46 protein-coding genes are annotated in these 43,779 nt (G+C 59.3%); 24 read left to right on the top strand and 22 right to left on the bottom strand.

The window, feature by feature from the left end:
• Window positions 1–438: 438 nt before the first annotated feature.
• The 4 genes from WAW39_RS04525 to WAW39_RS04510 form a co-directional block, all read right to left on the bottom strand.
• Window positions 439–936 carry a hypothetical protein gene (locus WAW39_RS04525; RefSeq protein ID WP_422316221.1) on the bottom strand — a complete coding sequence of 166 codons (498 nt, stop codon included), beginning with the start codon at window positions 934–936 and terminating at the stop codon, window positions 439–441.
• Complete coding sequence (locus WAW39_RS04520) at window positions 933–1,577, bottom strand: anti-sigma factor family protein (protein WP_422316219.1); 645 nt, start codon at window positions 1,575–1,577, stop codon at window positions 933–935. The genes WAW39_RS04525 and WAW39_RS04520 overlap by 4 nt, the downstream gene beginning before the upstream one ends.
• Entirely contained in the window at window positions 1,561–2,172 is a 612-nt protein-coding gene (locus WAW39_RS04515; protein WP_422316217.1) for a sigma-70 family RNA polymerase sigma factor, read from the bottom strand. Before WAW39_RS04515 ends, WAW39_RS04520 begins: the two co-directional genes overlap by 17 nt.
• A 92-nt stretch (window positions 2,173–2,264) precedes the next feature.
• Window positions 2,265–2,774: a LysM peptidoglycan-binding domain-containing protein gene (locus WAW39_RS04510; RefSeq protein ID WP_422316215.1), complete on the bottom strand. Its 510-nt coding sequence runs from the start codon at window positions 2,772–2,774 to the stop codon at window positions 2,265–2,267.
• Between the two features lie 227 nt (window positions 2,775–3,001).
• Between WAW39_RS04510 and WAW39_RS04505 the strand changes: the two genes are divergently transcribed.
• The 4 genes from WAW39_RS04505 (at window position 3,002) to WAW39_RS04490 (ending at window position 7,427) form a co-directional block, all read left to right on the top strand.
• The gene (locus tag WAW39_RS04505; RefSeq protein ID WP_397384396.1) at window positions 3,002–3,853 is read left to right on the top strand and encodes a sugar phosphate isomerase/epimerase family protein; all 852 of its coding nucleotides are present in this window, start codon (window positions 3,002–3,004) and stop codon (window positions 3,851–3,853) included.
• A gap of 33 nt (window positions 3,854–3,886) precedes the next feature.
• Complete coding sequence (locus WAW39_RS04500; RefSeq protein WP_422316212.1) at window positions 3,887–5,293, top strand: Gfo/Idh/MocA family protein; 1,407 nt, start codon at window positions 3,887–3,889, stop codon at window positions 5,291–5,293.
• 133 nt (window positions 5,294–5,426) lie between these two features.
• Entirely contained in the window at window positions 5,427–6,455 is a 1,029-nt protein-coding gene (locus WAW39_RS04495; RefSeq protein WP_422316210.1) for an SMP-30/gluconolactonase/LRE family protein, read from the top strand.
• Window positions 6,456–6,632: 177 nt separating this feature from the next.
• Complete coding sequence (locus WAW39_RS04490) at window positions 6,633–7,427, top strand: tRNA threonylcarbamoyladenosine dehydratase (protein ID WP_422316208.1); 795 nt, start codon at window positions 6,633–6,635, stop codon at window positions 7,425–7,427.
• Between the two features lie 29 nt (window positions 7,428–7,456).
• On the opposite strand, the gene WAW39_RS04485 is transcribed toward WAW39_RS04490, so the two are convergent.
• Genes WAW39_RS04485 through WAW39_RS04470 form a run of 4 tightly spaced genes read right to left on the bottom strand, consistent with a single transcriptional unit; the run spans window position 7,457 to window position 9,458 of the window.
• Window positions 7,457–7,762 (bottom strand): hypothetical protein, encoded by a 306-nt coding sequence (locus WAW39_RS04485; protein ID WP_422316206.1) that lies wholly within the window; start codon window positions 7,760–7,762, stop codon window positions 7,457–7,459.
• A gap of 18 nt (window positions 7,763–7,780) precedes the next feature.
• Window positions 7,781–8,158 carry a rhodanese-like domain-containing protein gene (locus WAW39_RS04480; protein WP_422316204.1) on the bottom strand — a complete coding sequence of 126 codons (378 nt, stop codon included), beginning with the start codon at window positions 8,156–8,158 and terminating at the stop codon, window positions 7,781–7,783.
• A gap of 33 nt (window positions 8,159–8,191) precedes the next feature.
• Window positions 8,192–8,719 (bottom strand): hypothetical protein, encoded by a 528-nt coding sequence (locus WAW39_RS04475; protein ID WP_422316202.1) that lies wholly within the window; start codon window positions 8,717–8,719, stop codon window positions 8,192–8,194.
• Window positions 8,720–8,741: 22 nt separating this feature from the next.
• Complete coding sequence (locus tag WAW39_RS04470) at window positions 8,742–9,458, bottom strand: Fe-Mn family superoxide dismutase (protein WP_422316200.1); 717 nt, start codon at window positions 9,456–9,458, stop codon at window positions 8,742–8,744.
• 107 nt (window positions 9,459–9,565) lie between these two features.
• On the opposite strand from WAW39_RS04470, the gene WAW39_RS04465 reads away from it, so the two are divergent.
• The 11 genes from WAW39_RS04465 (at window position 9,566) to WAW39_RS04415 (ending at window position 18,080) form a co-directional block, all read left to right on the top strand.
• Entirely contained in the window at window positions 9,566–10,636 is a 1,071-nt protein-coding gene (locus tag WAW39_RS04465) for an OmpA family protein (protein WP_422316198.1), read from the top strand.
• A gap of 28 nt (window positions 10,637–10,664) precedes the next feature.
• On the top strand, window positions 10,665–12,143 hold the full coding sequence (locus tag WAW39_RS04460) for a hypothetical protein (RefSeq protein WP_422316196.1): 1,479 nt from the start codon (window positions 10,665–10,667) through the stop codon (window positions 12,141–12,143).
• A gap of 16 nt (window positions 12,144–12,159) precedes the next feature.
• On the top strand, window positions 12,160–12,966 hold the full coding sequence (locus WAW39_RS04455) for an HAD family hydrolase (protein ID WP_422316194.1): 807 nt from the start codon (window positions 12,160–12,162) through the stop codon (window positions 12,964–12,966).
• 108 nt (window positions 12,967–13,074) lie between these two features.
• On the top strand, window positions 13,075–13,389 hold the full coding sequence (gene rplU, locus WAW39_RS04450) for a 50S ribosomal protein L21 (protein ID WP_422316192.1): 315 nt from the start codon (window positions 13,075–13,077) through the stop codon (window positions 13,387–13,389).
• A gap of 20 nt (window positions 13,390–13,409) precedes the next feature.
• Entirely contained in the window at window positions 13,410–13,685 is a 276-nt protein-coding gene (rpmA, locus tag WAW39_RS04445) for a 50S ribosomal protein L27 (RefSeq protein ID WP_300932427.1), read from the top strand.
• A gap of 129 nt (window positions 13,686–13,814) precedes the next feature.
• A complete protein-coding gene (locus WAW39_RS04440) occupies window positions 13,815–14,471 on the top strand; it encodes a phosphoadenosine phosphosulfate reductase family protein (RefSeq protein ID WP_422316188.1) in 657 nt (218 codons plus the stop codon).
• A 6-nt stretch (window positions 14,472–14,477) separates the two neighbouring features.
• Entirely contained in the window at window positions 14,478–15,221 is a 744-nt protein-coding gene (locus WAW39_RS04435; protein ID WP_422316186.1) for a sulfite exporter TauE/SafE family protein, read from the top strand.
• Between the two features lie 12 nt (window positions 15,222–15,233).
• Window positions 15,234–16,142, top strand: a complete 909-nt coding sequence (gene cysD / locus WAW39_RS04430; protein WP_422316184.1) for a sulfate adenylyltransferase subunit CysD — start codon at window positions 15,234–15,236, stop codon at window positions 16,140–16,142.
• 28 nt (window positions 16,143–16,170) lie between these two features.
• Window positions 16,171–16,437: an addiction module protein gene (locus WAW39_RS04425; RefSeq protein WP_422316182.1), complete on the top strand. Its 267-nt coding sequence runs from the start codon at window positions 16,171–16,173 to the stop codon at window positions 16,435–16,437.
• Complete coding sequence (locus WAW39_RS04420; protein ID WP_422316180.1) at window positions 16,434–16,733, top strand: type II toxin-antitoxin system RelE/ParE family toxin; 300 nt, start codon at window positions 16,434–16,436, stop codon at window positions 16,731–16,733. The genes WAW39_RS04425 and WAW39_RS04420 overlap by 4 nt, the downstream gene beginning before the upstream one ends.
• Window positions 16,734–16,736: 3 nt before the next feature.
• A complete protein-coding gene (locus WAW39_RS04415) occupies window positions 16,737–18,080 on the top strand; it encodes a sulfate adenylyltransferase subunit 1 (protein WP_422316178.1) in 1,344 nt (447 codons plus the stop codon).
• Between the two features lie 95 nt (window positions 18,081–18,175).
• Here the strand turns inward: WAW39_RS04415 and WAW39_RS04410 are convergent, their stop codons facing one another.
• The 4 genes from WAW39_RS04410 to WAW39_RS04395 form a co-directional block, all read right to left on the bottom strand.
• A complete protein-coding gene (locus WAW39_RS04410) occupies window positions 18,176–18,874 on the bottom strand; it encodes a hypothetical protein (protein WP_422316176.1) in 699 nt (232 codons plus the stop codon).
• A 252-nt stretch (window positions 18,875–19,126) separates the two neighbouring features.
• Complete coding sequence (locus tag WAW39_RS04405; protein WP_422316174.1) at window positions 19,127–19,588, bottom strand: hypothetical protein; 462 nt, start codon at window positions 19,586–19,588, stop codon at window positions 19,127–19,129.
• A gap of 410 nt (window positions 19,589–19,998) precedes the next feature.
• Window positions 19,999–20,880, bottom strand: coding sequence for a hypothetical protein (locus WAW39_RS04400; protein WP_422316172.1), 882 nt, complete (start codon window positions 20,878–20,880; stop codon window positions 19,999–20,001).
• Between the two features lie 26 nt (window positions 20,881–20,906).
• On the bottom strand, window positions 20,907–21,563 hold the full coding sequence (locus tag WAW39_RS04395; RefSeq protein WP_422316170.1) for an HNH endonuclease: 657 nt from the start codon (window positions 21,561–21,563) through the stop codon (window positions 20,907–20,909).
• A 368-nt stretch (window positions 21,564–21,931) separates the two neighbouring features.
• Here WAW39_RS04395 and WAW39_RS04390 point away from each other — a divergent pair, with 368 nt between their 5' ends.
• Together WAW39_RS04390 and WAW39_RS04385 are read left to right on the top strand one after the other, a co-directional pair.
• Complete coding sequence (locus tag WAW39_RS04390; protein WP_422316168.1) at window positions 21,932–22,144, top strand: hypothetical protein; 213 nt, start codon at window positions 21,932–21,934, stop codon at window positions 22,142–22,144.
• Window positions 22,141–22,560: an HNH endonuclease gene (locus WAW39_RS04385; RefSeq protein ID WP_422316166.1), complete on the top strand. Its 420-nt coding sequence runs from the start codon at window positions 22,141–22,143 to the stop codon at window positions 22,558–22,560. Before WAW39_RS04390 ends, WAW39_RS04385 begins: the two co-directional genes overlap by 4 nt.
• A 217-nt stretch (window positions 22,561–22,777) precedes the next feature.
• Here WAW39_RS04385 and WAW39_RS04380 read toward each other — a convergent pair whose 3' ends face one another.
• The 4 genes from WAW39_RS04380 to WAW39_RS04365 form a co-directional block, all read right to left on the bottom strand.
• A complete protein-coding gene (locus WAW39_RS04380) occupies window positions 22,778–23,662 on the bottom strand; it encodes a tetratricopeptide repeat protein (protein WP_422316164.1) in 885 nt (294 codons plus the stop codon).
• Window positions 23,663–23,765: 103 nt separating this feature from the next.
• Window positions 23,766–24,239 (bottom strand): hypothetical protein, encoded by a 474-nt coding sequence (locus tag WAW39_RS04375; protein WP_422316162.1) that lies wholly within the window; start codon window positions 24,237–24,239, stop codon window positions 23,766–23,768.
• Between the two features lie 55 nt (window positions 24,240–24,294).
• Window positions 24,295–27,624, bottom strand: a complete 3,330-nt coding sequence (locus WAW39_RS04370) for a ribonucleoside-diphosphate reductase subunit alpha (protein ID WP_422316160.1) — start codon at window positions 27,622–27,624, stop codon at window positions 24,295–24,297.
• Between the two features lie 132 nt (window positions 27,625–27,756).
• Window positions 27,757–28,839, bottom strand: coding sequence for a ribonucleotide-diphosphate reductase subunit beta (locus tag WAW39_RS04365; RefSeq protein ID WP_422316158.1), 1,083 nt, complete (start codon window positions 28,837–28,839; stop codon window positions 27,757–27,759).
• Window positions 28,840–29,204: 365 nt separating this feature from the next.
• On the opposite strand from WAW39_RS04365, the gene WAW39_RS04360 reads away from it, so the two are divergent.
• Genes WAW39_RS04360 through WAW39_RS04350 form a run of 3 tightly spaced genes read left to right on the top strand, consistent with a single transcriptional unit; the run spans window position 29,205 to window position 32,608 of the window.
• On the top strand, window positions 29,205–29,849 hold the full coding sequence (locus WAW39_RS04360) for an N-acetylmuramoyl-L-alanine amidase family protein (RefSeq protein WP_422316156.1): 645 nt from the start codon (window positions 29,205–29,207) through the stop codon (window positions 29,847–29,849).
• A gap of 42 nt (window positions 29,850–29,891) precedes the next feature.
• Window positions 29,892–31,298, top strand: coding sequence for an AAA family ATPase (locus WAW39_RS04355; protein ID WP_422316154.1), 1,407 nt, complete (start codon window positions 29,892–29,894; stop codon window positions 31,296–31,298).
• A gap of 14 nt (window positions 31,299–31,312) precedes the next feature.
• Window positions 31,313–32,608, top strand: a complete 1,296-nt coding sequence (locus tag WAW39_RS04350; protein WP_422316152.1) for a tetratricopeptide repeat protein — start codon at window positions 31,313–31,315, stop codon at window positions 32,606–32,608.
• A gap of 6 nt (window positions 32,609–32,614) precedes the next feature.
• Here the strand turns inward: WAW39_RS04350 and WAW39_RS04345 are convergent, their stop codons facing one another.
• The gene (locus WAW39_RS04345) at window positions 32,615–35,653 is read right to left on the bottom strand and encodes a DUF7133 domain-containing protein (protein ID WP_422316150.1); all 3,039 of its coding nucleotides are present in this window, start codon (window positions 35,651–35,653) and stop codon (window positions 32,615–32,617) included.
• A gap of 139 nt (window positions 35,654–35,792) precedes the next feature.
• Between WAW39_RS04345 and WAW39_RS04340 the strand changes: the two genes are divergently transcribed.
• Window positions 35,793–37,025: a TMEM43 family protein gene (locus WAW39_RS04340; RefSeq protein WP_422316148.1), complete on the top strand. Its 1,233-nt coding sequence runs from the start codon at window positions 35,793–35,795 to the stop codon at window positions 37,023–37,025.
• A 74-nt stretch (window positions 37,026–37,099) separates the two neighbouring features.
• Window positions 37,100–38,389 (top strand): protein kinase domain-containing protein, encoded by a 1,290-nt coding sequence (locus WAW39_RS04335; protein WP_422316146.1) that lies wholly within the window; start codon window positions 37,100–37,102, stop codon window positions 38,387–38,389.
• Window positions 38,390–38,624: 235 nt separating this feature from the next.
• Here WAW39_RS04335 and WAW39_RS04330 read toward each other — a convergent pair whose 3' ends face one another.
• Window positions 38,625–39,656 carry a Gfo/Idh/MocA family protein gene (locus WAW39_RS04330; RefSeq protein WP_422316144.1) on the bottom strand — a complete coding sequence of 344 codons (1,032 nt, stop codon included), beginning with the start codon at window positions 39,654–39,656 and terminating at the stop codon, window positions 38,625–38,627.
• A 46-nt stretch (window positions 39,657–39,702) separates the two neighbouring features.
• On the opposite strand from WAW39_RS04330, the gene WAW39_RS04325 reads away from it, so the two are divergent.
• Both WAW39_RS04325 and mobA read left to right on the top strand, forming a co-directional pair.
• The gene (locus WAW39_RS04325) at window positions 39,703–40,158 is read left to right on the top strand and encodes an MOSC domain-containing protein (RefSeq protein ID WP_422316142.1); all 456 of its coding nucleotides are present in this window, start codon (window positions 39,703–39,705) and stop codon (window positions 40,156–40,158) included.
• Window positions 40,155–40,739 (top strand): molybdenum cofactor guanylyltransferase, encoded by a 585-nt coding sequence (mobA, locus tag WAW39_RS04320; RefSeq protein ID WP_422316140.1) that lies wholly within the window; start codon window positions 40,155–40,157, stop codon window positions 40,737–40,739. The genes WAW39_RS04325 and mobA overlap by 4 nt, the downstream gene beginning before the upstream one ends.
• A 29-nt stretch (window positions 40,740–40,768) precedes the next feature.
• On the opposite strand, the gene WAW39_RS04315 is transcribed toward mobA, so the two are convergent.
• The 4 genes from WAW39_RS04315 to WAW39_RS04300 form a co-directional block, all read right to left on the bottom strand.
• On the bottom strand, window positions 40,769–41,200 hold the full coding sequence (locus tag WAW39_RS04315) for a GNAT family acetyltransferase (RefSeq protein WP_422316223.1): 432 nt from the start codon (window positions 41,198–41,200) through the stop codon (window positions 40,769–40,771).
• Window positions 41,201–41,262: 62 nt separating this feature from the next.
• Entirely contained in the window at window positions 41,263–41,607 is a 345-nt protein-coding gene (locus WAW39_RS04310; RefSeq protein WP_422316138.1) for a DUF5329 family protein, read from the bottom strand.
• A gap of 54 nt (window positions 41,608–41,661) precedes the next feature.
• Complete coding sequence (locus tag WAW39_RS04305) at window positions 41,662–42,387, bottom strand: 16S rRNA (uracil(1498)-N(3))-methyltransferase (protein WP_422316136.1); 726 nt, start codon at window positions 42,385–42,387, stop codon at window positions 41,662–41,664.
• 157 nt (window positions 42,388–42,544) lie between these two features.
• The coding region (locus tag WAW39_RS04300; protein ID WP_422316134.1) for an aminopeptidase P N-terminal domain-containing protein at window positions 42,545–43,779 on the bottom strand (1,235 nt) is incomplete at its 5' end.

Raw genomic sequence — 43,779 nt, 5'->3', positions numbered from 1 at the left:
AAAGTTCGGCTCTGAAGAAGAGACTTTGTTTTCAGTTGGAGACTTCAAGGCAAATCGGGCAGCCAATGCTTGCATGCCCGCCATACGTAGGATGGGTGTGGCGACAGCCCGCCCGTCCATCAGCGTTCCGCAAACATCGGGGCGTGCGAACACCCTCGTGGTCGGACGGTTTGGCGGAGGGAGTTGTGGAGCGAAGAAGCGGTTGCGACGCCAAACACATCCAACCTACGACCGGAGCGCCACGCTACCCCGCACAAACCTGCTCAGACCCGTTTTCAATGGCGCGTGGTATCAGTCGCCGGGTTTGGAGCCCATCGTCATTTCCCCGCATGAATCACGAGCCTTAGCGGCTGATTTCTGCCGTGCGACTCGATCCCCACTTCTACTGATCGACGCCTACTGAGCCTTTGAACTGGCTGGATGCCCAGTGAGCTCCTTCTATTTGCGCTCCAGGAACAGCACAAAAATCAGACGTCCTTCTTTCCATGGCGGTCCGCCGATGAACAAGGGACTGTCTTTGCGCAAAACGGCATCGCTTTTGACCAATACCTGCTGCTCACGCCAGACTTGAAGATGCAAATTCACCCCGCCTTTGTCCGCCGGGCCTTTGGAGTCAATTTTCATGAACAGATCCCGGGACGGAACGACCCAGGATTCATACTCACGGAAGATGTCCTGCCGATGCTGGCCGAGGATTTCAAAGTGTTTGAATGGAAACACCTTCGCGAGCCGCTCATTCAGTCGGGGCAGCTCTGCGTGAATCGGCTCTTTGGCGCCGGTCAGCTGGGTGGCATCGTTGGTGGCGAAAATGAGCGCGCCCCACACGTGACCTTCAGTCGCGTGTTTGACTGAAGATACCACAGAGGGTGGCTGCCCCTGGGCACTGGCAAGAGCCGTGCTGATGACGAGGAAGAGCGCTGTAAGGAGGGGCTTCATCCGCGAGGAGTGATCATGGGATTGCCAAGTGCGTCACGGGAAATCATGAGCACCGGAGTTCCATGTGCGTCGAACATCGTTGTCGAGGCCAGTTGAGGCTCCACTTCACTGCGCTGGATGTTGATTCCCGAAACTTTACGCTCAGCCGGCACAGCATCCAAGCCATCAAGCATCAGGACGGTGGCATCTGCGGCACTGTCATGGTAGGTGCGCGCCTGGACGTGGGTGTTTGGGGTGTAGGAACTGAGGATCATGCTTTCCGAAGCGTCACCTGTCGCGGGATTCATCAGGAAGAAGCCCAGAACCGCCAAGGCAGCAGTGCCGGCCAGCGCAAACCATGGCTGGCGCAGCCATTGAAACATGGCGCCCCAGCCCGGAGCGGCCTGCTTGGCGCGTGTGTCGTCCAGCGCCATCTGGGTGATGCGCACTCCGATCTGGGTGTTGAAGTAATCGGCGTGCGGCACACGCATTTCGGCGGGCAGGTGGGTGCGGAGGCTGGTGCTCAGCTCGCGCATCTGCCGGGCTTCCTTGGCGAGCACGGGATCTTGCTTGAGGCGCTCCTCAAAAGTGGCGCTTTCCGTTTCATTCATTTCGCCATCAATCCAGCGAATGAGGTCGTGTTCTTCAGATGGAGGTTTCATAAACGTCGTGGAGTTGTTCCTGAAGTTTCTTGCGAGCGTAAAACAGACGCGACATCACCGTGCCGAGAGAGCAGGGGATGAGGGCGGCGATTTCTTCATAAGCGAGCCCTTCGACCTCACGCAGGACGATGACCTGGCGGTGTTCGGGCGAAAGTTTGGCGATGGCCTGCTGAATGCGCTGCCCGAGCTCGGCGTTTGTCATGGCAGCGTCGGGCGCTAGATCGCCCTTCGGCGTGGCTTCCGCGCCTACGGCGACGCGGTGTTCGGTGCGCTCGTCATCGAATTCACCATCGCCCTGGATCTTCTTCTTCCGGAGCCAGTCATAGCTCACATTGTGGGCGATGCGGTAGAGCCAGGTGTAGAATCCCGCATCATGCTTGAACGTCGGCAGAGCACGCCATGCCTTGATGAAGGCCTCTTGGGCGAGGTCCCATGCTTCGGTTTCGTTCTGGATGAGGTGATAGGTCATGGCATAAATCCTCCCACGGTAGCGCGTGACGAGAACGTCAAACGCCCGTGTGTCGCCTGCTTGGCTGCGTTTGACCAAGTCGAGGTCTGAGACTTCGCCAGGGTCAGTCGATGCTGAGGCAGGCATGGATTATTGTTGGCGGAGGATTGACGGCCGTGACGGTGGAATTATTCAGGTCGCAGCACGTTTTGGAGCCAAAAAATGCGTCGAACGTTGAATCAGGGGATTTTCAGGGACTGACCAAGCCGGATCAGATCACTGCTGAGGCCGTTGGCGGCCTTGATCTTAGCCACGGAAGAACCCTTTTTCCGGGCGATGGAGGAGAGCGTGTCACCCTTGACGACGGTGTATCTCGACCCCGAGGACTTTTTGCCAGTCGCTTTGGATTTCGAAGGGGTGGACTTCTTCTTCGCAGAGCTGCTGGAAGCCGTGGACTTCTTGGGCGTGGATGACGTGCTGGACGGCGTCACCTTCTTCGTGCCGCTGAAAGCATAAGGATTCGCGGGAGGCTCCGGCGGCAGGGAGGAGGCAGGGGCCGGCGGGGTCTGATACTTCGGCGTGGTCGAAGACGCGTAGCCGCTCTGGCCCGGGTAAGGATTGTAGTGCCCGTCGGTGCCGTAGTTGGAGGCATAGGGATCGCTGCTAGTGCCGCCGGATTTGTTCGTGTTTTCACAGGAAGCCAGGGCAAGGCAGGTGGCGGACAGCGCGATGAGACGAAGGGCAGTCATGATGGGGTGTGATTTCAGCCAGCATACACGCATGGCAGGAACCTGCGCACTAATGAAATCGGGCTCATCCTTTTCAATGCCTAATTTGCTGCTGCTGAGCCTGCGCTGCGATTTCCCGAGGTTGGCGCAATAGAGGCAGCAGCACCGGCGTTGTGCCTGACGAGGGAAATCTTCCGACACAGACCTTGCCAATTCGCCCGCCATTCCCTAGCTTCGTGTCCCACCCCATGAAAATCGGCTTCAATCTCCTTCTCTACTCCGGCCACATCACCGAGGCAAACTACCCCGTCATCGAAAAACTCAAGGCCACCGGCTACGACGGAGTCGAGGTTCCGATCTTTGATGTCAGCAATCCCGCCCATTTCAAAGGCATCGGCCAGGTGCTGAAGGACAACGGCCTCGAATGCACCGCTGTCACCGTCCTGCCAGATGAAGCCCACAATGCCATCAGCCCCGTCGCGGCCAACCGCCAGGGCGCCATTGATCATCTCAAGCGTGTGATCGAATGCGCGCACAACGCCGGCGTGCAGACTCTCGTCGGTCCCTACTATCAGGTGCTCGGCCAGTTTACCGGCGCCTTCCCTTCGGAAGCTGAACTCGCAGGCGCTGCTGAAGTGCATCGTGCCATCGCTCCCGTCGCTGAAGCTGCGGGCGTGAAGTGCGCCATCGAAGCGCTCAATCGCTTCGAGGCCCACCTGCTCAACACCATGGAGCAGGCCGCCGCCTACGTGAAGCGTGTCGATCATCCGAATTTCGGCACGATGTATGACACTTTCCACGCCAACATCGAAGAAAAGAACCCGCTGGCGGCCATCGACACCGTGTTTGCTTCCGGCAAGCTCAACCACGTGCACATCTCCGAGAACGATCGCGGCACTCCGGGCCGTGGCCACATCAACATTGTCGAGCAGATCAAGCACCTCAAAAAGATCGGCTATGACGGCTGGATGACCATCGAAGCCTTCGGCAGCGCTCTGCCAGACCTCGCCGCCGCCACCCGTGTCTGGCGCGATTTCTTCCCCAACACCGAACAAGTTTACACCGAAGGCTTCGCGCTCATCAAAAACGCGCTCGCCTGATTTGAAGCCACGTCAACCCAACCCATTCAACCCATGAACACACCGACCCCACCCCCAGCAGCGGCGACCTCCCGCCGCCAGTTTATCGGCACCACCGCCGCTACTGTAGCCAGCACCGGCCTCACTGTCGCCCAGTCCGCGAATGTTGCCGGCAGCGATGAAATCAAAATCGGCCTCATTGGCTGCGGCGGTCGTGGCACCGGCGCTGCCGGCCAGGCGCTCAGCACCAATCAGAAGGGCGTCACACTGCACGCTGTGGGCGACGCCTTCAAAGAAAAGGCGGACGGCGCGCTGAGCAATCTGCGCAACAAAGTCCCGGACAAGGTGAAGGTCGATGACTCCCGCATCTTTGCTGGTACGGACGCTTACCAGAAGGTGATTGATTGCTGCGATCTCGTCATCCTCACCACGCCTCCCGGTTTCCGCCCGTATCACTTCGAAGCCGCCGTGAACGCTGGTAAAAACATCTTCATGGAAAAGCCCGTCGCTGTGGACAGCCCCGGCGTGCGCAAGGTTCTCGAAATGGCCAAAATTGCCGACGAGAAAAACCTCAAGGTGGTCTGCGGTCTGCAGCGCCGTTACCAAAACTGCTACCGCGAAGCCCTCACCCAGGTCAAGGAAAACGGCGTCATCGGCGACATCGTTTCCGGCCAGGTTTACTGGAATGGCGGTGGCATCTGGTTCCGCGACAAGCGCCCAGACCAGACCGAACTCATGTACCAGCTCAACAACTGGTATTTCTTCACCTGGCTCTGCGGAGACCACATCAATGAGCAGCACATCCACAACATCGACGTGGCCAACTGGTTCCTGGGTGGTCACCCCATCAGCGCCCAGGGCATGGGCGGCCGCCAGCAGCGTGTGGACAAGAAATTCGCCCAAATCTATGACCACCACTACGTGGAGTACACCTATGAAAACGGTGTCCGCATCAACAGCCAGTGCCGTCACCAGTCCGGTGTGAGCAACGCCGTGCGCGAAGAATTCACCGGCACCAAAGGCAAGATCTACCTCGACAACAGCGGCCGCTGCTACGCCAACAACCACAAGGGCGAAACCATCTGGAAATACCGCCCAGGTGGCAAGGATCCCGCATCGGCGGGCAAGGGAAATGCCAAGAAGCTGGATCCAGATCCATATCAGACCGAGCACGACACCCTGCAGGCCGCCATCCGTGAGAACAAGCCCGTCAACAACGCCTACTACGGTGCTGAATCCACGATGACCGCCCTCATGGGCCGCATGGCCACCTACTCCGGCAAGGAGCTGAAGTGGGATGAAGTGCTCAACAGCAAAGTGCAGCACATGCCCAACATCATCACTCCTGAGTCCGAAGCTCCGGTCAAACCCGATGCTGAAGGCTGGTACCCCGTCGCGATGCCCGGCTGGGCTGCGAAGGACTATGCCGAGCATGGCCGCCAGAACGTGGAGATCGTCTAATCTCACCAACCTGGATCACTCCAGCCCCGGCCGCAGCGATGCAGCCGGGGCTTTTTTGTGTGCTTTCTCCTCTGCACTTGCTGCCAAATCTCTTGCCAATCGCACGTTCCCTTCGCTACAACCATCTCCTGCCATGAACACCAGCCGCCGCACCTTCCTGACCAGTTTCGCCGTTTCCGCCGCCACCACGACTTTGCTGTCCCGCGACTGGTCCGGCCAGACGCCCGAGCGCTATCCAGATCCGGATGTCATTGTGCTCGAGCCTGAGTTTGAAAAACTTATTCAGGGGAACTCGCCCATCCGCCGCCTGCACACCGGCATGCTCTGGGCGGAAGGCCCGGCATGGAACGGCAGCGGCAACTACCTCGTGTGGAGCGACATTCCCAACAACGCGCAGATGCGGTACCTGCCCGAAGACGGCCACGTCTCCGTGCTGCGCAACAACGCGAACAACAGCAACGGCAACACCTTTGATCTGCAAGGCCGCCAGATCTCCTTTGAGCACGCCACGCGCCGCGTCGTCCGTTATGAACTCGACGGCAAGATCACCGTGCTGGCCGACAAGTTTGAAGGCAAACCGCTCAACGCACCGAATGACGGCGCCGTGCATGCCGACGGCTCCGTGTGGTTCACCGATCCCGGTTACGGCAGCATGATGGATTACGAAGGAAACAAAGGGGAGCTGCTGCTGAAGGAGGCAGTCTATCGCATCGATCCCAGCGGGGAGATCACCAAGATCACCGAGGATCTGGAGAAGCCGAACGGGCTCTGTTTTTCGCCGGACTACCAGAAGGTTTATATCGTGGACACGGGTGCGCCGAAGAACATCCGGGTGTATGAGGTGGATGGCAAGAAGGTGAAGAACGGGAAGGTATTTGCGACCAACAAAGGCATGCTCACCGACAAAGCTGCCAAAGGAAACTCGGACGGCATCCGCTGCGACGTCGAGGGCAATGTCTGGGCCAGCGCCGGCTGGATCGGCGACGGCTACGATGGCGTCCACGTCTTCAATCCCGCAGGGAAAATGCTCGGCTACATCAAGCTCCCCGAAACCGCCAGCAACCTCTGCTTCGGCGGTCCGAAGCGAAACCGCCTCTTCATCACCGCATCTCAGAGTCTTTATTCGCTCTACGTGAATACGCGTGGAGCGCATCATTGCTGAGAAAAGCTGGCGACGCTCGGTTTAGCCGCAGAGGAGCAAAGAGGCAGAGGGAGCAGAGAATCCGAATTTATTCAAAATCTCTGCCGCCTCTGCTCCTCCGCCTCTCTGCGGCTAAATCGAATGATCCATGGCTCGGCAGTTCCTTGATCTCAAGTGCTGCCCACGCTAAACGACTGCATGGATGAATCCTACACCCAACGCTTCGGCGGCATCGGGCGGCTTTACGGAGCTGCGGCGCTGCCCCGACTCGCTGCTGCACACGTCGCCATTGTGGGTGTTGGCGGCGTGGGTTCATGGATCGTGGAGGCTCTGGTGCGCAGTGGCATTGGCGAGCTGACGTTGATCGACATGGACGATGTCTGCATCACCAACACCAACCGCCAGCTTCCTGCACTCGCCCACACCATCGGTGTGTCGAAGGTCGATGTGCTGGCCGCACGCGTGGCTGAGATCAATCCCGCCTGCCGCGTGAACCGTGTCATCGAGTTCCTCACCGAATCGAATGCGGACCGGCTGCTCGCACCGAACTTTGATTTCGTGGTCGATGCCGTGGATCGCACCTCGATCAAGGCGGTCATCATCGCCCGCTGCCATGCACGCGGTTTGCCGGTCATCACTTCGGGGTCTGCCGGGGGGCGGCGTGATCCCACGGGCATCAAAATCGCCGATCTCGGTCATGCCGGGGCGGATCCCCTGCTCCGAGGCGTGCGCCAGAGCCTGCGCCGTGATTACGGCTTCGCCAAAAGCGAACAGGGCCGCCCCGTGACGATGGACATCCCCTGCGTGTTCTCCATGGAGAAGCCGGTGTTTCCGTGGGCGGATGGTTCCTGCTCCCTCGAACCCGAAACCGGCGCTGAAACGGGCCTCCGCCTCGACTGCGCCGCCGGGTTTGGCGCTGCGACGTTCGTCACCGGTACGTTTGGGTTTGTGCTTGCGGCGGAGGTGGTGAGAAGGCTGGCAGCCGTGGAATGACTGGAGCGCAGAGTGCGCGAGTCATGGGATCAATCCCCGGCCAATGACTTGGGCCGGCCATCGTGAATGCCAAAAGAACTGCGTTGGTTGGCCCACCAAACAACAAAGGGCAGCCAGAAGAAAAGCCCGCCGGCAAGGTAAAGGCATGCGTAAGCCACCTGCGTCTGGTCTTTGGCTTCGTAGAGTCCGTTGACGAAGAAAGTTCCGAAGTAAGAGGCCAGGATGTAGAAAAAGACCCAGCCGCAATACCAGACCCACACTTTGCGATGGAACAGTCCAAAGCTGACAAGGAAGCAAATGACTGAGAAACCGAGGAAGTAAGGTAATGCTTCCATGAGTCGAAGGCCGGAGAGCTACTTCACCACCGGCTTGCCCGCAGCTGCCCAGCCGCCGAAGCCTTCATCCAAGTGGATCAGGTTCGTGAAACCGAGTTTTTCAAAGACCTCGAGGGCGCGCATGCTGCGGCCACCGGCCTGGCAGTGGACGAGGGTGGGCTGGGTCTTGTCGAGTTTGCCGAGCTGGGCTTCGAAGTCGTTCGCCATGATGTCGATGTTCTTCGCGCCTTGGATGTGGCCGTCTTTGAATTCGTCCGGCGTGCGCACATCAATGACGGCCACTTTGCCGTCGGCAATGATCTTGGCGGCTTCGTCAGCCTTGACGTGTTTGGCGGGGTCTGCGGCAAGCATGAGCGTGGGGAGCAAAAGAAGGAGGGCGGTGAGGAGCGTTTTCATTGGATGGGTTGGTGTAAAATATAAAGCCTAAATTCAGACCGTGCAGCGGACTTCGACGGGCATGCGGCTGAGACGTTGGTAGAGTTTAATCAGGGCGAGCAGAGGCCACCAGCGGTAGAGGTAGATTTCGAGCGGCTTCCACATGGCCACCCAGCCGATGATGGTGAGACCTTCGCGGGCGACGGACTGCCAGTTGCCATCGGCAGGGGTGATCAGCGTGGCGGTGAACTGGCAGGTGCCGAGGAAGAGCAAGCCGATCAGAAAGGATGCGCGTCCCTCGCGTATCAGGCGCTTGAATTCACGCAGCGTCATTTCGGCGCGATACTCAAAGTAATGGGCGATGGAGTTGGCGACGAGCTTCTGTGCGTCGGCGACATCCACGGGACGTTTTGCCAGGTGCACGACGAGCTTCAAATCGTGTTTGCGCGAGTGTTCCTGCGCCCAGCTGACGATGAATTCCTCGGCATCGTGATCCAGATCACGCTCATGGAACGGGGAGGGGTCCAGGGAGTTGAACAACTGGTTCAACTCCATGAGATTGACCTCGATGAGTTCGGTCATGAGCGTGATGCGGTGGAGCGGCTCACGCCTTTGCGGCAGCGTAGCCTTTGGCCACTTCCGCCCAGTTCACGACGTTCCACCATGCGGCGATGTAGTCGGGGCGCTTGTTTTGATACTTGAGGTAGTAGGCGTGCTCCCAGACATCCAGGCCGAGGATCGGGGTGCCAAGGTCGGCGGCATCGACGATGCCTTTCATCAGCGGATTGTCCTGATTGGGTGTGGAGGTGATCTTGAGCTTGCCGTCCTTGGTGACGATGAGCCAGGCCCAGCCGGAGCCAAAGCGCTTCACTCCGGCTTCGCCGAAGAGTTTTTTGAAGTCGTCGATGCTGGTGAAGGTGCTCTGAATCGCTTCACCGAGCTTGCCTTCAGGGCCGGTCGGGCCGCTGCCAGCCGGGGCCATCCATTTCCAGAACCAGGTGTGGTTCACGTGGCCGCCGCCGTTGTTGCGGATGGCCATCCGGGAGGCTTCGGGGAGAGATTTGATGTCGGAGACCAGTTCGATGGCGTCGGTTTTGCTGATGTTCGCCGCCTTGAGTGCATCACCGAGCTTGGCGATGTAGGCGGTGTGGTGCTTGCCGAAGTGGATGTTCATCGTCAGGGCGTCGATGTGGGGTTCCAGGGCTTCGGGAGCGTAGGGCAGGGGAGCCTGGGTGAGTTCCAGCGCGTGGCTGCTGGTGGGGACAACGAGCGAGCCTGCGAGGGCGGCGGTGCTGGTGGTGAGGAAGTGGCGGCGGTTCATGGTGTTGGGGTGTGGGTGAGCTTCCAGAATACGAATTCAGCGGGGGCGATGTCACGGCGAAAGTGCTGCGTGCAATCTTTTGTCACCGTGGTAGCTTTGCATTTGTCATGGCCGCAGTCACCCATCCCCCCGAATGGACCACTCCGCAGTCCTCTTTTCGTTCTCGTGACGATTGGAGCCTGAAATGGTGGGTGATGTTCGCGCTCATCCTTTCCGTGGTGTTTCACATGATGCTCGTGGTCGGCTTTGACACGCTGGGCATCTCAAATGTGACACCGACCAAGCCGCGTGATGTGCCGGAGCGCGTGCGCATCAGCGAGCAGCTGCTGAAAGACCAGCAGGCCATCCAGGAGATCCCGGAAATCATCGCTCCCGGCAACGTGCCCGACATGAAGGCCTTTGAGCCGAAATTGGATGATTTCGACAAGCTGCAGGAACTGCCCAAGAATCAGGAGATCGACCTCACGCCGAACGTGAAGGAGATTACGAATTTCATCCGCGCCAACGATCCCGGTGACGGTGCGCCCGGCACCTCCAAAGGCGTTGACATGGCGAAGCTGCTGGCCCCTGCGGCCATGGACGGGCCGGATATCGCCACAGAGATGGCCAGCGTGCGCCGGGATGTCTTGTCCAAACCCATCTCAGAAAAACAAATGCTGCTGGATGCCGGTGCCGCAGACCCCGGCGAGGGAGGCAAGATGGACAGCGGCCTTCTTGACGCAGTCAAAAGCCAGAGCACGACGGCCGCTTCAGGCGCACGCGTGAAGGGCTTCAGCAACCTCGATGATCTGCTCGGTGGCGGTGGCAAAATGGGTGGCAGCACGGCCCCGATTCTGATGCCCACCGATCTGCTGTTTGAGTATGGCAGCGACCAGCTCGCCGAAGCGGCACGCCTCAGCCTGATGAAGCTGGGTTTCCTCATTCAAAAAAACCCGGATTCGCTCTTCATCATCGAAGGCCACACCGACAGCTTCGGCGGTGAGGACTACAATCTCGAGCTCAGCATCCGCCGTGCGACGGCGGTGGTCAGCTGGCTGCGAGAGTCGCTTGGCCTGGGAACCGACCGCATTCAGGCCGTGGGCATGGGCAAGTCGAAGCCGATCGTCAGCACCGCCGGCACGCCGGAGCAGCAGGGCATGAACCGCCGCGTGGAAATCAAGGTGCGGCCGAAGAAATAACCCGTTTCACGCCAACCCCGCAGTCCGCATGTCGGTCAAGTCCGTGTATCTGCAGTTAACGAAACTATGGCTGCGCGGCGGCCGCTGGGTGGTGATGTTCGCTTGTCTGATCTTTTTTGCCTGGTGCTACATGCGGGCCTTTCAGCGGCAGGGGATCACCCGTTCAGATCCCCTTCCGGAGCATGAGCGGATGTATCTGAACGCCGCCATCGAAACACGGAAGGACCTGACGCCGGATTTCTCCAAAAGCGTTTCCAAGCCGCTGAACGACTGGCTGCCGCACCGCACGGATGGCGTGGTGCGCCCCATCTGGCCCTGGCTGGCCGCATGGAATGTCGGGGCGGAGCAGCCTCTGTCATCCGGCCCCTTGAGCAAGGAGGACCAGCGGGTGCTTGGGGCCAGCAAGTGCTGGCTCATGGGAGTGAGCCTGGGCTTTTTGATGATGCTCGGACTGGCGGCGGCGCGGGCGTTTTCGGTTCCGGCGGCGTTGCTCACGATTTTGACCATCGGCTTTGGTGTGCTGCTGCCTTCCACGGCTGAGTTTTCACCGGATGTGCTGTTTCAGCTGCTGTTTCTGCTCACCTGGGTTTGCTGCGTGGCGGCGTTGAAACGCAATTCTCTCTGGCTTTACGGGTTGATCGGCCTGTTCTCGGCGCTGGCGAATCTGACGCTGCCCACCACCACCACGCTGGTGCTGGTTTTCATCGCCGTGAGCACGCTGCGCTGGCTGTGGGGCTGGGTCCTGGCCCACCTGCCCCATGAACGCGGCACGTCTCTGTGGGTGTGGCGGAATCACTGGCTGGGCATGGTCCTGCTGGTGGCCTGCCATCTGATCACCGTCGGCCCCATGATGGCGTACTCGAAGGAGAAACTGGGAGACGCCACGCCCTTCCACTGGCGGTGGTTTGAAAATGAAACCGCCATGCAGCAGTGGACGGCGGTGCATCGGACGCGCGAAGCTTTGCAGGCTGTGCCCGCTGGCGAGATGCCGAGCTATGCAAACTACCTTGCAACCCATTCACCCAAAGAGAGGCAGGAGCGCTTTTGGCACGGCGGGCTGAAAATGATGGGAGCCGTGCTGCAGTTCCCCTGGAGCTTTGATTCGCTGCCGCATGAACGCGGGGTGTTTGTGAGCGTTCTGGCCAGCATTTTGTGCCTGCTGCTGCTGATCATCGCGTTCGTGGCGCCACGTGCGGCGCATGCCGGGCAGGCCTTGCATCCTGAAACAGCCCCGCTGGCTTTGTTCAGCATTCTGGCCTTTGTGGCCTGCACGCTAGATTTCGGCTGGGACATGCCGGTGCTCACCTGGGGAAATCGTCATCTGGCCTTGTATCCGCCGCTGGTGCTCAGCCTGCTCTGGGCCAGCGAGGCATTGGTGCATCGTGCGCGCCGGCGCAACATGCGGCTGCCAGTCTTCGTGATCTACGAAACGGTGCTGTGGGCGCTCTGCACTCTGGCCTTCTGGCGAGTGATCGCGGTCTTGCAGCCGGGCTCTTTCGCGGCATGAATGCGCGCCCCTATTCATGGCTGCCTCCAAACATCGTTTCATTCTCTGCTTCGACTTCGATGGCACTCTCATACATCCCGAGAGAGAGCCCGTGTTTCATCCAGGTCTCGGGCAGATGATTAAACTGCTGCGCGGACAGGGCGCGGCGTGGGTGATCAATACGGGCCGTGGCTTGAGCCAGACCATCGAAGGGCTCGCGCAGCATGGCATCTACATGGAGCCGGATTTCATCATCGCGCGGGAGAGTGACATCTATAAGCCGGGCTTCTTCAGCCGCTGGACGGACTACGGCTCCTGGAACCGGCTGGCGCGGCGTGCCCAGGAGCGGTTCGCCAAAGACCACCAGGCATCGCTTCAAGACATCCGCCGCATGGTGGAGACACAGACCCAGGCCTCGTTCATCACCGCTGGTGAGGGTGAGATGGGCATTGTCGGCACCAGCGACCTCGAACTCGACGGCATTTGTGCTTACATCGACACGCACGCACGGCAGTTCCCGGACATTGGCTACCATCGCAACGGCATCTACCTGCGCTTTTCGCATAGCGGCTACAGCAAAGGAACCGCGCTTAGCGAACTCGCACGCCTGCTCGGTCTGGACGCCTCGGTGTGCTTTGCCGCCGGGGACAATTTCAATGACCTCAGCATGCTGGATCCGCGCCATGCCCACATGATCGCCTGTCCGGGAAATGCGGTGGAGCCGGTGAAGCAGATCGTGCATTCACGGGGTGGATTCATCGCCACCCGCTTCGCCAGCGAGGGCATGATGGAGGCGCTGACACATTTTTTTGGCAATTCTCCGCCCCCAGCAGCCATATTTTAACAATTCTAAAGCTTTCGAGGGAAGTTTTCCCTTGCCGAATGGGTGGACGTGTGGAAACCTCTGCGCCCCTCGTCCCAAAATGACGGGGCAACTCTTACTTTTCAGGTTATGGCATACGCAATCATCAAAACAGGCGGCAAGCAGTACAAAGTCTCCGTGGGCGACAAGTTCGACGTGGAGAAACTCGAAGCTGCAGAAGGCGACACCGCGACCTTCGACCAAGTGCTCGCCGCCGGCGAAGGCAGCAGCATCACCGTGGGCGCTCCGACCCTGGCAGGCGCCAGCGTCTCCGCCAAAGTGATCAAGCAGCACAGAGCTGACAAGGCCACCACCTTCAAGTTCCGCAAGCGCAAGGGCTTCCACAAGACTCGTGGTCACCGCCAGCCGCTGACCCTCGTGCAGATCACCGCCATCAACGCTTAATCCCTTAATACTCTCTTCTTATGGCCCATAAAAAAGGACAAGGTTCCGTCAAAAACGGTCGCGACAGCCAGAGCAAGCGTCTTGGCGTCAAGAAATTCGGCGGCGAAGCCGTCATCGGTGGCAACATCATCCTCCGCCAGCGTGGCACGAAGTGGGTTCCAGGCCGCAACGTCGGTCTTGGCCGTGACCACACCATCTTCGCTCTCGTGGCTGGCCGAGTCCTTTTCGACAAGGATGGCCGTCGTGTGAATGTCGAGCCTGTTGCTGCTGAGCCAGCCGCTGCCCTCGTGGCATAAGCGATCGAACAGTTATTTTCATCAGGGCGCGGATCACCTCCGCGCCCTTTTTCTTGCCCAAATTCCGTCGTAAAGTCCTATTTCCTACTTTACACATCGGGAATCAGGTGAATACTCCGCGCCCCTCGCATGAATCCCGACCAAATCCAAGCTCTCAACGATGCCGCCCGTGGCCAGTCGCCCCAGGAAATCATCAAGACCGCCCTCGCTCATGCCGGCGGCGGGGCCATCGTCACCACGAATTTCCGTCCGTATGAGGCTGTGATCCTGCATCTCGCGACTGAGCAGAGTCAGGACATCCCGATCCTCTGGGTGGATCACGGTACCAATCTCCCTGAAACCTACCTCTTCGCCGAGAAGAGCCGCGTCAGGCTGGGCCTCAATCTGCTGCCCTACCTGCCGAAAATGACCGCCGCCCACTGGCTGGCGCTCAACGGCGGCCAGGTGCCGATGCCGGATGAAGTCGAGCGCGTGGAATCCTTCAGCCGCATCATGAAGCTGGAGCCCTTTGAGCGCGGCATGCGCGAGCTCGCTCCGAAGGTCTGGATCACCGCCCTGCGCAAGGAGCAGAATCCTCAGCGTGCCGCCACGCTGCAGCCCTTCATGTGGGATGCCAAATTCAACTGCCTCAAGGTGAACCCCATCCTCGAGTGGACGCCCGTTGAGATGGATGCCTACCTGCTTGAGCACAATCTGCCGAACGAGCGTACCTACTACGATCCTGCCAAAGGCGACGAAAAGCACGAATGCGGCCTGCACGCCAAGCTCGTCACCGACAAAGCGTAAGCGTTCATGGAACTGCCTGATCATTTCCTTCTGTACGTCCTGGCCGGCTTCGTCGCTCAATTGATCGACGGAGCACTCGGCATGGCCTACGGCGTCAGCGCCTCCTCCTTGCTGTCCGTTTTCGGTGTGTCACCCCAGGTCGTCAGCGCCACCGTGCATGCAGCGGAATGTTTCACCACGGGGGCCTCGGGCATCTCTCATCATGCGTTTGGCAATGTGGACCGCGTGTTGTTTCGCCGGCTGCTCATTCCTGCGGTCATCGGTGCGGTGGTGGGTGCCTACATCCTCACCTCAATCGACGGCAAGGTGCTCAAGCCCTACATCTCCGTCTATCTTGTGATCATGGGCGCGGTGATCATTGCCAAGGCATTCACCCGTGTCCCACCGCGCAAGGTCACCACCCATCTCGCCCCGCTGGGATTTTTCGGCGCGTTGGTGGATGCGATGTGCGGCGGCGGCTGGGGGCCCATCGTCGCCTCCAACCTCATCATCCGTGGCAATGACACGCGCATCACCGTGGGCAGTGTGAACGCCGTCGAGTTCTTCGTCACGCTCGCTGCTTCCATCACCTTCTTCCTGACCATCGGCCTCACGCATTGGAACATCATCCTTGCGCTCGCCATCGGCGGTGTCATCGCTGCGCCCCTCGCTGCGTGGTCCGCGAAACACATCCCGCACAAGCCCTTCATGGTGCTGGTCGGTCTGCTGATCGTCGTCATCAATTCCCTCCGCATTTTCAAGATCCTTTAATTCACCCGTCTCATGTCCGCGATCACCCATCTCCAATTCCTCGAATCCGAGGCCATCTACATCCTGCGCGAAACGGCCGCGCAGTTCCAGAAGCCCGCACTGCTGTTCTCCGGTGGCAAAGACTCCATCGTCATGGCCTGGCTGGCGCGCAAAGCCTTTCATCCTTCGAGGCTGCCCTTCCCATTGCTGCATGTGGACACCGGCCACAACTTCCCCGAAGCCATCGAGTATCGCGACTGGTTCGTGCAGGAGATCGGCGCCACGCTGACAGTCGGTCTGGTGCAGAAGTCCATCGACGATGGGCGTGTGCAGGAGGAAAAAGGCTACAACGCCAGCCGCAACAAACTGCAGACCGTCACCCTGCTCGACACCATCGAGGAAAATAAGTATGACGCCTGCCTTGGCGGCGGTCGCCGTGATGAAGAAAAAGCCCGCGCCAAGGAGCGCTTCTTCAGCCACCGCGATGAGTTCGGCCAGTGGGACCCCAAGAACCAGCGCCCCGAGCTGTGGAACATCTTCAATGGTCGCAAACACTTCGGCGAGCACTTCCGCGTCTTCCCGCTGAGCAACTGGACCGAGATGGACATCTGGCAGTACATCCGTCAGGAAAACATCCCGCTGCCAAGCCTCTACTTCAGCCATCAGCGCAAGATCATCGACCGCCAAGGCCAGCTTCTCGACGCCGGCACCGGCATCATCCCGCTGCACGATGAAGAAAAGCCGAAGGTGAAGGAAATGACCATCCGCTTCCGCACCGTGGGCGACGTCACCTGCACCGGCGCCGTCGAATCCACCGCCAGCACGATTGATGAAATCGTCGCCGAAGTCGCCGCTGCACGCCAGACCGAGCGCGGTACACGTGCCGATGACAAGCGCAGCGAAACCGCCATGGAGGACCGCAAAAAAGAGGGCTATTTCTGATTCCTGAAATCGTGCTATTCTCCTGGCTATGACTGCAAATCCTCCACTTACCATTGAGTCATTCTTGGAAGTCTCTGAGCAGCTTCCTATCGACGATCAGTATGAGCTGCTGAATCGTTTGTCTGATCGCCTGCATGGTGGCGAGAATGCTGATGACAGGGAGGTTTCGCTTTCACCGGAGTGGATGGAAGAAATCAATCGCCGCATAGGTGAAGTCGAGTCGGGAACGGCGGAACTTATCCCGGCTGAACAAGTGTTGGCCGAGCTTCGAGCTCAGGTGCGGACAGACTCATGACGTTTCACTTCCACGCCGGCGCAAGACGCGACCTCAAGCAAAGCTATTCCTGGTATCAAAAACACAGTGAGCGGGCCGCCTCAGAGTTCCTTGAGGAAGTGTCCGCCACACTCGACAAAATCAGCAACACTCCTGGCCATTTCCATCCCGTCGCTAAACAGAGCAAAGCTCGTGCCGTGCGAGTGGATCGCTACCCTTTCAACCTCATCTACCTCCCGTCCGCCACAAACGTCATCATTATCGCCGTGGCCCACGACAAACGCCGCCCTGATTACTGGCAGCGCAGAATTGACTGAATTATGACCACCACCACTCTCAACCCTACTGAATCCTCTCTTCTTCGTTTCACCACTGCTGGCAGTGTGGACGATGGCAAAAGCACCCTCATCGGCCGCTTGCTGTATGATTCCAAATCCATCTTCGAAGACCAGCTTCTCGCCGTCGAAGAATCCTCCAAGCGTCGTGGCGATGCCCACGTGAATCTCGCGCTGCTCACCGATGGTCTGCGTGCCGAGCGCGAGCAGGGCATCACGATTGACGTGGCCTACCGCTACTTCGCCACGCCAAAGCGCAAGTTCATCATCGCGGATACTCCGGGCCACATTCAGTACACCCGCAACATGGTCACGGGTGCCTCCACCGCAGATCTCGCGATCATCCTGATCGATGCCCGTCTCGGTGTCATCGAGCAGACCATGCGCCACACCTTCCTCGCGAGCCTGCTGCGCATCGGCCACATCGTGCTGGCGGTGAACAAGATGGACCTCGTGGATTTCGACGAGGCCGTTTATAACAAGATCGTCGCTGACTTCCAGGCCTTCGCCAAAGGCCTCGATCAACTGCCAAAGGTCACGCCGATCCCGATGAGCGCGCTCAATGGTGACAACGTCGTGGACAAGTCCGAGAACACCCCGTGGTACACCGGCCCTTCGCTTCTGCAGCATCTTGAAACCGTCCAGGTGCACAGCGAAACCGCTGCGGATGAAGCCCGCTTCGCCGTGCAGTGGGTCATTCGCCCGATCTCCGACCGTGAAGACGCCAAGCTGGGCAATCTGCATGACTACCGTGGCTTCGCCGGCCGCATGGCCAGCGGCACCTTCAAAGTGGGCGATGACGTGCTCGTGTACCCGTCCGAGATGAAGTCGAAGATCACCGGCATTCACACCTATGAAGGCCCGCAGGAAGAAGCCATCCCGCAGCTCAGCTACAGCATCACCGTGGCCGATGAAATCGACACCAGCCGTGGCGGCATGATCGTGAAGGCCAACGAGCCCACGCAGACGAGCCATGAGTTTGATGCCATGATCTGCTGGTTCGCCGACAAGAAAACGCTCAAGCCACGCAGCCGCTTCCATCTGCGCCACACCACCAATGATGTGCGCGCCGTCGTCACGGACGTGCTCTACAAGGTGAACATCAGCACGCTGGAAAAAACCACTGAGAGCAAGGAGTTCTCCCTCAACGACATCGGCTGCATCCGCATCCGCTGCGCAGCGCCGATCTTCTTCGACCCCTACTCCAAGAACCGCACCACGGGCAGCTTCGTCCTCGTCGATGAACAGACGAACAACACCGTCGCTGCCGGCATGATCACCAAGTCGCTGGTGGATGCGGGTGACGAAGATGCCGAAGTGGCGATCTAAGGCGGACTCAAGCCCTGAGCATGGTCACGTTGGAAGACGTGGCCATGACCTGCGGCGGTCTTTTGACGCAGGCAAAGGCGATGCCGGGGCGGCTCTTACAGCTTGCTGGTCAGGCGCAGCCAAAGCATCCCTTTGGGGCGGCCTTCGTTGGTCCAGCCGCGCTTCATGCGGTCGGTGAAAGCCAGCGGCCAGTCATATTTCTTCCATTGGCGCTCGGTGTCCGACTGGACCTCGATTTGATGGGTCAGGCGGAAGCGTTCGATGAGCAGATTGGTGACTCCGGGCACCAGGCAGTCATGTGTTTCGATGATAAAATCGGAATACTTCAAGTTCGGAACTTTGACGGGGTCCAGCAGGTCGGCCTCGCCGCCTTCGATGTCGCAAAAGACCAGAGTCTTCGGGCCGGAGAGTTTCTCCAACTGGTTCCAGTCGCACAAGGTGTTGATCTCGATCTGCGGCAGGACGTTGTTCAGCGTGGCCAGCTTTTCCAGCATCTGCCGGGGCCGCTCGACGATGTCGAACGCCACAATGCGCGGCGTGACCTTGGTGAAGGCAAAGCCCACGGCGTAATAGCCTTCGGCGGAGCCGACGTTGATGATGCGATCATACTTTTTGGCGGCGATGTCATGGATCCAGCCTTGGATGGGCTCTTCAAAGCTTCCCACCAGCTTGGTCACGATGGCTGAATTGATCAGCTGGCGGATCATGGAGTCAGACTCGCCTGGCAGATAAAACTTCATGCCTTTGAAGGGCCCGCTCCGGATCACGGGTTCCTTGCCGAACAACCTTTCCATTCGGGTGATCTTTTTTTCACGTCGCCGGGATCTGAGCCATTCACGAATCATAAGTGCGTGGGGTATGACTCATAAACACGGGAATGTCTAAGCATTTTTGGGATTGAATCACGAGGTGTGATTTGGAGCATGGACGGAGATTATGCCTCGGCTGCGTTGGTCATGAGTCCTGCCGCGATACGGGCGATGACGAAGGGAAGATCAGGCGCCACAGGAAGGATGCCCGTCAAATGTCAGAGGCAAACGCAGGGCTTACAATGACAAGATCTTTTTCCCTGTCTTGGTGCGGCACGGCACGTGGAGGTGATCCAGCCAGACGGGGATGAAGTAGTTGATGAGGAACTTCCGCGCCTCGGCGAGGTCATCGAAGGTGGTGCCCGCCCAGGGGGAACCGCGTTCCTGATAGTAGAACTCCCACTCGCCGCGCCGTTTGGAAATGAAGTAGCTGCCGTCTCTTGATCCCACCTCGGTGCTCACCGGAGGCAGGTTCTCGGGCTGCAGGCCCTGGGCCGCGAGGCTGTCCTCGATGTCCTGGCGCGTCAGCGTGAAGACCTTGTTCACCGCCTCCTGGCAGCGCTCCGTGTTGCCTTCTTCATTCGTGTCCCGCCACTCCGGCGGCAGTCCCAGATGCGCCAGCGAAAACGTCGCCACATCCTCCCGGGATTGCAGCACCTTCATCTGCTCGGCGATGGTGAGAGGTTTGGCGGCCTTCATGCGCCAAGGTTCCCGGAAACCGTCAGGAATCAAGCCGTTGCAAACAGCGAGGGATATTCGCCCCAAGTGGGGACAGTCGGCAGCATGAGTACGAAGCCCGCCCGTCTGCGAGCGCACGGCAAACACCCCGGCATGCGAAGACGCTCATAGCCGGGCGGTTTGGCGGAGGAAACGGTAGTCAATGGACACGCGCTCGACGCCAAACACGACCGCCCTACGTCCTGAGCCTGCTGCGCCCAGCACACAGACCTGTTTATAAGTGCTCGTGGTATAGAACTGCAGCGTTGCCCATGCGATGTGCTCGATGAAATCAGACCCGGGCGGACTCGCGATCTCTGCCTCCGGCACGAAAAAGGCATCCGCGAGATGGCAGCGTGAGATCGTGATGCTTTGACGGGCTCGGTGAGGTCCTACGCATACCGTCCCGGCCGGTTCGCCGTATCACTGCGCGCCGAGGGCGCTGGCACGGGCCGGTGCATCACCTTCTGCGAAGGCAGCCAGCCTTGATCCCGCCACTTGCGCAGCCCTGCGCGCCAGTCCTTGATCGCGTTTTGGCCGTTCACCCATCCGTTCGCCTCCCAGTGGTTGAACATCGAGGCTCCATCGCTGGCCGGCAGTCCGATCTGCACCGCGTAGGCCTCCAGCTCCGCCTGGGTTGCACGGCCGGCAGGGGGCTCTGCGCCGCCGGGAAACTCCAGGCATTGGAGGCTGATGCGCGGGTCCGCTTTGTTCAGCCAGTTCAGCAGCCTCGCACGGCTGAGCCGCTTTTGTTTCAGCTCGCACCAGGCGGTGCATTTTCCCAGTTCCGCCGGGATGTCGAGGGCTTGATACGCCGGGTTCGCAGCGAGGTGCGCGAGCCACATCGCGTCATCCACCGGCAGTCCACGTCGTTTGGGCTTGAGTTCCTTGGCGGATGCCAACGGCTGCGCTGTGTGACCCGTCCCGGCCTCGCGTACGTACGCGGGTTCGCGCCCTTGTGCAGGTGTGGGGGCGTGTGGGTGGGCGGGGGAAAGGGGAGTCTGAGGGGAAAGGGGGAGGGAGGGAGAGAGGGGGAGAGGTGTTGTGTTTTCAGACGATTCAGCCGCATCAGGACACTCCAAGACGGGTTCAGACGATGGTAAGACGTTTTCAGACGCGCGCAGACGCTGTGATTCATAGTAGCGGCGGTTCCTTTCGGCACGCCTGCCGGCCTTGGATGGCTCCGCATCCACGATAACGCCACCCTCGGGGGTGAGTTCAAAGCGCCTGCCCGAGGCGAGCAGCGCGGCAATCATTTCTGGCTGGATCACCATGGTTATAGTGTGGTATGGAGTGGTATTTAAAAAGCTGAGTTCAGCCCCCCGTAAACATGAACGTTTTCCAGGTGCCGTTCCAGAAGCTCCGTATAGCCGGTCGAAGACTTGGGATGCACGCGCTCATGACAGGGGCGGCAAATCGCCACCAGCTCGAAGAGGAGCTCATCACCCACATGGGCATAGGTCCGATGGTGGACTTCCCTGGCCGGAGCCTCCAGGCACCCTTCGCAAGTGCCCCGGGCCCTCCTCAAAACGCGTTGGCGCACGGACTGCCAGTCGGCGGATGCCAGATAGCGACGATAGACAGCCCGCCACTCCGCCTTCCGCCTGGCGATGGCAGCTTCCCGGCACTGCCCGTAGGCAGCAGCGCCCTCGCGGAGGCGCCTCTGGTACAGCTCCTCATTCCACGGCGGGCACCTCTCGCGGTTGGGGACGCTGGAGTGCGGGAGTGAATGGCTGAGCTTCTGGCCGCAGTCAGCACACTGGATGCGATAGAAAGGCTTGCCGTCCGACTGAAGCGCCACACGAGGCTCCTGCCACAGATGATCGCAATGCCGCTGCCTGGCCACCTCCGCGCTGATCTCACGGCTGTCGATGTCCAGCGAGGGAAACAGCCACTTCCTGCGGATGGATCTTGGCTGGGGGATCTCTTCCATGATGATGGGCAGGTGTGTTTCCATAGGTGTCTGGAGGCAATGCTGAAACCGGTTTGGATGCCATGATGGCCGGCATCTTTTTCTTCTTCAAAGCGCCGGTCCGGGATCGGGCGGCGGGGCAGTCGTATATGGTATGATCACCATGGATATATTATGGTATGATCCGGTATTTTATCAAGCACTTTTGACCTGCTTCACGATCTCGCCCCGGCCTGTGTGCAAAGCTTTGCAACTGGAAGCAAATCAGCGCAGGCGTGGGCATTCCGTGCCGGGAACATACCTGTGATGAGGCAGTCTTGTGAAAACCGGTCCATGTGGGGCTGACGGATTGCCGGGGGGGAGTGAGGAAGTGAGGGGTTGCGTCAGGCAGACTCAAACGATAAACTCCCGTCATGTCACAGTCGATCCACCTTGATCTCGAACTGCCGGGCGATCTGGCGCGGTTCAAGCTGCCCACCGGAGTCAGTGAACGGCTGACCGCCCTGCTGGACAAGCAGGATTCGGGACAGACTCTCACCGATCAGGAAAGGGCTGAAGCCGAAGGGCTGGTGGATCTGGCGGACACGCTGACTTATCTGGGACTCAAGGCCAGGGCTGCGGCATGAGCATCCCAAACTTCTTGCGCATGCAGGTGGTCGAACGCGCAGCAAACCGCTGCGAATACTGCGGGCTTTCTCAGGAAGGTCAGGAAGCAGTTTTTCACGTGGACCATATCCAACCGGTGAGTTTGGATGGACCGACTGAGCTTGAAAACCTGGCCCTGGCCTGTGTGTCTTGCTCGCTGCGCAAATCAGCGCGGGTGAGTGCGGCGGATCCAGACACCGGCGGCATGGTTCCACTGTTTCATCCTCGGCGTGACCTATGGAATCTGCACTTTCGTTGGAATGCGTCTGAGCTGATCGGCATCACTCCCTCGGGGCGCGCCACGGTGTCAGCACTGGCCATGAACCGCCCCATAGCCGTGAGCATCCGGCATGAAGAATCGTTGCGTGGCCGCCACCCGCCTCCAGGGCATCTGTGAGCTGGAGTGACGGAACCTCGTTGAGGTTCCTGATCCGGCGGGGATCGTGGGTGGCGCGGTTCCCAGGAGAGCACTCGCTATCGCTCGGCACTCCTGGGCTGCATGACGAAAGCCCGTTGGGCTTTGGGGTCGGGGCGTGATGGACTAGGCTGGGGAGGCAGGGTTGCTGATTTTTGCACCCTGACGTCGTTTCCCGCTGCTGCGAAAGGCGGGAAGGTCACCGAATTCTGTGAAGAGCATCCACAACGGGTTTGAAATCCCTGCTAATTTTTTGACCCTCAACAATTTCATTCGGAGACATTTCTGCTTCCAGACCCTTCCGCATGCTTTTGGCAGGGTCGAGTCCTTGTCCCGCAGCTAGATTGAGCCATTTATAAGCTGTCACGCGATCTTTGAAAACTCCCGTTCCCGTTGCGTAACTCCATCCGACATTGGCTTGAGCCTGAGCGTGATTTTGGTTTGCGGCACGCAGCCACCATCGGACTGCTTCCTCCCGATTCACCTCTACACCGAATCCAGTAGAATGAAAAATCCCAAGGTTGAACTGAGCGTCAGCAACACCGTGATCAGCAGCTTTTTTCGTCCATGTTAAAGCAGCTTTTCGATCTACTGCCACGCCTTCTCCATGCTGGTAACATGATCCTAAATAGCTTTGAGCCAGCGGAACATCCTTCTCAGCAGCCAATTTAAACCATTTGGCTGCTTCCGTATGATCACGTGGAAGCCCATCACCCTCGTAATAAAATAAGCCGACCATTAACTGAGCTGGGCCATGCCCTTGTTTGGCATTGGCAGTCATCAATTGAATAGCTTTTGGAAGATCCTGCGGAACGATCTCACCCGCCCAGTAAGAAGCCGCCAGCCAATATTTGGCTTCCAAGTGACCTTGCTTGGCTGCCTCTTCAAAAAGCTCCATGGCCTTTTTCCCATCCGGCTTAACAAGCACGCCATCATAATAACACATGCCAAGTCTCCACTGCGACACAGCATCACCTGCTTCAGCACCGCGCCTGAGCTTTTCGAGGTTCATATCATCTTCGCCTGCTCGCACAGCAGAAAAAAAATGGAGCGAAACCCAAATTAAAAACCAAAACAACTTCATCACTGGGTAGGGTGTCAAAGAGATGTACGATGCAGGCTAATTGCTTAATTCAAATGAATTAAGCCCGAGTGGTTCCAATGTCCATACTGCGGGTTTTGACGCCTCAAACGGCGTTGAAGGACACCTCTTCGTTTGCCTTTTCCCAAGGCCTGCGGATCCGGTAATATTGGGACACCTCCCTGTCGAGTTGAGAATTAGGCAGCTTAGCTTTGGGTTGAATGTAATGAGAATAAGGCCACTGGCCATATTCTATCCGCTTCATGAATATGCGATACGTTGGAATAATTTCGACTTTCTCCAGAATGTAATCAAGAAGCACACTTTCAAGGATAAGAATTGAACTCTGGCACCCTCGCAATGCCTGCGAAAGGCGCTCCCAATGCACTAATTCGAGATAGGGTTTGCTATGTCCCTCACAATAATCGTCCACATGAATAGTTGTGCACGGAACCAAGCGAGAAAGTTCCTTTGCCAATTTCGTTTTTCCAGCCCCATGATCGCCGTCAATTGCGATGACATAAGGCGGGGATACTGATGCGACATCGAGTTGGAGAGGCGACCTGCGGAGCGATTGCATGCCCATATATTATTTGCCGTTGTTGCAACAGTTGGGATTGAACAACGACGTATCATCACTGGCAAGCCTCACACGTCCCGCCATTGCGCATGGCCTCCAGTGAGCAGGCCAGGGCCTGGTCAGCGGTGAACTGTTTGGCTGCTGCTGCGGCGACGGCCACAGCGGCGTGGTGCTCACCGACGACGCCGCGCTTTTCCTTCTCGACTTCGCTGGTGGCTTTTTCGATGTTGGAGGCGCTGCGGGTGCGGAGGTAGTAGGTGGTCTTGAGACCCTTGCGCCAGGCGGCGCGGTACATGTGGGAGAGGGTCTGCATGGCGCTCTCGCCGCAGAAGAGGTTCACGCTCTGGGACTGATCGATCCACTTCTGACGACGTGCAGCGGCGTCGAGCAGCCAGGCCCAGTCGATGCCGAAGGCGGTGGCGTACTTGCGCTTCAGGTCCACGGGGACTTCCTCGATGCTTTCGAGTTCGCCGTCGGTGTACTTGATCTTGTTCTGGATCTCGGAGTTCCACAGGCCGCGCTTCTTGAGGTCCTTCACGAGGTAAGGATTCAGCACCATGAAGTCGCCGGAGAGGTTGCTCTTGGTGTAGAAGTTCGTGAACAGCGGCTCGATGCAGGGGCTGGAGCCCATGATGTTCGAGATGGTGGCCGTCGGCGCGATGGCGAGGACGTTGCTGTTGCGCATGCCGTTCTTGGCGATCTTCGCACGCAGGCCGGACCAGTCCATCTTGCCGCCACGGGGGACGTCGATGTCGAGGCCGCGCTCTTTGGCGAGGAGATCCACGGTGTCCTGCGGAAGGAGGCCACGGTCCCACTTGCTGCCTTTGTAGGTGGAGTAGGTGCCTTTTTCTGCGGCGATGTCGCTGCTGGCCTCATAGGCGTAGTAGGCCACGGCTTCCATGAACTCGTCGTTGAACTCGACGGCTTCCTTGGAGGCGAAGGGCAGGCCTTTGCGGTAGAGCGCGTAGCCGAGGCCCATGACGCCGAGACCGATGGGGCGATGACGGCTGTTGGCGGTCTTCGCGGATTCGGTGGGGTAGTAGTTGATGTCGATGACGTTGTCGAGCATGCGCACGGCGACGCGGATGGTCTCGCGCAGCTTGGAGTGGTCGATGTTGGCGTTGTCGTCGAGGTGGTTGTCGATGAGGACGGAGCCCAGGTTGCAGACGGCCGTTTCTTCATGGCTGGTGTTCAGCGTGATCTCGGTGCAGAGATTGGAGCTGTGGATGACACCCACGTGGTCCTGCGGGCTGCGGACGTTGCAAGGATCCTTGAAGGTGATCCAAGGATGACCGGTTTCGAAGATGGACTTGAGCATCTTCTTCCAGAGGTCGAGTGCTTCCATGACACGCCCGAAGATCAGACCCTTGGCGGCCATCTCTTCGTATTCGACGTAGCGTTTTTCAAAGGCGCTGCCGTAGAGCTCGTGCAAGTCCGGCGTTTCGTTGGAACGGAAGAGCGTCCAAGACCCGCGGTTCTCCATGCGCTTCATGAAGAGGTCGGGCACCCAGTTGGCGGTGTTCAGGTCATGCGTGCGGCGGCGTTCGTCACCGGTGTTCACACGAAGCTGGAGGAAGTCTTCGATGTCGTTGTGCCAGACTTCGAGGTAGGCGCAGCCGGAGCCACGGCGTTTGCCACCCTGATTGACAGCGATGAGCTGGTCATTGTGCAGCTTGAGGAAGGGGATGACGCCCTGGCTTTCGCCATTGGTGCCTTTGATGTAGCCGCCGGTGCCGCGCACGGCGGTCCAGGAGCCACCAAGGCCACCCGCCCACTTGGAAAGGTAGGCATTGTCCGCGATGCCGCGCTGCATGATGGACTCGATGCTGTCGTCCACCTTGTAGAGGTAGCAGGAGGAGAGCTGGCTGTGCATCGTGCCGCTGTTGAAAAGCGTCGGTGTGCTGGAGCAGAAACGGCGGCCTTTGTAGAGGCGGTACAGCGCGATGATCTTGTCCTCGGCATTTTCCTTTTCCTGCACGCAGAGGCCCATGGCCACGCGCATCCAGAAGAGCTGCGGGGTTTCAAGGCGCTTGGAAGGCTTGGTCTTTTTGTCGACGATCAGGTAGCGGTCATACAGCGTCTGGATGCCGAGGAAGTCGAAGTCCATGTCGGCGGCCGGGTCGATGGCGTCGGCGATCTTGTCGAGGTCGTATTTGAGCAGCTGCGGGTGCAGACGCTCGATCTCGATGCCACGGGCGAGGTTCTTGCGGAAGCCACGGCGGTGGAAGTTCGGCAGCTGCTCGATGCCATGATCCACGATGCTCCAGCCGAGCACTTCTTCATAGATGTAGGTGAGGAGCATGCGTCCGGCGAACTTCGCGAAGTCAGCGTCCTTTTCCATCAAGGTGCGCGCATTGAGGATGATGGTGGTCTTGAGCGATTCGACGGAGATCTCGCTGAAGATGGAGCGGCGCAGCTCCATTTCGATCTCGGCACGGCTGACGCAGAGGTCGAGGCCCAGGCTGGCGAAGTCGATGCGGCGCTTCAGATCCTGGCCGTCCCAGAGGAAGGTTTCCGTGGGGGAAACACGCACCAAGATGAGCGTCTGCTGCTGGTCGGACTCCTGCTCGTCCAGGATGGCGGCGGCCGTTTCTTCACCGAAGCGCATGGTGGAGCGCAGCGCACGGTACTGAATGTAGGCACGGGCGACCTTGAAGAAGCCCTGCTTCATGAGCTCTTCTTCGACGAGGTTCTGCACGTCTTCGATGTGCATGAACTGCTTGCCGTCATTGATGATGGCGCGGCTGACTGACTCGGCCACCTGCACGGCAGGCGTGGAATCCATCTCCATGGAGAGGAAGGCCTTGCGCACGGCGATCTCGATCTTGTTGTGGTTCCAGGGAACGAGCTGGCCGTTGCGGCGAATGACTTTGGTGGTGACCATGATGGGTTGGAGAGCGCCAGCGTCATTGGCGTCGGAGTTGGCAAGAGTTTCGGTGCGTTTGCGGCGCTCGGCAAGACTGCGGGCCACGTCGTGGGCGTTGTGACGTACCAGCGCCTGCTCAATGACCTGGTAGATCTCCTTGGTGCTCAGCATCGGGGCCTCAGTGCCATTGTCCGTCGTGCGCTGGGCGACCTCCTCGGCCACCGCACGTGAAATGGCCTGCACCAGCTGGCGGTTTGAGTCATTGAAGATTTCGCTCTGACGCTGGCGCGCCATGAGCAGATCGGTGATCGCATTGCCCACGGTGTCGGCGATTTCACCGACATCGAAATCACGCTCGCTGCTGCCGATGCGCACCTTGGTGTTTCCCGTCATGGGAATGCCAATCACGCCTGCGGTCAGCGCACTCCACTCAAACTGAGGTTTTTCGTGCTTCGGAGTGTTGTGAGCGACGTTTTTAAGCGCCTTGTCTTCTTTGAGCAGGTCATGGGCATGGGTCATGGCAGGAGGTCCAAGTTTAAGATTAACGAGAGCAGGGGATGAGCGGAAAGGGGCAATGGGCCGAAGGAAATTTCACTGGAGGAACGCCAGCGAAAAGTCGGCCAGTAATGATAAATTAAAGATCTAAAGAAATTAAAGATCGTCGTCGGAACAGGCGGCGAGCGCGGAGGACTTCTGGTAGTCGGTCACCTTGCCCTCAAAGAAATTTTGCTCCTTCTTGATGTCCATCAGCTCCGCCAGCCATGGCAGCGGATTGGTGATGCCCGGGTTCAGCGCCGGGAGACCGCAGCCGTCCAGACGACGGTCAGCGATGTAGTCGGTGTAGCGCTCAAATTCTTCCGCGCTCAGGCCCACGGCGTTCACCGGCAGGCAGTCACGGATGAATTCCTTCTCCAGCGCCACGCCTTCACGCATGATGTTGAGCAGTTCCTCACGGAAATCAGCGGTCCAGATGTCGGGGTTTTCCTCGATGAGGTCCATGAACAGATTGCGGAAGACTTCGATGTGGTTCGATTCATCGCGCAGCGTGTAGCGGAACATCTGGCCGATGCCGGGGAACTTGTTCTGGCGGTACAGGCTCAGGATCATGCCAAACAGGCCGTAGAACTGCGTGCCTTCCATGCACTGGCCAAAGACGAAGATGTTCTTGGCCAGGAGCTGCTTGTTCTCGAGCAGCGTGAGGTCCAGATCGCGGCGCAGGTTGTTGGAGTGCTTGGTGACGAATTCGTTCTTCCTCACGATCGTCGGGATCTGCTCAAACATCGCCTCGCACTCATGCGGGTTGATGCCCAGGGAGGAAATCATGTACAGCAGGGAATCCGCATGGATGTTCTCTTCATGGGCATGGCGGCCCAAAACGAGCTTCAATTCGGGGGCGGTCACCAGTTCGCGCACCACATGCTGCACGTTGTCACCCACGATGCCTTCAGCGGCGCTGAAGTAGCCAATGCCCATCATGATGATCCAGCGTTCATTCTGGGAAACCTCGTTGGAGCGCCATTGTTCCACATCCTTCTGCATCTGAATGTCTTCCGGCTCCCAATGGTTGGCCTTCATGATCCGATATAGGTCATAAGCCCACTGATATTTCAGTGGGAGAAGGTTGAATGTCATGCTCTTGCGACCATTGATCACCATCTTCGCTGCGAAGGCGGCCTCTGCTTTATCTTGATCGAGTGGGAACTCGCGATTGCCAATCTTGTAGATCTTTTCCATGACGGTTTCGTTGCAGAGTGAAGGGTGTTTATTAGAATTTTATCGAAAATGACAAATTATCCGGCATGCGTCATAAATTCTAGATAGGACGCGGACCGAGGCGGATCATGCACAAGATATAGTGTTTTGGCCAGATCTTTTTCCCATCCATTGTGCTAAAACGCGTTTCACACCGGAGATTCAAGGGTTCCACGGCGTAAAAATTTTCCACGCGTTAAAATGCCGTCCTTGAAGAGCGGAATTGAGAATCTTTGCATCCTTGCCCGAGCACGGCGAAAACCAAGGGAAACCAAAAACTACCTAAACTCGACAACGACATGGGACCGGAAGCGGATCTTGTCACGTAAACTGCTCATATTGAACCCATGAAATTCCGCCACATCGCCTGCTACACTCTTATTGCGGCCCTTTTGAGCTCCTGTTCGGTCATCGTTCCACAAGGCACTCCCCCCGGGGTCACGGTCGATTTGATACCGAGTGGCCGTTACGCACGTCGGAAGTATCGGCCCATGCGGCCCACCTACATCACCATCCATGCCACGGAGAACTATGCGCGGGGGGCCGGAGCCTATGCGCATGCTCAGATGATCAAAACCGGCGCGATCAAGGGGCGTCACAATGCCATCGGCTACATCGGTTGGCATTTCACCGTGGATGATCATTCCATCTACCAAAGCATGCCCACCAATGAGCGCGGCGAACACGCCGACTATGACGGCCCCGGCAATCGCACCTCCATCGGCATCGAAATGTGCGAAAACCGGGGCAATGACCGCGCCCGCACCCTGGACAAAACCGCGCGTCTCACCGCCTGGCTCATGAAGGAGTACAACATTCCTTTGAACCACGTCGTCCCGCATCAGCACTGGCTCATGATCCGCCACGATGACCATCGCAATCTCGGTCACAAAAACTGCCCGCACTTCCTGATGGAGCATGGTCGCCCGGGTGCCAAGTGGCAGGCCTACCTTGGCAGGATCGCGGCGTACCGGCGTGCGTTGGGAAATTAAATTACCTTGCCACCTCAGCCACCCCACGCAGGAGTCTGCCACATGGCTCAAAACCTCGATGCTCTTCGGCTAGCACTCCAACATTCGCCCGACAATGCGCCGCTGCTGATGCTTTTTGCGGACGCCTGCCTGGATGATGGCCTGCTGGATGAGGCTGAGCAGAGCTTTCAGCGTGTGTTGAAAGACGACCCTGCCCACGCAGACGCACGTCTGGGCCTCGCCCGTGTCGCTTTGCTGCAAGGCAAGACCTCTCAGGCCGCGGTGCGCGCCGAGCAGATCGTGGCCGACACACCCACTTGTGCCGCAGCCTATCTGCTGCTCGCACGCATTCACATCACTGAGGGCGAATTGCAAAAGGCCAAAGCGATGTATGACAAAGGCATCGCCTTGAACCGCTCCTTGGCGGACCCCGGGATCGAAAAAGATCTGCACGGCATCAAACCCTCCGGGGATGACAACTCAGGGCGCAAACGCGGGGCCATGACATCCAGCGGTACTCTCATCGAATCGGTGCAGGAGGAGAAAGACGACGATGACGGCCATCCGCGCGGTGGTGCCGCCTTTGATCTCGGACTGGCCGAATTCGGCAAGCCAGAGCTCAATTTCTCCAGCGTCGGCGGCATGGAGGCGCTGAAGGAGGAGATCCGAATGAAGATCATCTACCCGCTGAAGCACGCGGAGCTGTTCAAGGCCTACGACAAGAAAGTGGGCGGCGGAGTACTGCTCTACGGCCCGCCCGGCGTGGGCAAGACGCTCATCAGCAAGGCCACCGCCGGCGAGATCAATGCCAACTTCATCGCCCTGGGCCTGCACCAGATCCTCGACATGTGGATCGGCGGCTCGGAGAAAAACATGCACGAGGTCTTTGAGCTCGCTCGTCAGAACGCACCCAGCATTCTGTTCTTCGATGAAGTGGATGCGCTCGCCGCAGACCGCCGTGATCTGCGTCAAAGCGCCGGTCGCAATCTCATCAATGCCTTCCTCTCTGAAATGGATGGCGCGGAGTCGAACAACGACGGCGTGCTCATCCTCGGCGCCACGAATGCCCCCTGGCACATCGATCCCGCCTTTCGGCGTCCGGGCCGCTTTGACCGCACCCTGTTTGTGCCCCCGCCGGATGAAGCGGGGCGCGCCGCCATCATCGAAGTCATGGCGAAGAATAAACCGATCGGTGAACTCGATCCACGTGCGCTCGCCAAAAAAACCGACGGCTTCTCCGGTGCGGATCTCAAGGCGGTCTTTGATCTCGCCACGGAAGACGTGATGAACAAGGTCATGCGCACCGGCAAGGTCATCCCGCTGACCACCAAGGATCTCATCAAAGCCGCAGGCCGCCACAAGGCCACGACGAAGGCTTGGTTCGAGAGCGCGAAGAATTACGCGATGTATTCCAACCAAAGCGGCTTTTACGATGACGTCTTGAAGCACCTCGGCCTCATGAAGCGCTGAACCCCTGGCAGCGCATGTCTGACGATTTTCATCCCTCCCCAGATGCGGCCTTCGCCCGCGGTCGCCTGCTGCAAAGCCAGCACCGCACGCAGGATGCCATTGCCTGCTACAAGCAGGCGCTTGAGCTCGATGCGCATCACACGCTCAGCTACATCATGCTCGCGCTGTGCTGGATGCAGGAGGATGACACCGCGCCAAAGTCGATCGATGCGGCCCAGCGCGCCGTGGCGCTCGAACCGGAAAATCCCTTCGCCCGCAGCGTCCTGGCGCTCGCTTTGAATGCGAATGCCAAAGACGGCCAGAACGCCGCGATCAAAGCGGCGCTGCAGCAGGCTGAGGAAGCGGTGAATCTCGATCCCGACAGCGATTTCAGCCACGCCGTTCTCTCACGCCTGCACCTGCGTCTGCGTGATTACCCGAAAGCGGAAGCCTCGGCCCGTGCGGCGCTATCGCTCGACACCGAGAACACCATGGCCGCCGAGGTGCTCTCCGCCGCGCTGCTGCTGCAGAAGAAGGACGGCGACAACCAGGACCTCATCAAATACCAGCTGGAGCGCAATGCCGAAGACGACAGCGCACATACCAGCGCCGGCTGGATGGCCGTGATGAAGGGGGATCACAAAAAAGCCAACCAGCATTTCCTTGAGGCACTGCGGCTGAACCCCATGAATGAAAACGCGCGCCTGGGCCTCATCGAGTCCTTCCGTGCACGGTCATGGCCTTACCGCCTGCAGCTGAAGTTCGCGCACTTCATGAACCAGTTCACGGAAGGCCGGCAGACCGCCATCATGCTCGGTGGCTTCATCTGCTACAAGGTAGTCAGCAGCTACCTCAAGACCGTCTCGCCCATCCTCGGCGCGGTCGTTATTGGCGCATGGCTGATGTTCGTGCTGTGGGCGCATCTGGCGCGCGGATTGAGTTCGGCCTTCATTGTGATGGATCGTTTCGCGCGTGAGGCGCTGCGCCCACGCGAGTACTGGGAGGGCGTGGTGGTGGGCGGCCTGATCTTCGCCTCCATCTCCAGCCTCGTGCTCGGCTTTGCCTGGCATCTCGGGGCCGAGGGTGGATTTGCCGCCCTGACCTGCATCTTCGCCGCCGTGGTCAACGCCGCCGCCTTCACCAATGACCACTGGATTGGCCGCCACGTCTATGGCGTGGCAGCCGCGCTGGCCGGTGTGGGCGCTCTCTACGCTACACTGGATGTCTTTGCCGATCTGCACCTGCCCTTCGCCGGAGAATTCGGCACTCTGGCCCTCCTGCTCGGCGTCGCAGCCACCTGGCTGCGCGGCTTTGGCGTGTGGTATCGCTGAGGTGGATTATTTCTTCATCAGATACGCAAAAAAGTCCTTCAAATCCGCATCGCTCATGCCGGTGGTGAGGCCTTCGGGCATGAGGGAGATGGGGGAGGCGGTCATGGATTCGATGTCGGTTTGCTTGAGCGCGGTTTTGTTGTTGGCCATGTCTTTGATGACGATGCCCTTGGCGTCCTGCGCATCCATGAGGCCAGTGAGGATCTGGCCGCCCTTCGTTTTCACGATGTAGGCCCCGAAGCCCTCGCGGATTTCCATGCTGGGCATGAAGAGGTTGTCCAGCCAGAAGTCGGCGTTGCTGCGGTCATAGCCGGTGAGCTCGGGGCCGATCTGACCGCCTTCGCCAAAGAGCTTGTGGCAGATGAAGCAGCGGGCCATGAACTGGATCTTGCCTTTGTCGGCATTGCCCAGGCCGGTTTTGAGCACGGCCTTGATGCGCTCGGCTTCCTTCTTCTTTTCCGGCGTGGGGCCCGTGGCCAGCAGGCCCTTCCAATGCTTGTCGATGGCCGCATCAATCTCCGGATCTTTGTGCAGGCTGAGCTGGCGCACGATGTCCACGGTGAAGTGCTTGGTGGGAATCTTCCATTCATTCACGAAGTTCATCAGAATCTGCGCCCACTCCTTGCGCCCGGCCATCACACGCAGCGCATCTTCGCGCAGCGCCTTGTCTCCGGCGATTTGACCTTCCCAGCCAAGCAGCAGGGCCTCGGGGATGCGTTTGTCATCAAACTTGGCCGCTGCCTGGAGAATGCCGCGCTTGAGGCCCGGCGGGTTGGTGGCCTTCAAAATGTTCACCATCGGCATCACCGCTTCCTGCTTGCCGAGTTCAGCCAGCGTTTTCGCGATGGCGATGCGGGCGGTGCTGCTCGCCTTTTTGTCTTCCAGCAGCTTCAGCGCGCTCTTCAACGCATCCGCGCTGCCACTGCGCAGTGCCAGCGTGAGATCTCCGCCGCTCTGTTTCGCCATGTAATCATTGAGCGCCTTCGTGAGCGACTCCGGCAGCTTCGGCATTTCCGCACCTTCAAAGGCGGAGGCGATGCCAGCGATGAACTTGCCACGCAGGGTGTCGTCGTTTGTCAGCGCAAGCAGATCCGCGCAGGATTGGAAGTTCTCTTCGCCACCCGCCAGCGCATAGCGTTTCGCCAGCTTCTCAGCGAGGTTGTCGCGGAAGAGCGTGGTCTTGAGGAAGGCGGTGTCGCTCTTGAGGAAAGCGAAGACGGCGGCGCGTTCCTTCTCTGCCTTCGATTCAAGCGCCCACCATGCAAGCAGGGGCAGATGGCCGCTGATGTCTTCCGCATCGCCGGCCCACAGCAATGGAAGTGCAGATTGGGCTGGCAGCTTTTTGGCGCTCGCGAGGATTTGGGCGCGGACTTCGATGTTCTTTTCTTCTTTGACCCATTCCGCCAGATCAAGATGGGGTCTCGTCTTATCCCAATCTCCTTCGCCGATAGCTTTAAAAGCCCAGCGACGCACATAGGCATCACTATGACTTAGCAGTTCCAGGCAGCCTTCCAAAGGCAGGGCATGCAAACCATCCAGAGCCCACAGGGCATCCAAAGCATGAGGCTCCGTTTTGCTTAGCACCATCTCCACCAGTTTCGGCTTCAGCTCCTTCAAATCCCGCCACCCGATCTCCAGCACTGCCTGCTTCCGGAACCACTCGTTCGGATGGCTCAAATAACCGAGCAGCTCATCCCCACTCGCCTTGCTCAAATCAAACGGCTTCAACTTCGGCGCACCTGCCGCAGGCCGCACACGGTAGATGCGGCCGCTGGTCTTGTGCCAGTCGTCGATGGGACTGACGTGGCTGAGGCGGGTGTCGTACCAGTCGGCCATGTAGAAGCCTCCATCCGGGCCCACACCAGCCCAGACCGGGCGGAACCAGCGGTCCGGGGTGCTGAGAAGGTTTTCTTCATCCTTCGTGCGAAAGGTGGAGCCGTCGGCAATGCGCTCGCTGACATAGACAAGGTTATGCAGCGCGTTCGGGGCGATGATTTTGCCCTCGTAGGCGCTGCCGAGCAGGCCGCCTTCATACACGGTGAAAGCCTGCGGGAAGCGTTTGTTGTCGCCCTGATGCTGCATGTGCTCGAACCAGCCAAACGCATACGGATTGGTGAGCGGGCCGTGCTTGCCCCAGCCTTTGATACCGTAGCTGCCCTGCTCGTAGTGCATGCCGCGCGTGGCACCGTTCGTGCCGGAGAACAGGCGACCCTTGCTGTCGAAGTCGAGGCTGAAAGTGTTCCCGCCGCCCTCGGCGTAGATTTCGAAGGTCTTCTTTTTCGGGTGATAACGCCAGATGCACTGGCCCTCCCACTTCACATTCTTGGTGTTGGCGCTGCTGACGTTGCCCGTGGTTGTGCTGCCGTTGGCACCGTAAAGCCAGCCGTCCATGCCCCACTGCAGATTCGTGGCGACGCTATGCGTGTCTTCCAGGCCGAAGCCGCTGAGCTCCACTTCGGGCGTGTCGCTGTCAGGCTTCGCGTCAAAGTCAGCATCCGCATAGCTGAGCAGGTAAGGGGGATTCAGCACCCATATGCGGCCCATGCCGTGCAGTGCGGCACTGGCGATGTTCAGGCCGGTGATGACGTCCTCATGTTTGTCAAAAAAGCCGTCGCCATCCGTGTCTTCAAAAACGGTGATCTTGTCGGCCCCCTTTTCACCCCGTGGCGGCGGCAGCGGCACCTTGTCAAACTTGGCGCGCAGGTGCTGATCATAGCTGATGATCTTCAGCCCGGCGGGAAACTGATACTGGCGGTACTGCGTGACCCACATGCGGCCTTTGGAGTCCCAGCTCACATACAGCGGCTGTTCCACCACCGGCTCCGCGGCCATGAGGTCGATGGCCACGTCACTGCGTGTTTTGAATTTCTTCAGCGCCTCCTCGGGCGGCGTGGGCGGTGTGTCATCGCGCATCACCCCGCGTCCGGGGCGCGTTTCCATGATTTTCTTCACGGCCTCGTTGCCGGCGACGGCGTCGGGCTTGACATTCGGGTCCGCAGCGAGCGCAGAGCCACCGAGCAGGAGAAAAAGGAAACGCGTTTTCATGGGGTAGAGACTAACAAACGAAGCTGCGGCGGATTCTTGCCGCCTTGTCACTGGTTCCGGTATTTTCGTGTGACAGAAAAAAGTGGAAGCCGGGTGTTACTTTCGCTCCAATTTACGTAATCCACCCAATTAGAATACCATGGCTGACTCCTTTACTGAAGTGACTTCACAAAACTGGTTCAGCCGCATTGGCGAATCGATCAAAGGCATCCTGTTTGGCATCATAGTCATTCCCGTGACGATCGTTCTGCTCTGGTGGAATGAAGGCCGCGCCGTCACCACCGCGAACAGCCTGAAGGAAGGCGCTGCTGCCGTGGTGCATGTGGCCGCAGACAAAGTGGACCCTGCCAATGACAAGAAACTCGTGCATGTGACGGGAGACGCCAAGGCACCTGGCCCGGTGGTGGATGCGGATTACGGCCTCAGCGTGCCTGCGCTGCGGCTGGTGCGCACCGAAGAGATTTATCAGTGGGTGGAGAACAAGAAGACCGAGCAGAAGCAAAAAGTCGGCGGCTGTGAAGAAACCACGACCACCTACATCTACGACAAAAAATGGGTGGATGAGCCGGTGAAGTCTTCGGAGTTCAAAAAGCCCGAAGGCCACACCAACCAAGGCGACTTGATCTCCGGAAATGCCAACATCAGCGCCGAGAAGGTCACCCTGGGTGCGTTCGACGTGCCGGAAGACTTCGTGAAGCAGATGGGTAGCCCGATCAAACGTGCGGTCACGGATGCGGATCTGGCCACGCTGCCCGCGGATCTCAAAGAAGGCACGAAAATCCAGGACGGGGCCTTCTACATCGGCCCAAACCCCAAAGAGCCGAAGATCGGTGATGTACGAGTGTCCTTTGAAATCGTGAAGCCCGGCACCTTCAGCATCTTGGCGGCTCAGCTCGGTGACACCTTTGAGCCCTACCAGACCAAGGCCGGAGACGCGATCGATTCCATCGAAGAAGGCACCGTTAGCTCTGAAAAGATGTTCAAAGACGTCGCTAGAGCGAACACGATGGAGACCCGGCTGTGGAGCTTCCGGGGAAGCCTGGTTCTTCTTGTCACCCCGCAAACGGGAGCGAACACGATAGAAACCTGGCTGGTGCGCTTTTTCGGCTTCCTCTTCATGGCCTTCGGCTTCATGGCCATCATGAAACCGCTCAGCGTGCTGGGCAGTGTGATTCCCTTCATCGGCAACATCATCGGCATGGGCACGGGCCTGATCTCGTTTGTCCTGGCGGGTGCCATCTCCTTCCTGGTCATCGCCATCGCCTGGATCTTTGTCCGTCCGCTGCTGGGCATCGCGATGCTGGCACTGGCCATTGGCGCCTTCATTTACACCCGCAAGCTGGCGGCTGCCAGCAAGCCCGCCGCCGCTTGAGCAGGAAGGCCTAAATATACTCTAAGGTTTAAGGTTGTTGCTCCCGTGGTCAGGTGTGTCACAGTACCTGACTGATGCGACTTACCAGCAGCACCGCCGCTCCCCTCGTGACTCGTTCCGCGCCGCCTTCGTCGCAGGAGCTGTCCGCCATGATGCCCTTCGGGCGTTATTCGGTGCAGGCACAGGTGGGCATCGGCGGCATGGGGACCGTGTATCGTGGCACGCAGCTCAGCCTCGGCCGGCCCGTGGCCATCAAGGTGCTGCGCGTGAGCGACGGGTATGACTTCGCTTTTGAAGACCGCTTTCGCCGTGAGGCGCGGGCCATGGCCACGCTGAACCACCCGAACATCGTCGCCATCTATGACTATGGCCACATCGGCACCGACTTCCTGTTCTTCGTCATGGAGTTCGTCGATGGCACCGATCTCGGCGAAATCATGCGCACTGGCCGCATGACGCGTGAGCTCGCGCTGCAGTTGCTGCCGCAAATCTGCGCCGGGCTCGAATACGCGCACTCCAAAGGCATCGTCCATCGTGACATCAAGCCCGCGAACATCATGCTCACGCGCCAGGGCGAGGTGAAGATCACCGACTTCGGTCTGGCCAAGGACGTCATGCGCGCGCCTTCGATGGTCACCGAAACGCACATGGTCATGGGCACGCCGGAATACGCCGCACCGGAGCAGTTCAATGCGCACCGGGACGTCGATCATCGTGCCGACATCTATGCCTTCGGCGTGCTGATGTATCAGATGCTCACGGGAGCACTGCCACGCGGCTCCTGGCAGCCACCTTCGACCTTGCTGCATGGCCTGGATCCCCGTTTCGACGCCGTCATCATTCGTGCCTTGATGACGGATCGTGAGCATCGCTACCAGTCCATGGGCGACATGCGCCGCGTGATCGAGGCGGCATCGGTGCCTGCGGCTCATACTCCCAGTCGACCGCTGCCGGTCGCCAAACCCTCTGCCGGACGCATCCTGCTGCTCGAAGACGATCTCATGGTGCGCGATCTGATGCGCCGTGCCTTGGAAAAAGCGTCATTTGAAGTCGTTGAAACCGGAGACGGTAAGGAGACTGTGCGCCAGTATCAGGAAGCCATGCAGCAGGGCCGCCCCTACGACCTCGCCATTCTCGATCTCACCATTCCCGACGGCATGTGCGGCCGGGAAACCATGCTCTATCTTCGTCGCCTTGATCCACAAATCCTAGCCATCGTCTCCTCCGGCTATCGGGATGATGCCGTGATGAAGGACTGCGCCGCCTACGGCTTTGCCGCAGCGCTGCCAAAGCCCTACCAGGTCGAAGGCCTGCTGCACGTCGTGAACGGCGCCCTCGCCGTGGGCCGCCGGCGCATGGCGTGATCTCATGCCGTAGGACGGTTGTGGCGCAAGCCCGCCCGTCTGCGAGCGTAGTGCAGACACTGTGGCGTGCGAACGTCCTCGAAGTCGGGCGGTTTGGCGGAGGAGGCGATGGAAGATGACAGGGTATCGACGCCAAACACACCCACCCTACGCCCAGGTGCCGCGCGCTGCCCGCCTGTTCGAGAACAGGTCTGCTGAGACTGGATGACAGACCGGTTTTAAACAGATCATGGTATTACACCACGCGCACCGCAGCCTGGGCATCCATGGCCTGCCACACGCCATGCACCACACGCATGTAGTTCATGCCTTCACCAAAATCCGGCCTGGGTCGCGGGGCTTTCGGATCACGAACAGCAGCGATGAAATCTCGCTCCACCGTCCAGCTGCGCTGCAGCTCGGTGGGAACCGGCACTGACTCCAGCTTGCCGCCGCGTTTGCCCAGCTGAAGATCATCCGTGGCGAAGTCATAGCTCAGCGTGCCTTCGGAGCCGAAGATCCACAGCTTGTCCGTCGGCGCATGCGCGGCCACGCCGCTGAAGAGCATGGTGGCCTCGATGCCGCTGCGGAATTTGGCCATCACGTGGACGAAATCCGGAATATCCACCTCCACGCCCGCGCGTTCCGGGATCACCACATTGCCGCGTGCCTCCACTTCCAGGATGTGGCCGAGCCACTGCTGCAGCACCTCGGTGTAAATGCCCAGCGTGAGGATTTGAATGCCGCTCAAGTCCGACTGCTGCCGCCAGTGCGCGGGCTTGGCCGCATCCAGCCAGGCATCATTGAAACTGTGCAGCAGCACCTGATGCGGCGTGCCGATGGCCCCTTCCGCGAGCAGCTTCTTCACCAGCTCACCCCCATGCATGCCCTGCGGTGCCGGGCAGATCGCGGTGACGAGTTCCGGATAACGCATGGACGCCTCCCACATCTGGTTCGCCTCCGGCAGAGAGGCCGCCATGCGTGCCTGCGTGAAGACATGCTTCCCGTGCTGCAGCGCGTAGCAGGTCATCTCCGCATGCATGTAGGGGTGTGTGCCGATCCAGACCACATCCACCTCATCGCTCGACGCCACTTCTTCCCAGCGCTCCACCGCCTTGGCTTCCGGGGCAAACTCACGGCAAAAAGCCTCGGCACTTTCCAGCGAGCGGTTCGTCACCTGGGTGATCTGCACATTCGGGATCGCCCGCAGGCCGGGCATGTGGCGGGATTTGACGATGCCACCGGCGCCGATGATGCCGATGCGGATGGGTTGCTCAGTTGCGGTCATAGACGTATGGATTGGGCACACCTTGGAGCCAACATTCAAGCCCCGCATGCAAATCCTGCACATCTTCCTTTCTCCGGAGCACATCTACGTCGGTCATCACGGCCAGCCACCCGGCACCACGCCCATGATCGAAGTGCCGGAGGCAGAATGTGTGGCTGGCAAAGGCCTGCGTGGTGACCGCTATTTCGGCTGGAAGGAGGACTTCAAAGGGCAGGTCACCTTCTTTGAGCACGAGCAGTACGAGCGCCTCTGCGAACAGTTCAGCGCCATGGGCGTGCCGCCCTCCGTCTTTCGACGCAACATCATCACCAAGGGCATCGACCTCAACACCCTCATCGGCACCGAATTTGAAGTGCAGGGTGTGCGTTTTCTCGGCACGCAGGAGGCCGCTCCCTGCCACTGGATGAACCAGGCCTTCGCCGAAGGCGCCGAAGCTGCGCTCAAAGGCCACGGCGGCCTGCGAGCCAAAATTCTGAGTGACGGCATCCTCCGCAAATCATGACCACACCCTTCGCCGCCGCATTGCTCGCCGGGGGTCGCTCCACCCGGATGAAACAGGACAAAGCCCTGCTCCACTGGCATGGGCAGGATTTGTGGCAGGCCCAATTGCACAAGCTGCAGTCGATCGGTGCCGCTCGCGTGCTGCTCTCCTGCCGGCGTGAACAGCCCTTGTTTGTCAGCCCCAGCGATGAAGTCGAAGTCATCCATGATCCCGACGGCGCGGATGACGGTCCGCTGGGTGCCATCACCCGTTGTTTGGAGCAGGTGCAGATGCCGCTGCTCGTCCTCGCCGTGGACATGCCCTGGATGACCGCCGCCTTTCTGCGCGAGCAGCTTCACCAGCACGAGAGCCCGGAGAAGGGCTGGTTCTTTCGTGGTCCGCACGGCGATGAAACCCTCGCCGGTCTCTACGTCCCCGCCATGCTGCCGCTCATGCGGGAGTCGCTTTCCAAGAAAGACTTCAAGCTCCAGCACATCATAGAGACCGCCGTCCATTCGGGTCTGGCCATCACGCATGCCCTCGGAGACGAGCAGATGCCCTTTTTCCACAACGCGAACACGCCGGCGGATTTAAGGCATTAAGGCACCAGTCATTGCCTTCGGGCTTCGGCTCACCGTTCAAAGGGCTCATCCACCACCAGGCGCTTGCCCAGGCTCACGACATCATCAATGGCAAATCCGAGCCGTTGGTAAAACTCAATCACCTGGGCGTTTGTCGTGCGCACCTGCAGATTGATTTTGGGGCAGCCCAGCTGGCGCAGCAGGTCTTCAGCGTGCCGCATGAGGGCGCGTCCGTGGCCCGACTTTTGCAGATGCGGAGCCACGGCCAGATAATTGATCCAGCCTCGATGACCCTCATATCCAGCCATGACGGTGGCGATCACCTGCGAGTCCAGCACCCCCACAAGAAACAGCTCGGGAGAGTCAGCGAGTTTGCGCTGGATGTCCGCACGCGGATTGTTCTGCGGTTTCACCAGTCCGCAGGAAGTCCACAGGTCAATGACCTGGTCCTCATCGGCAGGCTGGTAGCTGCGGACCTCCATGCAGCGTAACATGGCCTGAAGCCCATGCCGCTGCAAGTGCGGGCCTGCCTGCACTCCTCAGCTCACTGTTTCTTCAACTGTGCCGTCAGATACTCCCCGCACGGCGTCTCTTTCCCGTCCTTGAAGCGGATCAAATAAGCCTTGCCCGAAGTGCCTGAGGCGGAGGCCACCTTCGCAATGAAATCCGTCGCGGTCTTCACCTCCTTGTCATTCCGCTCCCATTTGGCCCGGAGAAACTTGGCCGCATTCGCCGCGCTGTAGTCGCTGCCATTCCTGACGAACGTGGCGTTTTCGAGCCCCTGAATGTGCGTGATCAGCGTCTCGATCTTCGCCTTCTCCGCCGGCTCAGCTGCGGGCAGCGTGACAAAGAAACAGAGAAGGCAAAAAAGCTGGAGGATGAGTTTCATTGTAAGGGTGGTAACCTTTTAAACGCACCTGCTCAGACAAAAGGATGTCCAGATTCAACGCAGCTCATGCCCCAGTATTGCCAGCGTGGCGATGCTGGCAGTCTCGGCACGCAGGACCAAAGGCCCCAGCGTCACTGGTACAAACCCTGCCGCAAAAGCCTGTGCCTCTTCTTCCGCCGTAAAATCACCCTCGGGGCCGATCAAGACGGCCACGCTGCTCGGTTTGTCCGCAGGCAGCGCTTGTTTGAGCGTGCGCGAGTGCTCGCTGAGTGCAGGGATAAGCTTGAGTCCGGCTTCAAACTTCACCCCCGCAATGAACGCAAGAGGCGCGTGAAGTTCAGGCACGAACGGCGTGTGGCATTGCTTCGCGCTTTCAATCATGTGCCGCCTCCATTTGGCCAGCTTCTTCTCCGTCTGTGCCGCATCGAGATGGATCACCGTGCGCTCCGTGATGATGGGCTGGATGCTCGCGGCACCGAGTTCCACCGCCTTTTCCAGCAGCCACTCAAAAGGCTCAGCTTTGATCAGCGCAGGCAGCAGATGAATCGACGTCTGAAACGGTTCAACTCGCGTTTCAGCGGTGATTCTGGCCTGCACGGTCGATTTGGTCACGTGCGTGATCTCGCAAACGGCCACTCGTCCCGCACCATCAAAGATCTCGATGGTGTCGCCCGGCTGCTTGCGCATCACGCGGCCACAATGCTGCGCTTCATCGCCGGTCAGCGTGAGATGCGGCGTGGTCCAGTCGGAAGCAGAAATGTGAAAGCGGGGGAGAGACATGGGAAATGACGAATGACGAATTCAGAGCCGAGCGAAGCGAGACAGCCAGCACCGCGAAGCGTGTGCTGTCCCGAAGGGGTGAGCAGAGCGAAGCAATGACGAATAAATGACCGATCTTCGCAATGAGAACCATTCGTCATTCGACATTCCGCATTCGTCATTTTCCCTGCATCAGCGCTTCAATCTCATCCGCTTCGATCGGAATATGCGCCATGAGATCCATGTTTTCGTGTTCACCGATGAAGATGTTGTTCTCCAGGCGGACGCCGAGTTTTTCCTCCCGGATGTAGATGCCGGGCTCCACGGTGAAGACCATGCCGGGCTGCACGGGCTTCCACATGTGGCCCACGTCATGCACGTCGATGCCCAGCGGATGCGAGGTGCCATGAGGGAAGTATTTTTTATACGCCGGCTTGTCGGGGTCCTGCTTGGCGATGTCCTCCTCCGTGATCAATCCGAGGCCGAGCAGCTCCTTTTCCATCAGCTTGCCCACCTCCTCCTGATACTCGCGAATGATGACGCCGGGGCGCAGCATCTGGCAGCACTTTTTGAAGACACGCAGCACGGCGTCATAGACCTGGCGCTGGCGCGGCGTGAACTTGCCGTTCACAGGAATCGTGCGCGTGAGGTCGGCGTTGTAGTTGCCGTAGTTCGCCGCCACATCGAGCAGCAGCATCTCACCGTCCTGACACTGGCAGTGGTTGGTGATGTAATGCAGCACGCAGGCGTTCGCACCGCTGGCGATGATGGGCGTGTAGGCAAAGCCGCGCGCACGCTGGCGGATGAACTCATGGGACAGCTCCGCCTCGATCTCGAACTCCTGCACTCCCGGCTTCACAAACTTCAGCAGGCGGTCAAAGCCATCGCCCGTGATGCGAATCGCTTCGTTCAGCGCCGTGATTTCATGCGGGCTCTTGATCACGCGCAGCTCGTGCATGAGTTGCGCCAGACGGCGGAAATCGTGCAGCGGATACTCACGCTGGCAGCGCTGCGTGAAGCGCATCTCCCGCGTTTCCGTGGGGATGGTGGCACGGGGGTGCTCGTTTGAGTTGAGGAAGACATGGTCCGCCTGGCACATGACGGCGCGGAACTGCACCTCAAAGTCCTCCAGCCAGTGCACGCGTGAGATGCCGCTGCGCTCCTTCGCCTGCTCCTTGCTGAGCTTCTCGCCCTCCCACACCGCGATGTGCTCGTTCGTCTCGCGCACAAACAGCATCTCCCGCTGCTTCGGATCCGCCGCATCCGGATACAGCACCAAAATCGTCTCCTCCTGATCCACGCCGCTCAGATAAAACAGATCGCTGTTCTGCACAAAGCTGAGCGAACCGTCCGCATTCGTCGGCAGCACGTCATTGGCATGAACGATGACCACCGACTGCGGCGGCAGCTTGG

It is taken from the genome of Prosthecobacter sp. (assembly GCF_049294395.1).
GTDB lineage: Bacteria > Verrucomicrobiota > Verrucomicrobiia > Verrucomicrobiales > Verrucomicrobiaceae > Prosthecobacter.
This window is presented reverse-complemented; position numbering and strand designations above follow the sequence as displayed.

What these genes read in the sequence shown, in the direction of transcription:
- WAW39_RS04370 (WP_422316160.1), bottom strand. Translation starts at nt 27,624, where the DNA reads ATGACCCATGCCCATGACCTGCTCAAAGAAGACAAGGCGCTTAAAAAC.
- WAW39_RS04510 (WP_422316215.1), bottom strand. Translation starts at nt 2,774, where the DNA reads ATGACTGCCCTTCGTCTCATCGCGCTGTCCGCCACCTGCCTTGCCCTG.
- WAW39_RS04500 (WP_422316212.1), top strand. Translation starts at nt 3,887, where the DNA reads ATGAACACACCGACCCCACCCCCAGCAGCGGCGACCTCCCGCCGCCAG.
- WAW39_RS04360 (WP_422316156.1), top strand. Translation starts at nt 29,205, where the DNA reads ATGAAATTCCGCCACATCGCCTGCTACACTCTTATTGCGGCCCTTTTG.
- WAW39_RS04425 (WP_422316182.1), top strand. Translation starts at nt 16,171, where the DNA reads ATGACTGCAAATCCTCCACTTACCATTGAGTCATTCTTGGAAGTCTCT.
- WAW39_RS04395 (WP_422316170.1), bottom strand. Translation starts at nt 21,563, where the DNA reads ATGGAAACACACCTGCCCATCATCATGGAAGAGATCCCCCAGCCAAGA.
- WAW39_RS04325 (WP_422316142.1), top strand. Translation starts at nt 39,703, where the DNA reads ATGCAAATCCTGCACATCTTCCTTTCTCCGGAGCACATCTACGTCGGT.
- WAW39_RS04470 (WP_422316200.1), bottom strand. Translation starts at nt 9,458, where the DNA reads ATGAACCGCCGCCACTTCCTCACCACCAGCACCGCCGCCCTCGCAGGC.
- WAW39_RS04440 (WP_422316188.1), top strand. Translation starts at nt 13,815, where the DNA reads ATGAATCCCGACCAAATCCAAGCTCTCAACGATGCCGCCCGTGGCCAG.
- WAW39_RS04415 (WP_422316178.1), top strand. Translation starts at nt 16,737, where the DNA reads ATGACCACCACCACTCTCAACCCTACTGAATCCTCTCTTCTTCGTTTC.
- WAW39_RS04475 (WP_422316202.1), bottom strand. Translation starts at nt 8,719, where the DNA reads ATGACCGAACTCATCGAGGTCAATCTCATGGAGTTGAACCAGTTGTTC.
- WAW39_RS04420 (WP_422316180.1), top strand. Translation starts at nt 16,434, where the DNA reads ATGACGTTTCACTTCCACGCCGGCGCAAGACGCGACCTCAAGCAAAGC.
- rplU (WP_422316192.1), top strand. Translation starts at nt 13,075, where the DNA reads ATGGCATACGCAATCATCAAAACAGGCGGCAAGCAGTACAAAGTCTCC.
- WAW39_RS04385 (WP_422316166.1), top strand. Translation starts at nt 22,141, where the DNA reads ATGAGCATCCCAAACTTCTTGCGCATGCAGGTGGTCGAACGCGCAGCA.
- WAW39_RS04350 (WP_422316152.1), top strand. Translation starts at nt 31,313, where the DNA reads ATGTCTGACGATTTTCATCCCTCCCCAGATGCGGCCTTCGCCCGCGGT.
- WAW39_RS04480 (WP_422316204.1), bottom strand. Translation starts at nt 8,158, where the DNA reads ATGAAAACGCTCCTCACCGCCCTCCTTCTTTTGCTCCCCACGCTCATG.
- WAW39_RS04495 (WP_422316210.1), top strand. Translation starts at nt 5,427, where the DNA reads ATGAACACCAGCCGCCGCACCTTCCTGACCAGTTTCGCCGTTTCCGCC.
- WAW39_RS04340 (WP_422316148.1), top strand. Translation starts at nt 35,793, where the DNA reads ATGGCTGACTCCTTTACTGAAGTGACTTCACAAAACTGGTTCAGCCGC.
- WAW39_RS04335 (WP_422316146.1), top strand. Translation starts at nt 37,100, where the DNA reads ATGCGACTTACCAGCAGCACCGCCGCTCCCCTCGTGACTCGTTCCGCG.
- WAW39_RS04460 (WP_422316196.1), top strand. Translation starts at nt 10,665, where the DNA reads ATGTCGGTCAAGTCCGTGTATCTGCAGTTAACGAAACTATGGCTGCGC.
- WAW39_RS04310 (WP_422316138.1), bottom strand. Translation starts at nt 41,607, where the DNA reads ATGAAACTCATCCTCCAGCTTTTTTGCCTTCTCTGTTTCTTTGTCACG.
- WAW39_RS04485 (WP_422316206.1), bottom strand. Translation starts at nt 7,762, where the DNA reads ATGGAAGCATTACCTTACTTCCTCGGTTTCTCAGTCATTTGCTTCCTT.
- WAW39_RS04345 (WP_422316150.1), bottom strand. Translation starts at nt 35,653, where the DNA reads ATGAAAACGCGTTTCCTTTTTCTCCTGCTCGGTGGCTCTGCGCTCGCT.
- WAW39_RS04380 (WP_422316164.1), bottom strand. Translation starts at nt 23,662, where the DNA reads ATGAAGTTGTTTTGGTTTTTAATTTGGGTTTCGCTCCATTTTTTTTCT.
- WAW39_RS04435 (WP_422316186.1), top strand. Translation starts at nt 14,478, where the DNA reads ATGGAACTGCCTGATCATTTCCTTCTGTACGTCCTGGCCGGCTTCGTC.
- WAW39_RS04515 (WP_422316217.1), bottom strand. Translation starts at nt 2,172, where the DNA reads ATGCCTGCCTCAGCATCGACTGACCCTGGCGAAGTCTCAGACCTCGAC.
- WAW39_RS04390 (WP_422316168.1), top strand. Translation starts at nt 21,932, where the DNA reads ATGTCACAGTCGATCCACCTTGATCTCGAACTGCCGGGCGATCTGGCG.
- WAW39_RS04505 (WP_397384396.1), top strand. Translation starts at nt 3,002, where the DNA reads ATGAAAATCGGCTTCAATCTCCTTCTCTACTCCGGCCACATCACCGAG.
- WAW39_RS04525 (WP_422316221.1), bottom strand. Translation starts at nt 936, where the DNA reads ATGAAGCCCCTCCTTACAGCGCTCTTCCTCGTCATCAGCACGGCTCTT.
- rpmA (WP_300932427.1), top strand. Translation starts at nt 13,410, where the DNA reads ATGGCCCATAAAAAAGGACAAGGTTCCGTCAAAAACGGTCGCGACAGC.
- WAW39_RS04405 (WP_422316174.1), bottom strand. Translation starts at nt 19,588, where the DNA reads ATGAAGGCCGCCAAACCTCTCACCATCGCCGAGCAGATGAAGGTGCTG.
- WAW39_RS04375 (WP_422316162.1), bottom strand. Translation starts at nt 24,239, where the DNA reads ATGCAATCGCTCCGCAGGTCGCCTCTCCAACTCGATGTCGCATCAGTA.
- WAW39_RS04410 (WP_422316176.1), bottom strand. Translation starts at nt 18,874, where the DNA reads ATGGAAAGGTTGTTCGGCAAGGAACCCGTGATCCGGAGCGGGCCCTTC.
- WAW39_RS04520 (WP_422316219.1), bottom strand. Translation starts at nt 1,577, where the DNA reads ATGAAACCTCCATCTGAAGAACACGACCTCATTCGCTGGATTGATGGC.
- WAW39_RS04455 (WP_422316194.1), top strand. Translation starts at nt 12,160, where the DNA reads ATGGCTGCCTCCAAACATCGTTTCATTCTCTGCTTCGACTTCGATGGC.
- WAW39_RS04355 (WP_422316154.1), top strand. Translation starts at nt 29,892, where the DNA reads ATGGCTCAAAACCTCGATGCTCTTCGGCTAGCACTCCAACATTCGCCC.
- cysD (WP_422316184.1), top strand. Translation starts at nt 15,234, where the DNA reads ATGTCCGCGATCACCCATCTCCAATTCCTCGAATCCGAGGCCATCTAC.
- WAW39_RS04365 (WP_422316158.1), bottom strand. Translation starts at nt 28,839, where the DNA reads ATGGAAAAGATCTACAAGATTGGCAATCGCGAGTTCCCACTCGATCAA.
- WAW39_RS04465 (WP_422316198.1), top strand. Translation starts at nt 9,566, where the DNA reads ATGGCCGCAGTCACCCATCCCCCCGAATGGACCACTCCGCAGTCCTCT.
- mobA (WP_422316140.1), top strand. Translation starts at nt 40,155, where the DNA reads ATGACCACACCCTTCGCCGCCGCATTGCTCGCCGGGGGTCGCTCCACC.
- WAW39_RS04305 (WP_422316136.1), bottom strand. Translation starts at nt 42,387, where the DNA reads ATGTCTCTCCCCCGCTTTCACATTTCTGCTTCCGACTGGACCACGCCG.
- WAW39_RS04315 (WP_422316223.1), bottom strand. Translation starts at nt 41,200, where the DNA reads ATGGAGGTCCGCAGCTACCAGCCTGCCGATGAGGACCAGGTCATTGAC.
- WAW39_RS04330 (WP_422316144.1), bottom strand. Translation starts at nt 39,656, where the DNA reads ATGACCGCAACTGAGCAACCCATCCGCATCGGCATCATCGGCGCCGGT.
- WAW39_RS04400 (WP_422316172.1), bottom strand. Translation starts at nt 20,880, where the DNA reads ATGGTGATCCAGCCAGAAATGATTGCCGCGCTGCTCGCCTCGGGCAGG.
- WAW39_RS04490 (WP_422316208.1), top strand. Translation starts at nt 6,633, where the DNA reads ATGGATGAATCCTACACCCAACGCTTCGGCGGCATCGGGCGGCTTTAC.